At 68.9% G+C, this 49555-nt stretch carries 51 protein-coding genes and 2 pseudogenes; 28 read left to right on the forward strand and 25 right to left on the reverse strand.

Annotated features, from left to right (window positions below):
• From EJK15_RS34195 to EJK15_RS34260, 14 genes are all read left to right on the forward strand, one after another.
• Window positions 1-858, forward strand: an 858-nt coding sequence (locus EJK15_RS34195; protein ID WP_138714621.1) for a LacI family DNA-binding transcriptional regulator, incomplete at its 5' end; no start/stop codon positions are given.
• A gap of 717 nt (window positions 859-1575) precedes the next feature.
• Window positions 1576-1815: a hypothetical protein gene (locus EJK15_RS34200; RefSeq protein WP_138714622.1), complete on the forward strand. Its 240-nt coding sequence runs from the start codon at window positions 1576-1578 to the stop codon at window positions 1813-1815.
• Complete coding sequence (locus EJK15_RS76515) at window positions 1812-1946, forward strand: hypothetical protein (protein WP_276615452.1); 135 nt, start codon at window positions 1812-1814, stop codon at window positions 1944-1946. The genes EJK15_RS34200 and EJK15_RS76515 overlap by 4 nt, the downstream gene beginning before the upstream one ends.
• Window positions 1947-1955: 9 nt before the next feature.
• Window positions 1956-2135: a hypothetical protein gene (locus tag EJK15_RS77770; RefSeq protein ID WP_420847116.1), complete on the forward strand. Its 180-nt coding sequence runs from the start codon at window positions 1956-1958 to the stop codon at window positions 2133-2135.
• A 197-nt stretch (window positions 2136-2332) separates the two neighbouring features.
• Window positions 2333-2953: a GTP pyrophosphokinase gene (locus EJK15_RS77775; RefSeq protein ID WP_138714659.1), complete on the forward strand. Its 621-nt coding sequence runs from the start codon at window positions 2333-2335 to the stop codon at window positions 2951-2953.
• Complete coding sequence (locus EJK15_RS34215) at window positions 2935-3324, forward strand: hypothetical protein (RefSeq protein WP_138714623.1); 390 nt, start codon at window positions 2935-2937, stop codon at window positions 3322-3324. Before EJK15_RS77775 ends, EJK15_RS34215 begins: the two co-directional genes overlap by 19 nt.
• 176 nt (window positions 3325-3500) lie before the next feature.
• Complete coding sequence (locus EJK15_RS34220; RefSeq protein WP_138714624.1) at window positions 3501-3971, forward strand: hypothetical protein; 471 nt, start codon at window positions 3501-3503, stop codon at window positions 3969-3971.
• Complete coding sequence (locus EJK15_RS34225) at window positions 3968-4321, forward strand: hypothetical protein (protein WP_138714625.1); 354 nt, start codon at window positions 3968-3970, stop codon at window positions 4319-4321. The genes EJK15_RS34220 and EJK15_RS34225 overlap by 4 nt, the downstream gene beginning before the upstream one ends.
• A 337-nt stretch (window positions 4322-4658) precedes the next feature.
• Window positions 4659-4832, forward strand: a complete 174-nt coding sequence (locus EJK15_RS71070) for a hypothetical protein (protein WP_171074690.1) — start codon at window positions 4659-4661, stop codon at window positions 4830-4832.
• Window positions 4808-5224: a PIN domain-containing protein gene (locus EJK15_RS34235; protein WP_138714626.1), complete on the forward strand. Its 417-nt coding sequence runs from the start codon at window positions 4808-4810 to the stop codon at window positions 5222-5224. Before EJK15_RS71070 ends, EJK15_RS34235 begins: the two co-directional genes overlap by 25 nt.
• 221 nt (window positions 5225-5445) lie before the next feature.
• Window positions 5446-5652, forward strand: a complete 207-nt coding sequence (locus EJK15_RS34245; RefSeq protein ID WP_138714627.1) for a hypothetical protein — start codon at window positions 5446-5448, stop codon at window positions 5650-5652.
• A complete protein-coding gene (locus tag EJK15_RS34250) occupies window positions 5649-6065 on the forward strand; it encodes a type II toxin-antitoxin system VapC family toxin (RefSeq protein WP_138714628.1) in 417 nt (138 codons plus the stop codon). The genes EJK15_RS34245 and EJK15_RS34250 overlap by 4 nt, the downstream gene beginning before the upstream one ends.
• Before the next feature lie 174 nt (window positions 6066-6239).
• On the forward strand, window positions 6240-6626 hold the full coding sequence (locus EJK15_RS34255; RefSeq protein ID WP_138714629.1) for a hypothetical protein: 387 nt from the start codon (window positions 6240-6242) through the stop codon (window positions 6624-6626).
• Window positions 6627-6937: 311 nt separating this feature from the next.
• On the forward strand, window positions 6938-7717 hold the full coding sequence (locus EJK15_RS34260; RefSeq protein ID WP_138714630.1) for a DUF4352 domain-containing protein: 780 nt from the start codon (window positions 6938-6940) through the stop codon (window positions 7715-7717).
• A gap of 64 nt (window positions 7718-7781) precedes the next feature.
• On the opposite strand, the gene EJK15_RS34265 is transcribed toward EJK15_RS34260, so the two are convergent.
• The 3 genes from EJK15_RS34265 to EJK15_RS34275 all read right to left on the reverse strand — a co-directional run bounded on the left by EJK15_RS34265 (window position 7782) and on the right by EJK15_RS34275 (window position 9242).
• Window positions 7782-8159 (reverse strand): YchJ family protein, encoded by a 378-nt coding sequence (locus EJK15_RS34265; protein ID WP_138714631.1) that lies wholly within the window; start codon window positions 8157-8159, stop codon window positions 7782-7784.
• Between the two features lie 68 nt (window positions 8160-8227).
• Window positions 8228-9076, reverse strand: coding sequence for an NAD-dependent protein deacetylase (locus tag EJK15_RS34270; RefSeq protein WP_240777392.1), 849 nt, complete (start codon window positions 9074-9076; stop codon window positions 8228-8230).
• A 19-nt stretch (window positions 9077-9095) separates the two neighbouring features.
• Window positions 9096-9242, reverse strand: coding sequence for an ABC transporter ATP-binding protein/permease (locus EJK15_RS34275; protein WP_138714633.1), 147 nt, complete (start codon window positions 9240-9242; stop codon window positions 9096-9098).
• Between EJK15_RS34275 and EJK15_RS34280 the strand changes: the two genes are divergently transcribed.
• From EJK15_RS34280 to EJK15_RS34305, 9 genes and pseudogenes are all read left to right on the forward strand, one after another.
• Window positions 9223-9762: a LacI family DNA-binding transcriptional regulator gene (locus EJK15_RS34280; protein WP_206061256.1), complete on the forward strand. Its 540-nt coding sequence runs from the start codon at window positions 9223-9225 to the stop codon at window positions 9760-9762. The genes EJK15_RS34275 and EJK15_RS34280 overlap by 20 nt on opposite strands.
• A 119-nt stretch (window positions 9763-9881) precedes the next feature.
• The gene (locus tag EJK15_RS71075) at window positions 9882-10034 is read left to right on the forward strand and encodes a hypothetical protein (RefSeq protein WP_171074691.1); all 153 of its coding nucleotides are present in this window, start codon (window positions 9882-9884) and stop codon (window positions 10032-10034) included.
• A gap of 37 nt (window positions 10035-10071) precedes the next feature.
• Window positions 10072-10294 (forward strand): annotated as a pseudogene (locus tag EJK15_RS77780) (IS701 family transposase); the annotation flags it as partial.
• A 303-nt stretch (window positions 10295-10597) separates the two neighbouring features.
• Entirely contained in the window at window positions 10598-11071 is a 474-nt protein-coding gene (locus EJK15_RS34285) for a hypothetical protein (protein WP_138714634.1), read from the forward strand.
• A gap of 29 nt (window positions 11072-11100) precedes the next feature.
• Window positions 11101-12468, forward strand: a complete 1368-nt coding sequence (locus tag EJK15_RS34290) for a NucA/NucB deoxyribonuclease domain-containing protein (RefSeq protein ID WP_171074692.1) — start codon at window positions 11101-11103, stop codon at window positions 12466-12468.
• Between the two features lie 440 nt (window positions 12469-12908).
• On the forward strand, window positions 12909-13040 hold the full coding sequence (locus tag EJK15_RS76525) for a hypothetical protein (protein WP_276615453.1): 132 nt from the start codon (window positions 12909-12911) through the stop codon (window positions 13038-13040).
• A 715-nt stretch (window positions 13041-13755) separates the two neighbouring features.
• A pseudogene (locus tag EJK15_RS77785) lies at window positions 13756-13971 on the forward strand (helix-turn-helix domain-containing protein); the annotation flags it as partial.
• A gap of 45 nt (window positions 13972-14016) precedes the next feature.
• Window positions 14017-17547, forward strand: a complete 3531-nt coding sequence (locus EJK15_RS34300; RefSeq protein ID WP_240777393.1) for a WD40 repeat domain-containing protein — start codon at window positions 14017-14019, stop codon at window positions 17545-17547.
• A 359-nt stretch (window positions 17548-17906) separates the two neighbouring features.
• Window positions 17907-18218, forward strand: a complete 312-nt coding sequence (locus EJK15_RS34305) for a hypothetical protein (protein WP_138714637.1) — start codon at window positions 17907-17909, stop codon at window positions 18216-18218.
• A gap of 143 nt (window positions 18219-18361) precedes the next feature.
• On the opposite strand, the gene EJK15_RS34310 is transcribed toward EJK15_RS34305, so the two are convergent.
• The 5 genes from EJK15_RS34310 to EJK15_RS34335 form a co-directional block, all read right to left on the reverse strand.
• Window positions 18362-18736 (reverse strand): YchJ family protein, encoded by a 375-nt coding sequence (locus tag EJK15_RS34310; protein WP_138714638.1) that lies wholly within the window; start codon window positions 18734-18736, stop codon window positions 18362-18364.
• A 314-nt stretch (window positions 18737-19050) separates the two neighbouring features.
• Entirely contained in the window at window positions 19051-20913 is a 1863-nt protein-coding gene (locus tag EJK15_RS34320) for an ABC transporter ATP-binding protein (RefSeq protein ID WP_206061258.1), read from the reverse strand.
• Window positions 20910-22664 (reverse strand): ABC transporter ATP-binding protein, encoded by a 1755-nt coding sequence (locus EJK15_RS34325; RefSeq protein ID WP_206061259.1) that lies wholly within the window; start codon window positions 22662-22664, stop codon window positions 20910-20912. Before EJK15_RS34325 ends, EJK15_RS34320 begins: the two co-directional genes overlap by 4 nt.
• A 135-nt stretch (window positions 22665-22799) precedes the next feature.
• A complete protein-coding gene (locus tag EJK15_RS34330) occupies window positions 22800-24014 on the reverse strand; it encodes a hypothetical protein (RefSeq protein WP_138714639.1) in 1215 nt (404 codons plus the stop codon).
• Window positions 24014-24169 carry a hypothetical protein gene (locus tag EJK15_RS34335; protein WP_171074693.1) on the reverse strand — a complete coding sequence of 52 codons (156 nt, stop codon included), beginning with the start codon at window positions 24167-24169 and terminating at the stop codon, window positions 24014-24016. The genes EJK15_RS34330 and EJK15_RS34335 overlap by 1 nt, the downstream gene beginning before the upstream one ends.
• Window positions 24170-24617: 448 nt before the next feature.
• On the opposite strand from EJK15_RS34335, the gene EJK15_RS34340 reads away from it, so the two are divergent.
• Together EJK15_RS34340 and EJK15_RS34345 are read left to right on the forward strand one after the other, a co-directional pair.
• Window positions 24618-25760 carry a PP2C family protein-serine/threonine phosphatase gene (locus tag EJK15_RS34340; RefSeq protein WP_240777394.1) on the forward strand — a complete coding sequence of 381 codons (1143 nt, stop codon included), beginning with the start codon at window positions 24618-24620 and terminating at the stop codon, window positions 25758-25760.
• Between the two features lie 58 nt (window positions 25761-25818).
• Window positions 25819-26982 carry a pyridoxal phosphate-dependent aminotransferase gene (locus EJK15_RS34345; protein WP_206061260.1) on the forward strand — a complete coding sequence of 388 codons (1164 nt, stop codon included), beginning with the start codon at window positions 25819-25821 and terminating at the stop codon, window positions 26980-26982.
• Between the two features lie 77 nt (window positions 26983-27059).
• Here EJK15_RS34345 and EJK15_RS34350 read toward each other — a convergent pair whose 3' ends face one another.
• Window positions 27060-28109 (reverse strand): glycerophosphodiester phosphodiesterase family protein, encoded by a 1050-nt coding sequence (locus EJK15_RS34350; protein ID WP_138714641.1) that lies wholly within the window; start codon window positions 28107-28109, stop codon window positions 27060-27062.
• A gap of 210 nt (window positions 28110-28319) precedes the next feature.
• Between EJK15_RS34350 and EJK15_RS34355 the strand changes: the two genes are divergently transcribed.
• A complete protein-coding gene (locus EJK15_RS34355) occupies window positions 28320-30596 on the forward strand; it encodes an ATP-binding cassette domain-containing protein (RefSeq protein WP_138714642.1) in 2277 nt (758 codons plus the stop codon).
• Window positions 30597-30723: 127 nt separating this feature from the next.
• Here EJK15_RS34355 and EJK15_RS34360 read toward each other — a convergent pair whose 3' ends face one another.
• From EJK15_RS34360 to EJK15_RS34370, 3 genes are read right to left on the reverse strand one after another with little or no spacing between them, the layout of a single operon-like run.
• Entirely contained in the window at window positions 30724-31593 is an 870-nt protein-coding gene (locus EJK15_RS34360; protein ID WP_138714643.1) for a hypothetical protein, read from the reverse strand.
• A 33-nt stretch (window positions 31594-31626) separates the two neighbouring features.
• Complete coding sequence (locus EJK15_RS34365) at window positions 31627-32520, reverse strand: S66 peptidase family protein (protein ID WP_138714644.1); 894 nt, start codon at window positions 32518-32520, stop codon at window positions 31627-31629.
• A 3-nt stretch (window positions 32521-32523) separates the two neighbouring features.
• Window positions 32524-32736, reverse strand: coding sequence for a hypothetical protein (locus tag EJK15_RS34370; RefSeq protein ID WP_138714645.1), 213 nt, complete (start codon window positions 32734-32736; stop codon window positions 32524-32526).
• A 30-nt stretch (window positions 32737-32766) separates the two neighbouring features.
• On the opposite strand from EJK15_RS34370, the gene EJK15_RS34375 reads away from it, so the two are divergent.
• Window positions 32767-33648, forward strand: a complete 882-nt coding sequence (locus EJK15_RS34375; RefSeq protein ID WP_138714646.1) for a sulfotransferase family protein — start codon at window positions 32767-32769, stop codon at window positions 33646-33648.
• Here the strand turns inward: EJK15_RS34375 and EJK15_RS34380 are convergent.
• The 13 genes from EJK15_RS34380 to EJK15_RS34440 all read right to left on the reverse strand — a co-directional run bounded on the left by EJK15_RS34380 (window position 33620) and on the right by EJK15_RS34440 (window position 48686).
• Entirely contained in the window at window positions 33620-35506 is a 1887-nt protein-coding gene (locus EJK15_RS34380; RefSeq protein WP_138714647.1) for an ABC transporter ATP-binding protein, read from the reverse strand. The two genes, EJK15_RS34375 and EJK15_RS34380, sit on opposite strands and share 29 nt — an antisense overlap.
• 134 nt (window positions 35507-35640) lie before the next feature.
• Complete coding sequence (locus EJK15_RS34385) at window positions 35641-36462, reverse strand: enoyl-CoA hydratase/isomerase family protein (protein ID WP_138714648.1); 822 nt, start codon at window positions 36460-36462, stop codon at window positions 35641-35643.
• A gap of 119 nt (window positions 36463-36581) precedes the next feature.
• A complete protein-coding gene (locus EJK15_RS34390) occupies window positions 36582-36797 on the reverse strand; it encodes a helix-turn-helix domain-containing protein (RefSeq protein WP_125642298.1) in 216 nt (71 codons plus the stop codon).
• Between the two features lie 113 nt (window positions 36798-36910).
• Window positions 36911-38509 carry an ABC-F family ATP-binding cassette domain-containing protein gene (locus tag EJK15_RS34395; protein ID WP_138714649.1) on the reverse strand — a complete coding sequence of 533 codons (1599 nt, stop codon included), beginning with the start codon at window positions 38507-38509 and terminating at the stop codon, window positions 36911-36913.
• 112 nt (window positions 38510-38621) lie between these two features.
• Window positions 38622-41219, reverse strand: a complete 2598-nt coding sequence (locus EJK15_RS34400; protein WP_138714650.1) for an exo-rhamnogalacturonan lyase family protein — start codon at window positions 41217-41219, stop codon at window positions 38622-38624.
• Window positions 41216-41836, reverse strand: coding sequence for a rhamnogalacturonan acetylesterase (locus EJK15_RS34405; RefSeq protein WP_138714651.1), 621 nt, complete (start codon window positions 41834-41836; stop codon window positions 41216-41218). The genes EJK15_RS34400 and EJK15_RS34405 overlap by 4 nt, the downstream gene beginning before the upstream one ends.
• Window positions 41833-42708: a carbohydrate ABC transporter permease gene (locus tag EJK15_RS34410; protein WP_138714652.1), complete on the reverse strand. Its 876-nt coding sequence runs from the start codon at window positions 42706-42708 to the stop codon at window positions 41833-41835. Before EJK15_RS34410 ends, EJK15_RS34405 begins: the two co-directional genes overlap by 4 nt.
• Before the next feature lie 13 nt (window positions 42709-42721).
• Window positions 42722-43699 carry an ABC transporter permease gene (locus EJK15_RS34415; RefSeq protein WP_206061261.1) on the reverse strand — a complete coding sequence of 326 codons (978 nt, stop codon included), beginning with the start codon at window positions 43697-43699 and terminating at the stop codon, window positions 42722-42724.
• A gap of 63 nt (window positions 43700-43762) precedes the next feature.
• Window positions 43763-45205 (reverse strand): type 2 periplasmic-binding domain-containing protein, encoded by a 1443-nt coding sequence (locus tag EJK15_RS34420; RefSeq protein WP_240777395.1) that lies wholly within the window; start codon window positions 45203-45205, stop codon window positions 43763-43765.
• A 116-nt stretch (window positions 45206-45321) separates the two neighbouring features.
• Entirely contained in the window at window positions 45322-45951 is a 630-nt protein-coding gene (locus EJK15_RS34425; RefSeq protein WP_338089905.1) for a YesL family protein, read from the reverse strand.
• Window positions 45952-46074: 123 nt separating this feature from the next.
• Entirely contained in the window at window positions 46075-46731 is a 657-nt protein-coding gene (locus tag EJK15_RS34430) for a DUF1961 family protein (protein WP_138714655.1), read from the reverse strand.
• 163 nt (window positions 46732-46894) lie between these two features.
• Window positions 46895-47914 carry a LacI family DNA-binding transcriptional regulator gene (locus EJK15_RS34435; RefSeq protein ID WP_138714656.1) on the reverse strand — a complete coding sequence of 340 codons (1020 nt, stop codon included), beginning with the start codon at window positions 47912-47914 and terminating at the stop codon, window positions 46895-46897.
• Window positions 47915-48098: 184 nt separating this feature from the next.
• Window positions 48099-48686, reverse strand: a complete 588-nt coding sequence (locus tag EJK15_RS34440; protein ID WP_138714657.1) for a TetR/AcrR family transcriptional regulator — start codon at window positions 48684-48686, stop codon at window positions 48099-48101.
• An 84-nt stretch (window positions 48687-48770) separates the two neighbouring features.
• Here EJK15_RS34440 and EJK15_RS34445 point away from each other — a divergent pair.
• Window positions 48771-49555, forward strand: a 785-nt coding sequence (locus tag EJK15_RS34445; RefSeq protein ID WP_138714658.1) for an NAD(P)H-binding protein, incomplete at its 3' end; no start/stop codon positions are given.

Below are 49555 nucleotides of genomic sequence, written 5' to 3' on the forward strand. Positions count from 1 at the left end.
TACGTCGTCAACCGCGCCGCCCGCAGCCTGGTCACGCAGCGGACCGGCTCGGTCGCGATGGTGCTGTCGGAGCCGCACGAGAAGCTGTTCGAGGACCCCAACTACAGCACGCTCATCCGGGTCGCCATCAGGATGCTCGCCGAGCGGGACATGTCGCTGGTGATGATGCTGGCCGGCGACGAGGGCGACCGCGATCGGGTGGTCCGCTACGTGCGGGGCGGCCACGCCGACGGCGTGCTGCTGGTCTCGACGCACGCGGGCGACCCGCTGGTCGACGCACTCGTCTCCGGCCCGCCCGCCGTCTCCTGCGGCGCCGTCATCGGCCACGAGAACGTCATCCCGTACGCGGCCGCCGACGAGCGGCTCGGCGCCCGGCAGATGACGGAATACTTCGTCGGCCAGGGTCGCAAGCGGATCGCCATGATCACCGGGCCGATGGACACACCCGGCGGCATCCAGCGACTGGAGGGCTTCGCCGAGGTGCTCGGCCGCAAGGCGACCACGAAACTCATCGCGCACGGGGACTGGACACAGGCCAGCGGCGAGCGGGCGATGAAGGAACTGCTGGAGCGTTCTCCGGACATCGACGCGGTGTTCGTGGCCTCGGACCTGATGGCGGCCGGCGCGCTGGCGGCGCTGCGCGCGGCGGGGCGCAGCGTGCCGGAGGACGTGGCGGTGGGCGGGTTCGACGACTCGTCGGTGGCCCTCTCGACGCACCCGCCGCTGACGACGATCCGGCAGCCGCTGGCGAAGATGGCACAGGAGACGATCCGGCTGCTGCTGGCACTACTCGACGGGGCGAAACACGTCGATCCGGTGATACTGCCGACGGAGCTGGTGGTGCGGGAGTCGGCCTGACATCCGATCGTGGAGGGGCGGGTGGTTACGGCGGGCCAGCTGGTCGCGGCTGCCGGGGCGAATACCCGGCAACTGGCCGCTCCAACTGGCACGGATGGCCAGCGTCTCGAGTCCACCTCCGCGATCAAGGTAGTGGGCTCGGAATCGTACCGTCCCCTTGGTGCACGACGCTGCCGCCGGTGCTCTCCAGAATCTCCAGTCGTACCCAGCGCAGCGGCAGCGTCTCGGCGTCGTGTCGCTGCGGGAGCGGCGCCGTCAGCGCCGGGCCGCGGCCGGAGTCCCCGACCGGCGAGCGTCCCGACGGTGGAGGATCTTCGCTCTGAGTAGGAAGATCTCCCCTCTCCGTAGCAACCGCGCGCACCTGCACCACAGCCTGAACCACCGCATCCCGAGTTACCTTCAGATTCGGCCGCACCACCGCGTGCAGCCGCACGGCTTCGAGCAGTTGGATCTCGTCGAGGCGCCGATCGCACCTCGCCTACGCCTGGCGGCACAGCTCATGAGCGAGCACGTCCAGCCCTCCCAAGACCAGCACGGCGGCGATGACGCTTCCCAGTCGTCTGCCGTCGTGCCGCCGCACTCAGGGTCAGCGCGGCAGCGGCGGCACGATACCTCTCTCGCTCCGGGTCGTGCCGCCGCATCATTCAAACGGCTGCGGCGGGTGTGGGTGGGCGCCTCCCGCGAGGTGCCCGCTCCGGGGTTGGGAGACAACCCGCCATGAGCACCCCGGCCACGGACTACTGGGACCGGCCGGAAAACGTCGAATGGATGCGTGCACGGTTCCGGCGGACGCGCCCTGACTGGGAAATCCGGCGTGCGGACGGCCTGTGGTGGGCCGACCACAGGCACACCGGCGAGACCCGATTCTCGGCGAACGTGATGACTCTCGACAGGTACATGAGCATCTACGACGAGGAACGCCAGCGCTACCGCGCTCCGCTGAGGGGGCGGCGATGAAAGAAGACGATACGCGCGCCTACTACGACGATCAGCTCAACGCGGACGCGATGTGTTATCTGGTGATGATCAACCACCCTGGGTGGGTGGTGTGGCGGCTCGGCATGGAGACCCCGCACCGACGGGATTGAGGCGCGACCATGAGCGGCTACACGACCGTCCCGTACACGATCGCCTACGCCAACGAGCTGGTCGACGATCCGATCTACTTCGAGTGGCACAACCACCAGCAGTATCTCCATCGCAACAAAAACGGCTACTGCGGGATTGGAGGGACGGGCGTCGCTTGTCCGGTCGGTCTGACGTCCGGCGAGGCGTAGACCTGCGGAGATAGCTAAATCCTGGCCCTTGATCGCTCGGCTCGTTCGGCGTCGATCATGGGCCAGAGCCGTTTTCGGCGACAACCTTCACTACAGGTTCAAGGGCGAGCCGCCTCGGCGGCCCGCCGCGCGTCCGGGCGGTCTGCTGGCCGCGCTGCGGCTCTCCGGCCGGTCGCGGCCAGCACCGCCCACGCGCTATCGACAAGCGTAAAGCGCTAGACCCCGACAGATTTGGATATCTATCCCTACACTATGTGGCCTCGCTAGATACTCGTCGAGCAGAATTGGCGGAATATAAACGATTCGCGAATAACGGTTTTGAGATTCAAATACGCTCGATACTCCAACATGCGTGGGCGGAAATAGAGCACGACCTCGGCTATAAAAGTCGACTTGGGGTGCCAAGCACCACTCGTCGGAGATTCTCGCGCCTAGCAGGTCTTCTTGAGTTGGCGGACGCTGAATTTGTTTCGATCCGCGACGAGCTGCGTCTATACGAGAAGCGAGTGGAGTCCGATCTGGCCAATCAACCAGGCCGTCCGTCCCTGCCTTCGGCCGCCGCACGAACCTGCTGCAGGTCGTTGCTCCTTGTGCAAGTGGCGAGGGGCAACGACCGCGCTACGGAGCCCGTCCAGGCTGGCCGCCTAGCCTTGGAGACGATCTCCGCCTGTGCGCCTGGTGGGCCCGCAAGCGAGCGACCCACCTCGGAGCCCACGAAGGTCGACGGATGGAGCGGACTTGAATCTCGCTCGCCCCACGGCCCCCAAACTGGCTACTTTGGTGGCAAGTATGCATCTTCGTGGAAGGCGAACTCATGAAGCGTAGGAGTCCGCAGGAGAAGAAGCGGCTGAGCTACGCCAAGGATCGCCGCAACGATTACGGTGAGAACGACAAGAGCTCCAGGAAGAACATCCCCCGGAGCAAGAGGGCGCCGCATCGTGCCAACAGGAGACGCACCCACCAGGTGCTCGAAGCAGCTGCAGGCGCTGTTGACCAGGTTGCTGAGGAGACTGCCGAGGAACGGCTTCTGGTCAGGCGTCTGAAGTCTTGGAAGAAGTGGCGCGACGCTCCCCTTGGGGAGATCATCCAGAAACGCCTTGAACGCCGAATACGCCTGGGCATCGAAAGTGAGACCCGGGGGGCGGCGCGCATCCAACGCATCCGTCAGCGGCTACAACGCCCAGCCTGACGAGCGCCCAAGAGGCCAGCACAAGTCGGCAGCATCGCTGACAGCGGACTGCTGCGGAGATCACCACACCGTACGGCGAGAGCACTCATGTTCGCTGCCGCAGTGCAGCGCCAGATCTGGCCTATAGCCCGGTCGAGTCGCTCACATCAGAACGTGTTCTGACATACACTCATGGCGTGAGCACCAGCCATGCCGACGCAGTGACTTTTTCTGACTTGTCGAGAAATCCCCGAGCGGTCGCCGAACGCGCGGCACGCCTGGGACGCGTGCGTGTCACACATCGGGACGCTCCAGACTTCTACCTGACCGCGGCGGACCGTGAAGAGGAGCGCGAACGGACGTTGGCCACCGCGTCTCGGTTGTTTCTTGCCTTGATCAAGCATGATCCCACCGCGCGTGCGCTGGTCATTGCCATGCCGGAGGTCTTCCCTTGGGTTCGCCACCTGTCCTCGGACGAACTGCGTGCCTTCACTCTGGAACTGGTTGAAGCGCTCTCCGATGCGGCCGAGTTGGATGTCGATGCCACCACCCAGGAGGTCATCGCGGGCTGGCGGGCGACTGCCAGAATCAAGGCCGACCCCGCGCAGTACGCCGAGGCTCGCAAGCCCACGAGCGGAGACTTCGGGCCGGTGCAGGTTACGGCATGAGTCCGAAGCGTGGAGATCGGGTTACGGTGCCACCGCCGGATGACGAGTGGGATGTCCGGTTCGGTACCAGCGACGCGGTCAGGGGCTGGGAAGAACTGTGCCGTCATGCCCTGGCCAATACGCGCCGATGCTTCGAGGTGCTGCGGGTTGATCCCCGTTCACGCTCCAGCCACGACCGTCAGCATCGCCTACGCGGCGATCTCGCGACTCATCGTCACAACGGCAAGGACCTGGAGCAGTGGGAATTCGAGGTCACCAGCGGCGGGCGTGTGCGCTATGCCATCGATGACGCCACCCGTACTGTCTGGGTGATCTATGCATCGCCTCGACACCCCAAGGACACCGAGTAGCCGACTATTGATGCACGAGCCGAAGTGTTACCACCAACAACATCTGTACAAAGTGCCCAATGGGTACTGCGGCACCGGCGATATCGGGGTCTCCTGCCCGGCAGGTCTGACGTCCGGCGACGCGTAGGCATGGGTAGCGGTCGGTCCTTGCGTAGAGCGAGGACCGGCTTTTTGCTACTTCGAGTAGTAAACTGAGCCTATGAGCATGCCAGAGCGAGACTTCGCCCCGGGAGACGGCCCAGCCGCCAAGGTCAGTGTGTCTCTGAGAACGGGCAACATTCGCGCTGTCCGAGAGCGAGTCGGTGCCCGTGGGTTTTCCGCCTACGTTGATGCCGCTGTGGAGCGCCAGATCGAGCGGGATCTCTTGGAGGAGGCCCTGCAGGCGAACGAGGCCGCTTCCGGGCCGATCCCGCAGCCTTTGCGTGATGAGGCGGCGGACCTGTTCCGCCGCGTCAAGTCTGCGCCCGAATTCCAGGAGGAGGACGGATGGCGCGCGCCCGAAGCCGATTGAGCGCGGGCACCGTCGTTCTCGACTGTGAGGGGCTCGTGAAGTGGTGCGAGGCCGACCAGCGGGTGACAGCGTTCGTACGGGAGGCGCAGGACAACGACTTTCGGGTTGTGGTCAGCGCCATGACACCGATCGAGGCACATGACGTCCGCGTCAAAAGCGATCGTCTCGGGTGGTACCTGTCCCGGCTGAAGATCGAGCCGGTGACCGAGGACATCTCGTCGCGAGCGATCGAGCTTCTTCGAGATGCCCGCCTGCACGGTCACAAGTACGCCATCGACGCTGTGGTCGCGGCCACCGCGCTGCGCTCGGTGCGCCCCGCCATCGTTCTGACGTCTGACGAGGACTACATGAGCAAACTGTGCGGGAAAGCAGTGCAGGTGGTCCCTGTCTGAGACTGCTTGAGAGCCGAGCGGGAGTCTCCGGAACTATTGCGGGAGGCGAACCGCTAGCCAGCAGTATCACAAAGTTCCCAATGGGTACTGCGGGATCGGTGGGACGAGTGTCACCTGCCCGGTCGGCCTGACGTCCGGGGAGGCGTGAGTTCGGCCCAGACGTCCGAGTTCCCCGAGATGGGGACAAGGCTGTCCCGGCCCTTGTCTATACACTGAATACCATGAGCGTGATGCGCGAGGAACTTCATCACTTGGTGGACCGGCTCCCCGAGGAGAAGGTCGCGCCTCTACTGCGCCTTGTTAAAGATCAGCTGGACGAGCCGCCGGCTGTTCGTGAGCTGCCATTCATCGGCATGCTGGCAGCTGAGCCGGATTTTGCGGAACGTGCGGAGGAGATCTTGCAGTCGGAGGACAATCACTCCGTGTGATCGTCCTTGACTCAGGCCCATTGGTTGCGGCGCTCAACAGCCGAGACAAGCACCACGACGCGTGCGTGCGCCTTCTGCGGACTCATCCTGGTCCGCTTCTGGTCCCCGCCACTGTCGTCACCGAGGTCTGCCAGTTGGTCGAGAGGCGACAGGGCAGTAAAGCGGAGGCGGCGTTCTTGCGGAGCTTCGGGTCGGGACTGACGCTTGTGGATCTCACCGAGTTGGATCTGGATCGCATGAGCACCTTGGTCGAGATGTACGCAAGCCTTCCACTGGGTGCCGTCGACGCATCTGTGATCGCGATTGCCGAACGGCTCAGGGTTTCAGAGGTGGCCACACTTGATCGCCGTCACTTCACAGTGGTCCGGCCGGGCCACACCAGCGCGCTGCTCCTCCTACCGGAAACGCTATGAATAGTGGCCCGAAGTGAAGTGCTACCACGAATACCGCCTGACCTACGGCAAGCCCCGCTGTAGTGATTGGGTGCCCGGCATCCTCCGCGCCCGGTCCGAGACCTGCATGATCGGCCGAACCATCGCGGCCCAGAGCGGATGCGGAAGCTGAACACGCGGCGGCAGTGGTTGTGCATGAACAAGCTGCTGTGCCAGGTGTGCGGCAGCCCGGCGGCCGACCCCGAGATGAGACGGATCCCGTGGGCGTTGACGAGCACGGTCTTCGAGCGGATAGCCCCTGACGGCGGGCGGACAAATGCGCCGCCGACGTGCTGGAGTTGCATCCCGAAAGCGCTGGAGGAGTGCCCGATGCTCCGCGAGGACTTCGCCGTCTACACCGTGGCCGGCGCCACGAGCACGGGCGTCCTGGCGGACCTCTACGAGCCGGGCATCATCGCATATCTGCCTATCTTGACCAAGCACAACGCCTTCGTCGCGTGGGATGCCCCCCGCCACCACGGCGCCGCGCTGGCGGTCGCCCACGTGGTCGAGCTGCACGGCATGAAGCCCGTCGCCCTATAGACCGCCCTTGTCGCCGCTTGGTAGCGAAGCGCGAACGGGCGGAGGTCTGGCGCTGACCGTCCTTGGAGAGGCTCCACGCCGCCCGGCCTCGCTGGCTTCCGTTTCCAGCCTTTCCGATGAGGGCGAGTAGCCCGAGGCCCGCCGCGGTGATCGAGTCCCCGACGAAGACGAGTCGCGTTGCCCGCCACAGCGCTCCTTCGTGTTAGTACGCGAGCGCCGTGACCTGTCCGGATGTGGACAGGCGATCTACGTCAACCGGGCGCATGCTTGGAACGTCCCACTACGCCCTGTCCTCTACCTGGAGCCGCGCCATGGGTTACCCGCCCCAGCCGCAAGGGCCATACGGCCAGCAGCAACCGCAACAGCCCTACGGTTACAGCGGGCCTCAACCGGCGCATCCCGGCTATGGTTATCAGCCGCCCACCAGCCCGCCGCCCCCGCCGCGGCGCAACATCGGTCTGATCGTGCTGCTCGCGGTCGGCGTACCGCTGCTGCTATTGGGAGGATGCGCCGCCGTGGTGCTGGTGCTGTCCGGCACCGTCACCAGCCGCGAGGCGCTGGTGACCGAGGCCGACTCGCCGAACATGGTCCTCCCGTCGGGCGGCCCGGCCTCAAGCGCTCCGGCAGCGGAGTCGACCGCCCCGCCGGTGGAGGAGGCGAAGGAGCAGCCCTCTACGGCGACGGTCGGGGGCTCACTGACCCTGGAGGGAACGGATCCCGGCCTGCAGATGACCGTGACGGTGAACAAGCTGGTGAACCCTGCCACGCCGGCTCAGGACTTCATGAAGCCGAAGACAGGCAACAAGTTCGTCGCCGTGCAGGTGACTCTCTCGAACGTGGGACAGGCGGTCTACAGCGACGCTCCGACAAACGGGGCGTTGCTGATCGACGGCGAGGGCCAGCAGTATCGGTCAACTTTCTACGAGGTGCGGGAAGGCCAGCCGTTCGGCGGGATGGCGACGATCAACAACGGAGACTCCCGCAAGGGTGTGATCGTGTTCGAGGTGCCAGAGACGGCGAAGCCTGCCAAGTTCCAATTCGGATTGAACAGCGGGTTCGCTGATCAAAAAGGCGAGTGGACACTCTCCTGACGACCAAGAAAAGAGTGTGCCGCTCGTCCGCACCCTCAGCCCACGGGCGGCGCGCCCCATGGATCTACACCGCGCCCGCGTAGACCCAGCGGCCCTCGACGCGGACGAACCGGCTGTGCTCCTCCATCTCCCCAGGTCTCCCGCGGTCGAGGTAGTGGGCGCGGAAGCGGACCGTGCCCTCGGTGTGTACGACGCTGCCGCCGGTGGTCTCCAAGATCTCCAGCCGCACCCAGCGCAGCCGCTTGTCGAGATCGAGCTGGGACGGGCGGGAGGACGGGTGCCAGGTTCGGAGCAGGTAGGCCGCGTCGCCCACCGCGAACGCGCTGTACCGGGACCGCATGAGCTGCTCGGCGGTGGCGGCCGCCGCCACGCCGCGGTGGAGCTTGCCGCAGCAGTCCTGGTAGGAGGCGGGCAGGCCGCAGAGGCACGATCGAGGAGGCATGCGCTCCATTCTGCCGGGAGCCGGGCGTCCATCATGTCCAGAGCCAGGCAACGAGACCGGCCGGCGTGCTATCGAGCCTCGAGGCGGGCGGTGACGTCGGTCAGTGTGGCGCCGAGAGGGGCGTCCAGGGTGAGGGTGGCGTCGGCGTCGCCGCCGGTCGGGCCCTGGTTGACGATGGCGATCGGGATCCCGAGGGCGGCTGCTTTGGCGACGAACCGCAGGCCCGATTTGACCATCAGCGATGATCCGAGCACCAGCAATGCGTGCGCTCCTGCCACGATCGCGAAGCACTCGTCGACGCGTGGACGTGGCACGTTCTCGCCGAAGAACACCACGTCCGGCTTGAGCAGCCCACCGCACGCCGTGCAGTCCACCACCCGGAAGCCCGCCACCTGCTCGTCGGTGAGCACGGCATCGCCGTCGGGGTTGATCAGGCCGGTGGCGGCCCAGTCCGGGTTGGCCTCCCGCAGGCGGCGGTCCAGCTCGGCCCGGGAGGTGCGTTCCCGGCACGACAGGCAGACGACCCGGTCGAGACCGCCGTGCAGCTCGATCACCCGCCGCGCCCCCGCCGCCTGGTGCAGGCCGTCGACGTTCTGGGTGACGATGCCGGTGACGAGGCCGTGCCGTTCCAGCGCGGCGACGGCGCGGTGGCCCGCGTTGGGTCTCGCCTGGCCGATCTGGCGCCAGCCGACGTGGCTGCGGGCCCAGTAGCGGCGCCGGGCCTCCGCGCTGCCGACGAACCGCTGGTACGTCATCGGCTCGGCGCGCCTGGACCGGCCGGTCGGCCCGCGATAGTCGGGGATGCCCGACTCCGTGGACAGGCCGGCCCCGCTCAGTACCGCCACGCCTCCCCTGCCGACCAGGTCCGCCAGCGCGGCGGTCCCGGCGAGCGGAGCCTCCGTGGTGCTTTGTGTCACGACACCCATAGTGCCCGATTCAATCGCCGGCCTGTTCCTCCGCTTCCGCGATCCGCTCCGCGCGCCACAGGCGGCGCATCTCCGGGCAGGTCGCCAGCAGCTCGTCCAGCCGCCCGCGGCCGGTGACCCGGCCGCGGTCGAGGACGATGACCTGGTACGTCGTCAACCGCGCCGCCCGCAGCCTGGTCACGCAGCGGACCGGCTCGGTCGCGATGGTGCTGTCGGAGCCGCACGAGAAGCTGTTCGAGGACCCCAACTACAGCACGCTCATCCGGGTCGCCATCAGGATGCTCGCCGAGCGGGACATGTCGCTGGTGATGATGCTGGCCGGCGACGAGGGCGACCGCGAGCGGGTGGTCCGCTACGTGCGCGGCGGCCACGCCGACGGCGTGCTGCTGGTCTCGACGCACGCGGGCGACCCGCTGGTCGACGCACTCGTCTCCGGCCCGCCCGCCGTCTCCTGCGGCGCCGTCATCGGCCACGAGAACGTCATCCCGTACGCGGCCGCCGACGAGCGGCTCGGCGCCCGGCAGATGACGGAGTACTTCGTGCGCCAGCGCCCCCAGGGCATCGGCACCACCAAGGCCAGTGTGTCCCGGTCTACGACTACATGCTCGGCCGCGTGGTCTGCCACCCGCCGACTGCCCGCCGGAGGCCGGCGGCCAACCGATCCGAGTCGACGCTGAGCGCATGTATACGCCCTCGCCGCCGCGCCGCGCGACCCCGCGCCGGCGCCCGCGTGGCGAACTTCCGCCCGCGTAACCCTGGTTGAGGATCTTTCTACTCGAGGGAAGATCCTCTATCGGTGCATGATGGCGAGACCGACCGAGACACCATCGTCGTCCAGGGCGATCAGGTGGCCGACCCCGAGGCGCTCGCCCAACTGCGCAACGTCCTGCCCGGCGAGACGTTCGTGGAGATCCCTAAGGCGCTCCCCCGCTTCGCCGAGGGGTCCTGAGTGCCTCTGCTCTCCCCCGCGGAGTTCGGCACGCCACCTGCCCAAACGCGGCTGGACGATCGCCGAGTGGGCAGGCGACCACAGCCCCGACGCCACTCAGCGCCTGCTGAACCGCGCCAGCTGGGACACCGCCGGGCGCGATGAGCATCGTGCGCCGCTTCGCCGTCGCCTGCCTGGACATCGCCGCCCGGCCGGGCAGCCTGACCGTGGGAGCGCTGGACGAGACCGGCCAGGAAAAGAAGGGCACCTCATTCAGAGGTCGGCATTAGGTGCCTTGCGACGAGTACGCCGCAATGCCGATGACGGGGCTTGAGCTGGAGAAACATGACCTGCGTGCGGTGTTTTGCTGTGGTCTCGGAGTTGATCGAGGAAGGCCAGGAGGGTGTCTGGGCCTGGTAGCGGTCGGGGGGTGCTCGGTGGGGTGGTTCGGGCGAGGGCTACCGGCCTCCTTGCCCCTGACCTGTTGTCCGCTCGTTGTTTGTCTTCCTTCGGGCTCTGATCCCGAACAACCCGGTTTCGGTAGACACGGTTGCGTGATACATCGCGCGAGCCGAAGGAGAACGATGTCCGTGAAAGTGAGGGTCGCCGGCAGACTCCTGACAGCGGGGGTGCTGGCGACCTTCGGCCTCATGATGGCCACGCCCGCTCGGGCGGCGGCCGTCCCCGACGGCTGCTGGGGAACCGGGCCGACCGTGGTCGATCCGCAGGGCCAGAGGTGGCCGACCAGGTACTGCCACAACTACATCACTGGTGACGTCTACAACTACGTCGGCAACGGCTGGCAGCCCATCGGCAAGATGTACGCCGGCGACAACTGGTTCGTGTGCCAGGCGCACGGCCCGGAGAACCCGCCCGTCCAGTCGTGGAAGAACGACATCTGGCTCTACACCCAAGGGGACGAGGGCTGGGCGAACAACGGCTGGGGAGCCTTCCCCGCGACTCACGTGTCCGGCGGGGTGAACTACGGCCCCATTCCCAACCTCGATTGGTGCCCGTGGGAGGACAGCCTCCCGAAGACCTCCACGAGAGCCTGGTGAGCGGCCTCATGCGTTTTCGACGACTTTCCATGATCGGTGTGGCCGTGCTCGCCTTGGTCGCCGCCGCGCCCGCCACTAGCGGGCAGGCCGTTCAGCCGGACCCTGAAAGCCGTTTCTACTCCAACGATCCGGCGGACTCCCGGGAGACGCCGCAGGGTGAACCGTTACCGCCGGAGGAGGCCATGGAACGCAACCTTCTGGAGGCGGCGCGGCGTGGCGCGCATTCCTACTACGACACCTCCAAGGTGTCGTTGGACGCGCCGTCCACCAGGTCGCTCAGCGCGGACTTACCCATGGCGCCGTCGGAGGACGACTTACGCAAGTGCCTCACCGTCCCCGCGGCGAAGAGCCGGCTCGGCTGGACCTACAACCGCATGTTCTGGTGTCAGGAGCTCGGCTTCGACGTCGCCTACGAGAAGGTCAACTCGCAGACCGGCGAGCGCACCTACAAGGGGACCAACCAGATCCGCTACCAGATGGTGGTCGCCGGCACCAACACGCGGCGCGCGATCCGCGTGTTCTTCCGCCCGATCACCGGTTCGCTCCGGTTCCCCGACTGGTCCGCGGCGGACAATCCGGGGGACCTGAATCTGGCGCTCAACGCCGAATGCGGGCAGACGTCGTTCTACTGCTCGGTGGCCGGCCCCACCGTCCGGAAGACCTGGAATGAGTGGAACACGTCCGGAGCATGGGTCTCGTGGGACGTCACCTCCAACGAACAGGCGAGCGACGCCCCGCGGGACAAGATCATATTTCACACCTGGCGCCTCACGTTCGACGGCACCTCGCTCGATTACCCGATGGGGGGCAAGCGGACCTGGGACAGGCCCTTCCGGTGCGACTCGGCGACGTATTTCAACCGGTGGGCCAGGATCTACGACAAGGCGTGCGTCCTGACGAACGTGATCCCGCACCTGCAGTACGACATCAGCGACGATCGGGTCAGTGAGGTGGCCCTCCACATCAGGCAGGCCCTCGACACTCCCGCCATCACCTGGCCGAAGGAGAGCCACCCGAAGAACATCCCGGGCAAGTGGTTCAACGGGGATCCTGAGCTTCCCGAAGACCTTCCTCCGGGCCTGCACCGTGTCCCCGGCGACGGAGACATCGCCAAGGACAACGAGCAATACAAGAATTGGGCGTGCGAACGCAAGGGCCCCTACAACGAGCAGACCGGGCTACCTCCGAAGACGCCGCAGCAAGAGGGGTACGAATGCGACGAGTACCCCTTCCATGTGGCAGAAGAGGGCGCGGCCCATCCCACGTATGACTTCTCTGTGAAGTGGGTGCCGAAGACCCAGAACGGCTCGGCCGGCGGGCGCCTGCAGCAGCGATTCTTCTTCGAAGACCGCATCCTGCACGTGCTGGACGAGTTCTGGGTGAAGATCAACGACTAGTCGCACAGCGCGCCGCCGCCGTCGATGGACCAGGTCTGGTCGTTGATCCACTCGGCGTCGTCGGACAGCAGGAAAGCGGCCGCCGCGGCCAGGTCGGACGGCATGCCCAGACGGGTGCTGCGGTTCTCGGCCAGCCCGGCGGCCCTCCTCGCTCATCGTCGCCAGACCGGTCTCGCTGAGCACCATGCCGGGTGAGGGCGGCGCCGGAAGAGGTGTGGACGATGGCGCTCCACAGCACGGCGTACCGGCAGGGATGGAAACGAACACGAAGTTGGCCAGGCGAATCCAGGAGGAGTCGGGCCGGAACAGGCGCCGGACGTCGTTCCCATCCACGCGGCCTGCTACACCCGCCGCACTCCGCCGGTGCCGCCTGCGGCGATCGATCTGGCCAACGTCCGTCAGCGCGCCGCGCATCCCGCGGCGGCAACAACCGCGAGTTGATGGTCCACACCTTCTTCAAGAACGACCGGGCCACTATGACGTCGCTGGCCTCCCGCCTGGAGTTTCAGGTGACCTCGGCGGACCAGATCGTGCTGGACGCCCTGCACGGCGAGGTCAGGACGCGCGCTTGAAGTACTTCGCGGGGATGGCGTCGACGACCCGCTGACTGACGATCATCCATTGGCCGATGACGGTGCCCTGCTTCTTGCCGGCGAAGGCCGGGTTCGCGCGCACCCCCCTCCAAATCCGGCTTGCCGCCCTTCGGCTGGAAGGAATGGTCGTGGTCGACGACGTGGCTGTCCCGAGGAAGCGGTAGACCCTGGCTCGAACAGCGGTTCTATCTGGACGTCCCGCCAGGTCTGGCCCACCGCGATGCTCTCGGGCTCTCGTGGGACACCGTCACGCCGGGGAGCATCCCGGTCGCCTTGAAGATCGCCGCCTGCGCGGCGGGCATCAGATCGGACCCGGCGACGATCTCGTGGACGCATTGGAGGCCGTGGCCTGGCAGTGGCCCGGGCAGGTGGCACGGCGAGCATCGCCGTGGTGGCTAACGCGGCTACGGCCGTGCCGGCTAAGCGTCTGGCTGAGACATGACTCTCCTGCTCCTCAATGGTCCGGAAACGGATTTCATGAAGTCTCGCGGTGCCCACGTCCACCGACGACGCGATCTCCCCGTACGCGGGACCGGCGTACCGCCCGGTCGTCCCGCAGACGTCTGCGACGAGACATTCCCCATCTCGCTGTCCGGTATAAGGCAGGCCGATTGTTCGGTGTCACACGATGGACAGCGAACAACAACCTATGAACAATGAACCCGACTCGGGGCTCAAAAAAAGGGGGGTGGCGATGCCTCGTCGGGAGCGACCACTGGACGCCGGTGACGATGCGTTGTTACGGTTCGCAGCCGATCTGCGCCGGTTACGGGAAAAGGCGGGCAGCCCTTCGTATCGAGAACTCGCTAAACGTGCGCACTACTCCGCGGGCACCCTGTCCGAGGCTGCCGGTGGCAGGAAATTGCCCACGTTGACGGTGACTTTGGCCTACGTCCAGGCCTGCGGAGCCGATCCAGCCGAATGGCAGGCGAGGTGGACTTCCCTCGCGGCGGAAATGAGCTCGCAGGACACCGGTGAAACATCAGGTGAAAATCCGCCGTATGTCGGCTTGGCCAGCTTCGGACCGCAGGACGCCTATCGGTTCTTCGGCCGAGAACGCTTAGTGGATAAGATCAGCGCCACCCTGTCTCAGCACCGTTTTCTCGCCGTACTCGGCGCCTCTGGCTCGGGAAAGTCGTCCCTGCTGCGTGCCGGTCTGCTTCCCCTCCTTGAGTCTCATCCGGCGATGCTGCTCACCCCGGGAACTCATCCCCTGCGGGAATGCGCCGTCCAGCTCGCCGCCCATCTTGACGTCACCTCCGGTGGACTGCTTGCGGAATTCACCGAAGACCCGCGCAACCTCGGCCTGGCAATCCGCCAGGTGGTCGCCAAGCAAGGCTCGCCCGGCGACTTCATCCTCATCATCGATCAGTTCGAGGAGGTGTTCACGCTCTGCCCAGACCCCGCGGAAGCTGCCCAGTTCATCGCCGCGCTGGTGAACGCGGCCAGGGAACCCGAGAGCCGCACCCGCGTGGTCATCGGCGTGCGAACCGATTTCTACACCCATTGCGCGCGCCACCCGGATCTGACCGAAGTCCTCCAGCAGGCCCAGATCCTGGTCGGACCGATGACGACCGAGGAGCTACGCCAGGCCATCACTCAGCCGGCCGCCGAAACGGGCTACCGGGTGGAGACCGCGCTGGTGTCGCGCCTCATCGCCGACGCCACCGGCCAGCCAGGGGTGCTTCCGCTGGTCTCCCACGCGCTACTGGAAACCTGGCGGCGACGTCGTGGCAACACCCTCACCCTGGCGGGGTACGAGTCCACCGGCGGGATGGAACACGCCATCGCCCAGACGTCCGAAGCGGTGTATACCGCGCTGAACACAAGCCAACAGGCCCTGGCCAAGCAAATCTTCCTGCGGCTCACCGCACTGGGCGAAGGCACGGAAGACACCAAACGCCGCATCGTCCGCAATGAACTCGCCGATCCCAACGCCGCCGAGGTGCTCGACGAACTGGCCAAAGCACGGCTGGTCACTCTCAACGGCGACAACGTGGAAATCGCCCATGAAGCGCTGATCCGGTCCTGGCCCCGGCTCCGCGGCTGGTTATCCGAAGACCGGGAAGGTTTACGCCTGCAGCGTCAGATCACCGAAGCGGCAGAGGCATGGGAGACAGAGGGGCGCGATGACGGGGCCCTCTTCCGGGGTACTCGCCTGGCCGCCGCACGGGAATGGACCGCCACCAACGATTTCGTCCTGTCTACCCGAGAGCGGCAGTTCCTCGATGCCAGCACCGCTGCCGAGGCCAGGGAGCAGGCGGCTGCCCGCCGCCGCACGCGCCGCCTGCGGCAGCTGGTCGCGGTGCTTGCCGCACTGCTCATCATCGCCACAACGACCAGTATCTATGCGGTTCGCGCCGGACATCTGGCAGCGCAGCAACGCGACATCGCCCTATCGCAGAAGGTCGCAGCGGACGCCATCGAGTTGCGTGAGGCCAATCCGCCACTGTCCGCACAGCTCGCTCTGGCCACCTATCGTCTCTCTCCCACCGTCGAGGCTCGCAGCAGCCTGCTCAGCACCTTCGCCACGCCCTACGCCACCCGGCTGACCGGCCACACCGATCGCGTCAACTCTGTCGCAGTGAGCGCCGACGGGCGTACCCTCGCCACCGGCAGCCGCGACGGCACGGCACGGCTCTGGAAGGTCACCAATCCGCATCGCCCGGAACAGCTCGCCGTACTCACCGGTCACCGCCAGAACGTGAACGCGGCCGCCTTCAGCCCGGACGGACGTACCCTCGCAACCGCAGGCTGGGACCACACCGCCCGGCTGTGGGACATCACCGATCTTCGTCACGCCCGTCAACTGGCTGTGCTGCCACACGCCGACAATGTGAACGCGGTCGCCTTCAGCCCGGACGGGCGCACGCTCGCGACCGCAGGCGACGACAAAACAGCCCGCCTGTGGAACCTCGCCGACCGCCTCCCCCGGGCAACGCTGGCCGGCCATACCGAGGCCGTCGTATCGGTGACGTTCAGTCCCGACGGCCGCACGCTGGCGACCGCCGGCTTCGATCACGCCGCAGCATTGTGGGACGTTACCGATCCAGACCGCCCAGGCGCGCCGCGCATGCTGACCGGTCACACCGCCGAGGTCGCCTGGGTCGCGTTCAGCCCGGACGGGCGCCTGCTGGCCACCGCCGGCAACGACCACACCGCGCGGCTGTGGAACGTCGCAAACCCGGACCGCGCGAGCGCACAAGCGACGATCACGGGTCATCGAGACATCGTGAGGTCGGTGGCGTTCAGCCCCGATGGGCGGTTCCTTGCCACCGCGAGCCTCGACGACACCGTACGCCTGACCGACATCACCGACCCCGGTCACCCCATGTTCCTGGCAACGTTCACCGGTCATACCGGCAACGCCGTCTCCGTCTCCTTCAGCCCCGACGGGAATACGCTGGCCACCGCCAGCGACGACTACACCGCCCGCCTATGGGACCTACCGGGGCCGGCGCTGGCCGTGCACAACACCGCCGACGTGTACTGGATCGCGTTCAGCGCCGACGGACATACCCTGGCCACCGTGGGCAAGGACCACGCCGCGCGGCTGTGGGACCTCACCGATCCCGACCGTCCTCGCCTCCGCTCCATCCTGAGCGGCCACACCGACGAAATCTGGGGTACGGCGTTCAGCCCGGACGGACGGATCCTGGCAACCGCCAGCTACGACCGCACCGTACGCCTATGGGATGTCGCCGACCCCAGCCACGCAGCCGTACAAGCCACCATCACCGGCCACACCGACAACGTCAACGCCGTGGCCTTCAGCCCGGACGGACGGACCCTGGCCACCGCGAGCCTCGACCACACCGTGCGTCTCGTGGACATCGCCAACCCTCGTCGGCCCCGTGATCTGACGAGCTTCGTCGGCGACGCCGATGGGGTGAACGCGGTCGCCTTCAGCCCGGACGGGCACACGCTCGCGACCGCAGGCTGGGACCACACCGCCCGGCTTTGGGATGTCACCGATCGCCGGCGGCCCCTTCCGCTGACAACCCTCTCCGGACACACCGACGGCATCAACGCCGTGGCCTTCAGCCCGGACGGGCATACGCTAGCCACCTCCGGCTTCGATGACACGGCCCGGCTCTGGAAGGTCACCGACCCTCGAAACCCCAAAGCACTCGTCACCCTCACCGGCCACACAGACAACGTCAACATGGTCGCCTTCAGCCCGGACGGCCGCACGCTCGCCACTGCGGGAAACGACGGCGCCACTCGATTGTGGAACATCGCCGACGTCAACCGCCCTCAGGAGCAGTCCTCCTTGGAAGTCCACTCCGACCGGGTGTCCTCGGTTGCGTTCAGCCCCGACGGGCACACCTTGGCGACCGGCAGCTACGACCGCACCGCGCTGCTATGGGAGACCGATGCCGAACGGCTGGCCACACGGCTCTGCCGGCTCGCCCATCCGCCGATCAGCGCAGCGGAATGGGATCGGTACTTCACCGGGCTGACGTACCGATCGCCGTGCCCCTAGCTGGTTCAGGCGCTTGAGTCCCCGACTCCACGCGGTGAAGCGGGCGTTCAGGCCGGCCAGCTCGGGATCGATCCGGCTCGAGGGTGTCGATGGTCATATCTTTCGTTGATCGGCCTGATGAGAGCACAGGACAGTGCGGCCCCGATAACTCTCCGATGCGACCCCTCATGGGCAGGCACTCCGGAGTTTGTTCGGAAGTTGTTGTTCGCCCCCATGCGCCCGATGTCGGACAAACAAAACGGGGCTAGACAGGGAGTCGCGGCTACCGACTCTGGACAAGTGACCGGACAAGTCGGTGCCGAAGTCGTTACCCAAGGACGAAAGAAGGAATCATGCGACGGAGCCAAAACCTTCGGCTTGTGTTGCTGTCAGCGGCACTGGGCTTCAGCCTTACGACGCCCGGCATCGCGCACGCCGCCACATCCGACGCCGCGAAAAAGATAGCGGCGTCGGCGACCGCGGACGGCAAGGCGGGGCCTTCTAAGGTGCTCAGCTACTGCCCCGACGGCGCCCCGCCCGCCGGCTACCGGCACCAGTCCAGCTACTGGGGCAACGATGACGCATGCGCCAGATGCTGGCTCGAGGCCGACATATGGGCGCAGCAAGGTTACAGCGGGTACTGCTGGGATGTCGTTCCCGGCGCCGTGGTCGCGCTCTATCTCCGGCCCTGACCGCTGAACCGGCCTGCGTGCGCACCGTTCTGACTGGTATCAAATACGTCCGGCCGGGTACGGTCAGCGTGGCGGCCGACCGCATCCCGTGGTGAGCCGAGTTCTGAAGGTCGTCTACCTCGTGTCGGCTCCTGATCCCACCCCTACAATGCGCCCGCGTAGAGCCAGCGGCCCTCGACGCGGACGAATCGGCTGTGCTCCTCCATCTCCCCCGGCCGGCCGCGCTCGAGGTAGTGGGCGCGGAAGCGGACCGTGCCCTCGGTGTGTACGACGCTCCCGCCGGTGCTCTCCAGGACCTCCAGGCGCACCCAGCGCAACCGCTTGCCGAGGTCCAGCCGGGCGGGGCGGGAAGCCAGGTGCCAGGTGCGCAGGAGGTAGGCCGTGTCGCCCATCCCGAACGCGGTGAATCGGGATCTCATGAGCTGCTCGGCGGTGGTGGCTGCCCCCTTGCCGCGATGGAGTCTGCCGCAGCAGTCCTGGTAGGAGGCGGGCAGGCCGCAAAGGCACGAACGAGGCATGCGCTCTATTCTGCCCCCGGCGGGTCCGGGATATCGCGCCCCGGACCCGGTCGGGCTGTCGCATCCCAAAGCCTGGCCGGGCTAGTGCGCTCCGAGGTCCAGCTCGGCCCGGGGTAGGCGCCCCCGGCACGACAGGCTGACGACGCGGTCGAGGCCGCCGTGCAGCTCGATCACCCGCTGCGCCCCTGCCGCCTGGTGCAGGCCGTCGGGACCGCCACGCCTCCACGGCTGACTAGCTCGACCAGCTCAGCCAGCCCTGCGAGGGGGGACTTCGTCGTGCTTTGTGTCACGACATCCCATCCATGGTGCCCGACTCAGCCGCCTGTGTGCTCCTCGGCCTCCGCGATCAGTTCCGCGCTCCACAACCGCCGCATCTCCGGGCAGCTCTCCAGCAGCTCGCCGAGCCGCCCGCGGCCGGCGACGCGGCCGCAGTCGAGGACGATGATCTGGTCGGCGCGTTCGAGGGCCGCCTGCCGGTGCGACACCACCAGGACGGTCTCGGGGCCGCGGCCGGCGATCCTGTCCCACAGCAGCCGCTCGGTCTCCACGTCCAGCGCGGACGACAGGTCGTCCACGACCAGCAGCTCCGGGGTACGGACCAGGGCGCGGGCGGCGGTGGCGCGCTGGACCTGGCCGCCGGACAGGCGGACGCCGCGCGGGCCTACGACGGTGTCCAGGCCGTCCGGCAGCTCGGCCCGGTCCGTCTCGAATGCCGCCAGTTCCAGTGCCCGGCCGATCTCCTCGTCGGTGGCCGGCCAGCCCAGGAGCAGGTTCTCGCGGAGGGTCTCCGAGAACAGTCGCGGGACCTGGCCCGCGTACGCGGCCAGGCCCGGGACGAGGAACGTCCCCGGGTCATCGATCGGGACGCCGTTCCAGGAGATCCTCCCGGAGTCCAGAGGCAGGAGGCCGAGCAGGGCGCGTACCAGGGTGGTCTTGCCGGACCCGACCGCGCCGGTGATGACGGTGAAGGAGCCGCGTTCGAGGCGCAGGTCCACCTCGTGGACGCCGCGCCCGCCGTCGTGCCGCACGGTCAGCCCGCGGGCCTCCAGCACCTCCAATCGGTCCACCCCTTCCGACCGTGCCGCCGACGGAAACGGTGCCACTCCCGAGGCCGACTCCGGTGCCGGAGTCGAGGCCGGTGGGGGAGTCGAGGCCGGTGGGGGCGGGTCGTGGTGGAGCCAGACGCCGTTGTTCCTGGACAGGTCGTCGGCGGTCTCGTACGGGGCCATGAGGCGGGTGAGCCGTTCCGTGGAGACGGCCGCCTGGGGCAGCCGGTACAGGACCGCCCCGATCGTCCGCGGCAGCGCCGTCAGCCAGCCGATGTAGCTGGTGAACAGCGCCAGGTCGCCGACCGTGAACTCGCCACCGCGCATCGCGGGCGCGGCCAGCAGCAGCACGAGCCCAATGCTGAGCTCGATGGTCGTGCCCGTGGCGGCGTCGAGCAGGTCGGTCGCCAGCCGGTCCTTGACCGCGGCGTCGCGGCGTCGCCGGTTGTGCCGGCGCAGCCGCTCCAGCGCGGCCTCCTCGGCCCCGGCCGTCTTGATCGCGAGCACGCCGCCGAAAAGCTCTCCGACGTACGCCGTGACGGCCGCGCCGAGCTCCCTGGCCCGCCGGTGCAGCCGCCCGATCGGCCGCCGCAACGTCCTGCTCAGCACGCCGACCGCGATCATCGGCACGACCAGCACCAACGTCATGACCGGGTCGATGGACGCCATGATCGCCAACGCGGCCGTGGCGAACAGCGTCGTGCCCGCCAGGGTGACGCTCTCGTCGGTGAAGTCGACCACGTCGGCCACGTCGTCGCGCAGGCGGGCGACGGACTCGCCGGAGGAGTGCGGCAGCCGGGCAGCGGCGGGGCCGCGCGCGGTCAGCACCGAGCGGAGCACGTTGGCGCGCAGCAGGGTGGCCGCCGCGGTCCACCAGTAGACGCCGTATGTCCACGCGATGATGATCATCACCCCGCGGGCGACCTCCACGCCCACGAACGCGGCGCACAGCCACAACGACAGCTCCAGGCCGGCTGGGTGATGCCCGCTGAGCTGGTCGAACAGCTGCTGCAGCACCAGCCCGCCGGCCAGCGGTATGACGTGGACCGGCATCCACAGCAGCGCCCCGACCAGGTAGCGGCGCAGGTCGAACGTGGCCAGCCTGGTGGCCACCAGCATCACCGGCCTCACCGGCCCACCCCCGCCAGGTCGAGGAGGCGGCCGTACCGGCTGCCGGGGTCGGCGGCGAGGTCGGCGCGGCGGCCGTACTCGATGATCTTGCCGTGTTCGAGTACGGCGATCTTGTCGACGCGGGACAGCGAGGAGAGCCGGTGTGCGATGATCACGCCGGTTCGGCCGCCGAGGAGCCGGTCGATGCTCTGCTCGATGCGGCGTTCGGTGGCCGGGTCGAGCCGGCTCGACGCCTCGTCCAGCACGACGAGGCCGGGGTGGGCCAGGAACGCCCGCGCGAAGGCGATCAGCTGCGCCTCCCCCGCCGACACGCCGCGCAGCTCGGTGTCGAGCCCGGATGGGAGGGCGGCCAGCCAGTCGCCGAGTCCGACGCCGTCGAGAATCTCCCGCAACCGATCGTCATCCGGGCGGAAGGGCGGCGGGCGGAACAGGGTCAGGTTGTCACGCACGCTGGCGGCGAAGAGCTGCACGTCCTGCGTGACCACGCACATCCGCCGGCGCAGGGATGCCGGATCGGCCTCGCGCAGATCGACGCCGCCGACCGTCACGGCGCCCTCGACCGGATCGTAGAGGCGCAGCACCAGCCGGGCGAGGGTGGTCTTGCCGCTGCCCGTGCGCCCGACCAGCCCCAGCGTCTCACCGGGGGCCAGCGTGAGGGTGACGCCGGACAGGACCTGCTCGTCGTCTCCGGGGTAGGCGAAGCTCACGCCGTCGAGGCGCAGCCCGAGCGGCCCGGTCGTGGGCAGCGGGCGGGGGCGGGCGGGCTCGCGGAGGGTGCGGCGCTCGGCCAGCAGGCCGCCGATGCGGGCGAGGCCGGCCAGCGCCGCCTGGTATTCCCGGATCTGGTCGATCAGCCGCTCGAACGGCGCCCGCACCATCAGCGTGTACTGGAAGAGCAGCACGGCGGTGCCGACCGTGAGCGTGCCCGCACTCATCGCCCAGGCGGCGAGGCCGAGCATGATGGCCGTGCCGGCGGCGAACGCCACCGACGTGCCCGCCAGCAGCATGGTCCCGACGCGCGCGTCCCGGTGCTCGGCGCGGAACAGGGCGGCGCTGACCTGGTGAAGGCGGTGGACGGCGTGCGCGCCCGCGCCGTTGGCCCTGAGGTCCTCGGCGCCGGCCAGCCGCTCATCGAGGGTGCCGAACAGGGTCGCGCTCGCCGCTCGCGACCGGGCCGCGGACGGGACGGCGGCCCGTTGGGCGCGGGCCATGCCGTACCCGATGAGGACGCAGTACGCCAGCAGCGCGCCGCCGATGCGCCAGTCGACGCCGAACACGACGACCACCACCCCGGCCAGGAGCAGCACGCTGGCCACGACGTCCAGCAGGAACGCGACGACGAAATCGGCGACGGCCACGACGTCGCCGTCCACGCGCTCGATCATCTCCCCGGGCGTGTGCCTGCCGTGGTAGGCCAGGTCGAGGCCGAGCGCGTGCCCCGCGAGGCGCTCGCGCAGCCGGTTGGTGCCGTCCCAGGCGAGCCGGCTGGCGAGCCAGGCGGTGACCATCCTGGCGGCCTGCCCGGCGACGGCCAGCGCCAGGTAGCCGATGGCGATGAGCGTCAGGTGGCGGATGCTCGCGCCGCCGATCGCGTCGTCGACGAACCGGCGGGTGATCTGCGGCGCCGCCAGCGGGAGCGCGGTGGCGGCGGCGATGGCCGCGGCGAGCGCGGCGGCGGGGCGGGGTCCCGGCCGGAGCAGGCGCAGGACGGAGGTGCTATGCGGTGGAATCCCCTGGTCGAACGGTCTCAAGAAGCGTCATGCCCTTTGGGTAGGAGTCAGTGTGCTGGGGGGACATGAACGCTTCCCGCATCTGGGGCCTCCTTGATCGCTGGGCGAGCCACTGCCGGTGAGTACAGCACCCCCGTCCCGCGCAGAGCAACCGAATTAACCGGCCAACACGCCTGCGGGCTCGATGAGGGCATGCCGATCGGGCGAGTCCCCGGCGACGGTGCAGGCGGCGAGCCGGCCGGGCAGCAGGCCGTGGAGCCGCTCCAGCAACCGCCTGATGAGGATCGCGACCTCGCTCGGCCGCATGGTGTCCGGTGCGTCGAACTCCATCCACCGGACCAGGTCGTGCCCGGCGGCCGGCGGGAAGCGCACGCTCTGGCCCGCCCACGACGAGCGGATTCCCATCCGGTACGGCCGCAGCCCGCCCAGCCGGACCCCTCCTGCCCCGTCCGCCAGCAGCTCTGCCGACTCCTCCACGACTCCCGCCGTGACTCCGGGCGCGCCCACCGCCAGCTCGCACGCCACCGGTACGCCGGGCGGGATCGCGGACATCAGGCGGCGCAGGTTGACGGTCATGCCGTCCAGGCCGGTCGCGGCGCCCAGGAAGTCAATCCGCGTCACCGTGATCGTCAGGCCGCGGCATCGGGCCAGCGCCTCCCGGGGGAGCGCGGCCACCCGCGCGGCGTCCAGCCATCCCGCCCACGGCCCGCTCTCCGGTGGCGGCCGCGTCCCGGTCAGCCAGCGGACGCGCTCGCCCGGCTCGCCGCCGACGTACCACAGGGGCCGGATCACCCGCTCGGGCGTCCAGCTCGCCCACTGGACCGCGGCCAGCTCGGGGACGCGACGCAGCGCGGCGACGTGGTCGGCCACGAACCGCCCGCACAGCGTGACCCGCGCCGCCCCGAGGGCGTCCACCAGGGCGAACGCGGCGGGAAGCTGGTCGCCGTCGTCCACCAGCACGTGCGCGCGACGGAGCTTGGCCGCCTCCTTGGCGAGGTGGATCTCGGGGTGGAACAGCTCGCACCGCCGGGCCGCGCGCAGCACGTCGCGGCTGCTCTGCGGGCAGCCCTCGGTCAGCTCCAGGCCGTCGGCGGCGAGCCGGACGGCGGGGTCGCCGGCCAGCTCCAGAGCCGTGCCCACCGCTCTCAGGTGGGCGTGGTCGAACGCCTTGCGCTCCAGGACGACCGCCGCCGCCCGCCCGGACAGGGCGGTGAGCGGCCCGTCGCCGAGGCGTTCGGCGGCGGCTCGCAGGCGGGCCGGGTCGGCGAGGCGCTCGACCAGCCGCTCGTTGAGGTCGAGCAGGAGCATTCCGGCGGGCGGCACGACCTCGGTGGTGAAGTCGGTGAGCGGGGGTACGACGAGGAGATCCATCAGCCGCACTCCCCCGGCCACGGGTACGGGTACGGGTACGGGCACACCCCCGCCCGGCCGGCGTGCGGTCCGGCCGGGCGGGCGTCCCGGCGTGCCCGGCCGCCGGGACGCAACAGGGTCCACTCGTGTTCGCGCAACGCCCCGGGCTCGCCCATGTACACGTTCTCGCTTTCTTGGCCATAAATTTCGGAAAGCATGTTCAACTCAGATGTTTACAAGATCATTTTTATCTGTCAATGCATTCGTTCATGAGAAATAAATGAGAATCGGTCACCGTCCGCGATTGCAGTTCCTGGAGGATTACCCGCCAACGCCAGCAAATGCCTCCATATGGGACGAGGCTGTTTACTTTGCGTAGCCGTCCACCTATCCTGCCTGTACAGCGGCCCACAGCCAGAGGAGAACGCATCCGGGGAGACCAGGAATTCCCACCCGAAGAATGGCAGCGCATTGCACCGGAGCATAAATGGCGGACGGCGCTTCCCCGTGCGCTCGCGCCCGCCACGATAACCGGGTCGATTGCCCGGAGCTGTTTTCCACGCCCCGCCCGCTGGGCACGATCAGGTCGACGGCGGACGGCGGCAACGGGGGGTGCGGGCGGTCGTGACGGATGACGGGCGGCGCGGGTGGCCGCTTCTCTCGACGCCGGTGTTCGCGGTGGCGCTCGCCGGGGTCACCGTGCTGGTGGTCGGGATGGACATGGCCGCGAGGACGGACGTGCGGCTGCTCCCGCTGCTGGTCTTCCTGCCGTCGATCGTCTCGGGGCTCGGCGCCGTGTGGCAGACGGCCGTCGCGTCGGTGTGGGTCGTGCTGGTGGTGCTGGGATCCCTGGCCCACCTGGGCGCGGACCTGGACGACAACCTGCTGGCGGCCGGGTTCACGGCGATGTTCGGGCTGGTGAGCGTGCTCGGGTGCCGCTACCGGGTGCGGCGCGCGGAGGAGGTGCACCGGCTGCGCTCCGCGGCGGCCGCGCTGCAGCGGCAGATCGTGCGCCCGCTGCCGCTGCGCACCGCCGACGTGGTCGTGGACGGGCTCTACCAGCCGGTGGAGGAGGACGCGATGGTGGGCGGCGACATGTACGAGGTGGCCGCCTCGCCGTACGGGACCCGGGTGCTGATCGCGGACGTGCAGGGCAAGGGGCTGCCCGCGATCGGCACGGCGCTGGCGGTGCTGGGGGCGTTCAGGGAGGCGGCGTACCGGGAGGACACGCTCATCGGGGTGGTGCAGGCGCTGGAGTCGGCCGTGGCCAGGCAGAACACGTTCGCCGCGCGTACCGGCGAGCCCGAGCGCCTGGTCACCGCCCTGGTGCTGGGCATCAGCGGGCAGCTGGGGGTGGAGGCGGTCAACTGCGGGCACCTCGCGCCGTACGTCATCCATGACGGCGACGCCCGGGAGGCGGAGCTCGGCGAGCCCGCCGTGCCCCTCGGCCTGGCCACGCTGGCCATGACGTCGCGCCGGAGCGTGCGATTCCCCTTCCCTGACGGGGCGACGCTGCTGCTGTGCACCGACGGCGTCACCGAGGCCCGCGACCGCAGCGGCGTTTTCTACCCGCTGGAGGAGCGGCTGCGGTCGTGGGCCCTGGCCCCGCCCGCCAGATTCGCCGAGACGCTGGGCGCCGACGTGCGGGACTTCACGGGGGCGGCCCCGCGCGACGACGTGGCGATCCTCACGGTCAGCAGGACCCCGCGCGACACCGGAACCGTCCGGCATTTCTCCGACAAGATCGGACAGAGCGCATTTTCATGAACCGCTCCCTCCATCGGCGCGTATCTACACACATCGGACACGGTTCCATGGAGGTGTCGTGGAGCTCAGCCTCTTGCGTACACAGGCCCACAGCCCGTCGTACTTCACGCTGATGCGCAGCTCGTCAGGAGAGCGCGCGCCAGTGGATTTCTGCATTCCGTGCAACCCATACTTCCCGACGCCCGACATCTTCGAGCACCTCGGGAGGAATCTGGAGACGATACTGAAGTTCTATCCGAGCGACGCAGGCACGATCACCTCGGAGCTCTGCTCCACGCTCGGGCTCCACCCCCAGACGGTCGCCATGGGCAACGGGTCGACCGAGCTGATCACCTGGATCGACCACCTCCTGGTACGGGAGAGCCTGGCGGTGCCGATCCCCACCTTCGGCCGGTGGACCGACCAGCCGCTGGAGACCGGCAAGCGGGTGGACATGTATCCGCTGCTGGAGAGCCGCAACTTCACCCTCGACGTGAGCGACTACGTCTCGTTCATCCGCATGCGCGGCTCCCGCGTGGCGGTGATCTGCAATCCCAACAACCCGGACGGAGGCTACCTGCCCAAGCACGAGGTCATCCGCCTGATGGACGAGCTCATCGACCTGGACCTGGTCATCGTCGACGAGTCCTTCGGCGACTTCGTGGACGCGGAGCCGTACCCGGGGGTGGCGGACGAGGCCGCGGTCCGGCCCAACGTGATCGTGCTGCGCAGCCTCGGCAAGAACTTCGGCCTGCACGGCGTCCGCTTCGGCTACATGGTCGCCAACCCGGCCCTGACCGCCCGGGTGCGCGACGCGTTGCCCAAGTGGAACCTCAACTCGTTCGCCGAGGTCATCGTGTTCATGATGAAGCAGTTCGGCGGCGCGTACCGCGAGAGCCTCCAGCGGCTGAACAACGACAGGCGGGCGATGTTCCAGCAGCTCAGCGCCATGCCGGGACTGGAGGTGCTGCCGTCGCAGGGCAACTTCCTGCTGGTGAAGCTGCCGCCGGGGCAGGACGGAGTGCCGCTGCGCGACCACCTGCTCACTGAGCACGGCGTGTACGTCCGCGAGTGCGGCAACAAGCTGGGCACGACCAGCCAGTTCCTGCGGCTGGTGGTGCGGCCGCAGGAGGACGTGCGGCGGCTGCTGATCGGCATGACGCAGTTCCTGTACTCGGGCAGCCTGCACGAGATCCCGGTCATCGGCCTGCACCACCGGCACGCCAACCCGCTGTCCGCCTGACGGCCGGCGGAGGCGGCACCGCCCCTCCGGGGACCGCCGCCGTGCCCCGGTCTCACCTGCATGACCGGGGCGGCGGCCTAGCCCTGGTGGAGCCGGTACTGCCTGGGCGGCTTGAGCCCGCGCTGGGCCATGACCGCGCGCAGCCGGTCGGGGTAGTCGGTGATGATCCCGTCCACGCCGTCGTCCATGAGCTTGTTCAGCGTCGGCTCGTCGTCGATCGTCCACGGGATCACCTTCAGACCCAGTGCGTGGGCCTGGTCGACCATGTCCTTGGTGACGTACGGGACGTAGCCGGGATCGGTGATCTTGCCGTTCTGCGGGAACCCGTGCACCGGCGAGAACGCGTCCGCCCCGAACGACTTGACCGCCTTGAGCGGGTCACCGCCGAAGTCGTCGACGTCGATGCCGCCGAGCCACGGCGAGGCGCCCGGCTGCCCGGTCTGGAGGAAGTCGCGGTTGGTGAGCGCGACGAGCGGCAGCCGCGGCTCCAGCTCCCGCATCCGCATCAGGGCGCCCCAGTCGAAGCTCTGGACGGTCACCTGCCGCAGCATCCCGGCCCGGCGGATCTCGCGCAGCGTCACCTGGACGAACTGCTCCCGCGGCGCCGTCTCGCTGGGCGCGCCCGCCTCGACCTTGGTCTCGACGTTGAGCTTGACGCCGTGCGCCCGATACCGGTCGACCAGGTCGAACACCTCACGCAGGGTGGCCATCGGCGCCCCGGGCACGGCCCGCTGCCCGGGGAATTCGGCCAGCGTCTGCGACCCGCAGTCCATGGTCCTGACCTGGCGCAGGGTGAGCGTGTTGACGCACTTGCCGACGTACGGGAACTCGGGGTCCCCCGGCACGGCGGGCGCCGTGTCGCGGCACTTCCTGGCGCTGATCCGCCTGTCGTGGGTGACGACCGCCTGGCCGTCCTCGGTGATCTGCACGTCGAGCTCCAGCGTGCTGACCCCGAGCTCCAGCGCGTTGGCGAACGCCGCCACGGAGCTCTCCACCACGAGCCCGAGCCCGCCCCGGTGCGCCTGCAGGTCGAACGCCTGCCCCCGGTCCGCCGCGGCCACGCCCGGCACGGCCGCGAGCGCCGTCCCTAGAGCCGCCGACGCCACGACCGCATGCCATCTGTTCATCTTCACCCTGGACAAGATCGGTCATGCGGGATACGGGACGGCGTACGCGAGGTGAGCGCGGGGCGAAGCCTTGAGGCGTATAGCGTACGGTACGCTGTACGACAATGCGGGGACCCGGGGCGTTGTAGGCTGTCCCAGCTCTATCCGCTTACACCATAAAAAATCACACGATAGAAGGGTTCCGTGGTCTCCAGCCACCAGGTAAGCAGCGTGCACCATCGCGATCACACCGCCGCCGACAACCATGATCTCATCCAGGTCCGCGGCGCACGCGAGAACAACCTCAAGGGCGTCTCCCTCGACCTTCCCAAGCGGCGCCTCACCGTCTTCACCGGGGTGTCCGGCTCCGGAAAGTCCTCGCTCGTCTTCGACACGATCGCCGCGGAGTCACGGCGGCTGATCGACGAGACCTACACGGCGTTCATCCAGTCGTTCATGCCGAGCCTGGCCCGCCCCGACGTGGACGCGCTGAGCAACCTCAGCGCGGCGATCATCGTCGACCAGGAGCGGATGGGCGCCAATCCCCGCTCCACCGTGGGCACCGCCACCGACGCCCACACCATGCTGCGGATCATGTTCAGCCGCATCGGCGTCCCCCACGTCGGCCCGGCCTACGCCTTCAGCTTCAACAGGGCCGAGGGCATGTGCCCGCAGTGCGAGGGGCTGGGCAAGGCGTCCGAGATCGACGTGGACGCGCTGGTCGACAGGGAGCTGTCGCTGAACGAAGGGGCGATCAAGGTCCCCGGGTTCGCGGTGGACTCCTGGCAGTGGCAGGTCATGTCCGGCTCCGGCCTGTACGACCCCGCCGTCAAGCTGAAGGACTTCACCCCCGAGCAGTGGGACGACCTCCTCCACAAGCCCGCGACCAAACTCAAGTACGGCACGAACAACTTCACCTACGAAGGTCTCGTCCCCAAGGTCAGGCGGTCCTACCTCGGCAAGGACCGGGAGTCGATGCAGCCGTCGGCGCGGGCGTTCGCCGACCGGGCGCTCAAGCTCGACGTCTGCCCGTCCTGCGGCGGCTCCCGGCTGAACGAGGCGGCGCGCTCGGCCAGGATCGACGGGCTGAACATCGCCGAGTGCTCGGCCATGCAGATCAACGACCTGGCCGGCTTCGTCCGCGGCGTCGGCGATCCGGGGGTCGGCCCGGTGCTGGAGGGGCTGCTCTCGACGCTGGACTCGCTGGTCGAGATCGGCCTCGGCTACCTGAGCCTGGACCGCGAGTCCGGCACGCTGTCGGGCGGCGAGGCGCAGCGGGTGAAGATGGTGCGGCACCTCAACTCCAGCCTCACCGACGTCACCTACGTCTTCGACGAGCCCACGGCCGGGCTGCACCCGCACGACATCCAGCGGATGAACAACCTGCTGCTCCAGCTGCGCGACAAGGGCAACACGGTGCTCGTGGTCGAGCACAAGCCGGAGACGATCGTGATCGCCGACCATGTGGTCGACCTCGGCCCGGGCGCGGGCACGGCCGGCGGGCAGCTCTGCTATGCGGGCGACCTGGACGGGCTGCGCGCCTCAGGCACGCTGACCGGCCGCTACCTCGGCCACCGGGTACGCCTGCGCGAGCACGTGCGCAAGCCCACGGGGCAGCTGCCGATCGCGGGCGCCACCCTGCACAACCTCAGGAACGTGAGCGTGGACATCCCGCTCGGCGTGCTCACCGTGGTCACCGGCGTGGCCGGGTCGGGCAAGAGCTCGCTGATCCACGGGTACGTCGCGGGGCGCGAGGGCATGGTCGTGGCCGACCAGTCGCCGATCCGCGGCTCGCGCAGGAGCAACCCGGCCACCTACACCGGGCTGCTCGACCCGATCCGGGCGGCGTTCGCCAAGGCCAACGGGGTCAAGCCGGGCCTGTTCAGCGCCAACTCCGAGGGTGCCTGCCCGGCCTGCAAGGGCATCGGCCTGATCTACACCGATCTGGCGATGATGGCCGGGGTGGCGTCGGTGTGCGAGGAGTGCGAGGGCAAGCGGTTCACGCCCGAGGTGCTGACGTACACGCTGCGCGGCAAGAACATCAGCGAGGTGCTCGACATGCCGGTGGCCGAGGCCGGCGAGTTCTTCACCACCGGCCAGGCCAGGACGATCCTCGAGCGGCTGTCCGCGGTCGGGCTCGGCTACCTGGGTCTGGGTCAGCCGCTGACCACGCTGTCCGGCGGCGAGCGGCAGCGGCTCAAGCTGGCCATCCACATGGCGAAGAACGGCACGACGTACGTGCTGGACGAGCCGACCACCGGCCTGCACCTGGCGGACGTGGACCAGCTGCTGGGCCTGCTCGACCGGCTGGTCGAGGACGGCAACACGGTGATCGTGATCGAGCACCACCAGGCCGTGATGGCGCACGCCGACTGGATCATCGACCTGGGCCCGGGGGCCGGGCACGACGGCGGCCAGGTCGTCTTCTCCGGCACGCCGGGCGAGCTCGTCGAGACGGGGACCTCGCTCACGGCGATCCACCTGCGCGACTACGTCGGCCGCGGGTAGCGGGGCGCGGCGGCTCCCGGTCACGTCCGCGACCGGGAGCCGGCTGGTGAGGTCACGGACAGCCTCCCGGAGGCCGGAGCGATGGCGCGAATCCGGCATCGACGCCGACCGGCTCGACGCAGGCGCTCTAGACGGCCAGGCGGGCCAGGACCCGCGCGAACTCCGGCGGCGGCGCGACCACGAGCCTGGTCTGCCCGTGGTGCATGACGATGTCGGCCTTGATGAGCGTCAGCCGCCCCTGGTGCCACCAGTAGACCTGCGCACTGAGCCCGCCCGCGCGCGCCGCGTGGACACGCAGCCGCTCGATGGCGCGTACCACGGCGATCCCGTCCACCGGATGCACGAGCAGCGTGTACGGGTCCGGCAGCGCCACGAGCGCCCCGTCCCGGGGCACGGGCAGGTAGTCGCCCAGCCACCGCAGGTGGGTGGCGGCCGACGGGCTGGGCCCGGTCAGCCGCGTCACCGGCGTGCCCGACAGGTCGATGGCCTCCGCCGGCAGCCGCTCCTCCCGCCGGACGTTGGCGACCGCCAGGTCCAGCGCCTGCGCCGTGGGAACGGGCCAGCAGCCGGCCTCCTCGGGCCGGACGGCGCGCGAGCCCACGGTGAGCAGCTCCAGCAGGTCGGCGTTGAGGTGGCGGCCCACCACCCGGCTCGGGTCGGCCACCTCGTCCACGGCCTCCACGCGGGTGCGGAGCAGCGGCCCGGCCTGGTCCAGATCGCACACGTCCAGCCGCTCGCCGGCGGTGGCGACGGCATGGGCCAGGTGCTCGGAGACCAGCATGGGCCAGTCCTCCCTGGCCCGGCGCCCGGCCTCGCGCCGCAGCCCGGTCAGCTTGACGACCAGCGTGGTGTCGCCATTGAGCGTCACGGAGGCGCCGTCACGGGCGAAGTCGTGGGTGAAGCCGAGGGACTCGGCGACGAGCGCGAGCAGCGAGTCGAGATCGACGTCCTCGGCGGGCCTGCGTGCGGGCTCCCGGTCCCGCCTGAACAAGCTCACGCGACGTGTCCCTTTCTGTCGGATTCGTCCCTCCTACCTTGCCCGGTCCCCCTCGCGGATCGGGCCAGCTAGGGAGCACGATTCGGTATCGATAACCCCAAATCTCCCCAGCCACACCGTCATCTGGGGTGACCCGTGTCCCACCGGAAGTCCCGCCAGAATGGGCACTCCGAGCGGCCCCAGCCGGTCCCGCAGGACGGGGTACGGGTCCCCGCAGCCCACCCACGACCCGAGCGCGATCCCGCGCACCCCGTCGAACGCCCCCGCCTGCAGGAGCTGCGTGAGCATGCGGTCGATCCGGTACGGCTCCTCCCCCACGTCCTCCAGGAACGCGATCTTGCCCGCGAACGACGGCTGCCACCGAGTGCCGCACATGGAGGCCAGCAGCGACAGGTTGCCCCCGGACAGCACGCCCTCCGCCCGCCCCGGCGCCAGCACCAGATCCCCCTGGACCGGCCCGGCCGTGCCGAACAGGGCCGCCTGCAGGCTCTCCCAGCTACGCGGCTCGGGACACTCCTCGCCGGCTATGACGTCGCAGGCCGGCATCGGGCCGTGCAGCGTGGGCACGCCCAGCTCGATGGCGAACGCGTTGTGCAGCGCCGTGATGTCGCTCGACCCGAGGAGGACCTTGGGGCCCGCCGCCCGCATGGCGTCCCAGTCGAGCAGGCCGAGGAGCCGGCCGGCGCCGTACCCGCCCCGGCAGCAGAACACCGCGGAGACGGCCGGGTCGCACCAGGCGGCCTGCAGGTCGGCGGCCCGGGCGGCGTCGCCGCCCGCCAGGTAGTCGAGCTCCTGGCGGTCGAGCACGTGAGCGCCGGTCACCACCTTCAGCCCGAGGCCTTCCAGGCGCTCGACGCCGCGCTCGAGCAGGGCGGCGTCGGGCGGCCCCGACGGCGAGACGATCGCGACGGTGTCACCTTGCTGCACCGATCAATTCCTTTCGATGATCTCCTGGGCGGACGCGAGCCCGGCGGCCGGACGCACGGTCAGCGCCGGGGACGCGCCCGACGCGGTGCGGGGCGCCGTGCGGCTCGATGACCTTCTCGCGCCGGCCTCGCCCTGCGGCCCGCGGTGGCCGGGGATGCCGGAATCGGGTGAGATGCCCGCTCGGGTAAGGACCGACACCGGCATTGGCTCATTCACGTGGGAAACGGTGTCACACTTGGGTGCCGTATGCGACTTCCGCCCCACATCCTCGTGGTCAACGGCATCAAGGTCCGCCGGCCGGTCTTCCTGCTGGGAGCTCCGCATTCCGGCGCGGACCTGCTGGCCCGTGCCCTGAAACGCTCCCCGGGCTTCCACGTGACGATGGGCCGCGCGTGCGTGGCGCACGTGGTGTACGCCTTCGCCCGCAAGCCGTCCATCGGCCGCACGTCCGGGGCCGTGCGCGTCATGCGCGACGCGCTCGCCGAATCGTGGCAGGTGCTGCCCCGCTCCTGCGGCGAGTGCGCCGAGCCGTGCAGGGAGGCGGGCGGCGTCACCGGCACCGGGCCCTGCGTGGTCACCGGTGAGATCACCAGGTTCGGCGACGGCAGCCCCGACCTGATCTACAGCGCTCCCGTGCTGCTGCAGGCGTTCCCCGACGCCCGTTTCGTGCAGCTCATCCGCGACGGCCGGGACGTGGCGGCCGACATGCTGGCCGATCCGGCGTGCCTGGCCTGGTTCCGGCCGGCGATGCTGCCGGAGCAGACCGAGTTCCCCAACGCGTTCCTGGGCGTCAACAAGGACGAGCACCTCGACCGGTGGAAGGGCATGGCGGCGGCCGGCAAGTGCGCCCTGCGCTGGCGCAGCGCCGTACGCCTGAGCGCCGAGCTGCGCAGGACGCTGCCCGAGGGGCAGCTCCTGACGCTCCGGTACGAGGACCTGGTGCTCAAGCCGGCCGAGGCGGTGACCACGCTGACGGAGTTCCTGGAGACGCGGGTGTCCAAGGTCGCCCTCTACGGCCGCGCCCCGAAGGTCGGCTCCTGGCGGACCCGGCTCCGGCCGGCCGATCTGGAGCTGGTGGAGAAGGTGGCGCGCGAGGAGCTCAAGCGGCTGGGCTATCCGAAGAGTTGAACTGGGTGCGGTAGAGCTCGGCGTAGAGCCCGCCGCGGGCCAGCAGCTTCTCGTGCCCGCCGCGCTCGGCGATGCGGCCGTCGTGCACGACGAGGATTTCGTCGGCCTCCCTGATGGTCGACAGCCGGTGCGCGATGACGAGCGACGTACGGCCCTCCAGCGCGGTCTTCAGCGCCACCTGCACGGCCGCCTCGGACTCGGAGTCGAGGTGCGCGGTGGCCTCGTCGAGCACGACCACGCGCGGCGCCTTGAGCAGCAGCCTGGCCAGCGCCAGGCGCTGCTTCTCGCCGCCCGACAGGCGGTAGCCACGGTCGCCGACGACGGTGTCGAGCTGCTCGGGCAGGCCCTCGACGAGATCGCCGATCTGCGCGGCCTTGAGAGCCTCCCAGATCTCCTCGTCGGTCGCCTCGGGCCTGGCATAGCGGAGGTTGGCCCCGATCGTGTCATGGAAGAGATGGGCGTCCTGCATGACCACGCCCACGGTGTCGCGCAGCGAGGCGAGCGTGGCGTCGCGCACGTCCAGCCCGTTGATCCGGACGGCGCCCTCGTTGACGTCGTAGAGGCGGGAGACGAGCGAGGTGATCGTCGTCTTGCCCGCGCCCGAGTGACCGACCAGGGCGATGAGCTGCCCGGGCCGGGCCGTGAACGACACGCCCTTCAGCACGGGATGCGAGGGCCCTGTGTCCTGCCTGGCCACCGACTCCAGCGATGCCAGGGAGACCTCCTCCGCGGCCGGATAGCGGAAGCGCACGTCGTCGAACTCGATCGTCACGGGGCCGTCCGGCACCGGCACGGCCCCGTCCCGCTCCGCCACCATGGGCCTGAGGTCGAGGATCTCGAAGACGCGGTCGAAGCTGACGAGCGCGGTCATCACGTCGACGTGCACGTTGGACAGGGATGTGAGGGGGCCGTAGAGGCGCATCAGCAGCGCGGCCAGGGCCACCAGCGTGCCCAGCTCGAAGACGCCGGACACCGACAGGACGCCGCCGATGCCGTACACCAGGGCCGTGGCCAGCGCCGCGACCAGGCCGAGCGCGACCCGGAACACGGTGCCGTACATGCCGACCGTCACGCCCACGTCGCGCACCCTGGCCGCCCGCCTGCCGAACACCTCGGCGTCGTCCTCGGGGCGCCCGTACAGCTTGGCGACCATGGCGCCGGCCACGTTGAACCGCTCGGTCGTGACCGAGCTCATCTCGGCGTCGAGCTGCATCTGCTCGCGCGTCAGCGCCGACATGCGGCGGCCGACGAACTTGGCGGGCACGATGAAGACCGGCAGCAGCACCAGCGCGACCAGCGTCACCTGCCACGACAGCACCAGCATGGCGCCCAGCACCAGGACCAGGCTGACCACGTTGGAGACCACGGACGACAGCGTGCTCGTCAGCGCCCGCTGGGCGCCGATCACGTCGGTGTTGAGCCTGCTGACCAGCGCGCCGGTCTGCGCCCGCATGAAGAACGCCACCGGCATGCGCTGCACGTGGTCGAACACCTCGGTACGCAGGTCGTAGATCAGCCCCTCGCCGATGCGCGAGGAGAACCACCGCTGCGCCAGCGTCAGCCCGGCGTCCACCAGCGCCAGCACGGCGATCGCCACGGCCAGCCCGATCACGACCCCGGTCTGCTTCGGCAGGATGCCGTCGTCGATGATCGCCTTCATCAGCAGCGGGTTCGCGATCACGATCACCGCGCCCAGCACGACGAGCGCCAGGAACGCCGCGATCTGCCTCGTGTGCGGCCGGGCGTACCGGGCGATGCGCCGGACCGTGCCGGGACGCAGCCGCTGCTTGGTCACCGACTCGTCGTGGCGCAGCGACCTCATCACATTGGGGCCGAAGCCCCCGCCCATCATCGCCATTCGGGGGATCCCACCTCCTCCCCGGAGACAGCGCCGCCGAGGCACCCGCCGATTCCCGGATCAGCTCACCGCGAAACCCGGACAGGCGATGGATGCCGCGCGGCCGCTCCAAGGAGCGGAGCGGCCGAGCCGGCTCAGCCGAACAGGGCCTTGATGCGGCCGGCCTGTTCCAGGCCCTCGGCCGCACACTGCTCCTCCAGGGTGCGTGAGCCCGCCCCCTGGAGGAGTCGTTTCGTCGCGGCCGCCGCGTCCCGGTTGGTCGACAGCAGCTCCGCGATCTTGCCTTGTACGGCTTGCTCCAGGTCGCCCCGGGCGACCACTTTCTCGGCGAGGCCGATCCGCATGGCCTCGTCCGCGCGCACGGTCCTGGCGGTCAGGCAGATGTCGATCGCCTTGGCCAGGCCCACCAGCTCGACGAGGGGCTTGGTCCCCGTCAGGTCGGGCACCAGGCCCAGTGCGGGCTCTTTCATACAGAACGAAACATCATCCGCCACGATCCGCAGATCGCAGGCCAGCGCGAGCTGGAACCCCGCGCCGACGGCGTGCCCATGCACTGCGGCGATCGAGACGATCTCCGGGCGGCGCAGCCACAGGAATCCCGCCTGGGCCTGCCTGACGCGTTGCTCGAGGTCCGCGCCCTCGCTCGCGGCCGCCGAGTTGAACGAGCCCTGCCCGGGCACCCCCTCAGTTGTGAACATTCGCAGGTCGATCCCTGCCGAGAAGGACGGTCCCTCACCTTTCACGACGACGACGCGCACCTGCTCGGGCAGGCTCTCGCCGATGCGAGCCAGTGCCGACCATGTCGCGAACGTTTGTGCGTTGCGCTTTTCCGGCCGGTCCAGCGTGATCGTCGCTATCTCACCGTCCACCTCGAATCGGAGCCCGATCTCGGCCAATCTCTCGGCAGAGACGTCCTCCGCGTACCCCCCACGCTGTCGCGCCTGTGCTTCCGCCATCGCCCGCTCCCTCCGATGCTGACCGTCGCGCCCGAGCCTACAGAATATGATTCTGGGCCCGGGCGCGACGGTGGCTGACTAGGGACGGGCGGCTGCGGTCGCACGTTCCGAGGCGGCCGTCAGCGCTTGGACTTGCCTCGAGTCGCCCCGCCGCGCCCGCGCAGAGTCACACCGGACTCGCTAAGGATGCGGTGGATGAACCCGTAAGACCGACCGGTCGAAGCAGCCAGCGCGCGAATGCTCTCGCCCTGGGCGTAGCGCTTCTTGAGATCGCCGGCCAGTTTTTCCCGGTCGGCCCCGGTGACCCGGGTGCCCTTCTTCAGTGTCTCGGCCACGAGTACCTCCTGTAGTGCCGGACTTCCGCAGCGTTACTCCGCCATGATCAGTCATTTCAGCGGGATCGGCTACCTACTCCACGGGAAAAGATCCGTACCCACTCAAATTAAGATCAGGCAAGTGCCACAAGATCGGAAAATTCGTCGCTCCATGCGTCTTCAGTTCCGTCCGGTAGCAAGATCACCCTATCCGGTGACAGGGCGTCAACGGCACCCTCGTCATGTGTGACTAGGACGATTGCTCCTGAATACGACCTCAGAGCGGTGAGAACTTGCTCCCGGCTGACCGGATCGAGGTTGTTCGTGGGCTCGTCGAGGAGGAGGACGTTGGCGCTGGAGAGGACCAGCATGGCCAGCGCGAGGCGGGTCTTCTCACCGCCGGACAGCACCCCGGCAGGCTTGTCGACGTCGTCGCCGGTGAACAGGAACGAGCCGAGCACCTTGCGCAACTCGGTGTCGGTGAACTCGCCGCCGGCCGATCGCATGTTCTCCAGCAGGGTCCGGCCGGCGTCGAGAGTCTCGTGCTCCTGGGCGTAGTAACCGACCTTGAGGCCGTGGCCGGGCCTGATCTCGCCGGTGTCGGGCACTTCGATGCCGCCGAGCAGGCGCAGCAGCGTGGTCTTGCCGGCGCCGTTGAGGCCGAGGATGACGACCCGGTGACCTCGGTCGATGGCCACGTCGACGTCGGTGAAGACCTCCAGCGACCCGTACGACTTGGACAGGCCCTCGGCCATGAGCGGGGTGCGCCCGCACGGCTGCGGCTCGGGGAAACGCAGCCGGGCGACCTTGTCGCTCTGGCGCTCCTCCTCGGTGCCCGACAGCAACCGGTGCGCACGGCGCATCATGTCCTGGGCCGCCTTCGCCTTGGTGGCCTTGGCGCGCATCTTGTCGGCCTGCGCCAGCAGCGCTCCGGCCTGCTTCTCGGCGTTGGCGCGCTCGCGCTTCCTGCGCTTCTCGTCGGTCTCGCGCTGGGCGAGGTAGACCTTCCAGCCGACGTTGTAGTGGTCGACCGCCGACCGGTTGGCGTCCAGGTGCAGGACCTTGTTGACCGTGGCTTCAAGAAGGCCGACGTCGTGGCTGATGATCACCAAGCCACCTTGATGAGACCGCAAAAAATCACGAAGCCACCCGATTGAGTCCGCATCTAGGTGGTTTGTCGGCTCGTCGAGAAGGAGGGTTTCCGCACCGCTGAAAAGAATTCGCGCCAATTCCACGCGCCTGCGCTGACCCCCGGAAAGCGTTTGCAACGACTGGGTCAGCACCCTGTCGGGCAGGCCGAGACTGGAGGCGATGGAGGCGGCCTCGGACTCGGCCGAGTAGCCGCCCAGCACGTGCATCTGGTCCTCGAGCCGGCCGTACTGCCTGACCGCCTTCTCGCGGGTGCGCTCGTCGGCCGAGGACATGCCGACCTCCGCCGCGCGCAGCTTGCGCAGGACCTCGTCGAGTCCCCGCGCGGACAGGATGCGGTCGCGCGCCAGCACCTGCAGGTCGCCGGTGCGCGGATCCTGCGGCAGGTAACCCACACTGCCGCTGGTGGTGACGGAGCCGGCGGCGGGCAGGGCCTCGCCCGCCAGCACCTTGGTCAGCGTCGTCTTGCCGGCGCCGTTGCGGCCGACAAGCCCTATCTTGTCGCCCGGATTGACCCGGAACGAGGCTTTTTCGATGAGCAGGCGCGCACCTGCGCGCAGCTCGATATCATTGGCGATGATCATAGTGGCGGACACTCCCGAGCTAGGAAACGAGGGTTAGGGCGTGGCGACGCCGATCAATCGGGAGTATGCATACCGATCAGTGTAGGCCCCCATGAAGGGGGCTCACCTCTGGTTAACGTTCCGCCAGGTGCTCGCCGATCAGCGCGAGGTTGTGGATGGCGGCCAGGCCGAACTGCGCGGCCCCGTTGGTGCTGACGAACGGCGCCTCCCGCACCGGCGACAGCACCTCCGGCCCGTCCACCACGGTCAAGTGCCAGTCCCGCTGCCGCTGCATCGGGTTGCTGTTGAGCTGGTCGCCCTCGTCGAGGTCGAACTTCCGCCACGCCCACGCGGCCAGCTCCGCGTCGCCCATCCGGGCGGCCGCGTACGCGGTGAGCCTGCTGTGCGCCTGGATCAGCGAGATCCCGGACAGCCGCTCCCCCACCTCCGCCTCCTGCTGCTCGGGAGTGGCCAGGTAGAGGCGGCAGTAGTCCAGCCACGCCCGCTCGAACCCGGGCGCGTCCAGCCGGAGCGCGATCAGCTCCGCGCAGATCTCCGGCAGCCCGAACAGGGAGGACAGGTGCGAGACCGAGATCTTGTCCCGCGAGGTGTCGAACCGGCCCGTCGCCAGGTTCAGCCGGGCCTCGCCGGTCAGGAAGCCGTTCGGCAGCGCCCCGATGTCGGCCATCGTGCCCAGCAACCGGTCTCTGGCCCGCTCGTCGCCGTGCCGCTCCCACCGGGTCAGCCAGGCCGCCGCGAGCGACCCCCAGTCGGTGCCGAGCCCGACCGACAGCGCCGCCGGATCCGGGGTGTAGACGTCCTCGCGCACCTTGCGCGTGGGGTCGATCACCGTGAACGTCTCCTCGGGCACGCTGAGCTCGTCCATCAGGTCGCCGGTGCGCTCGTCGGCGGTCAGGTAGTAGTAGAAGCGCCGGTAGGCGGCGTTGGAGATGCGCAGTTGCTTGCAGCTGCACCCCCAGTGCTGCACGTTGTGCCGGCTGCCCAGGCCCTTCCAGCGGCCGAGGTGGTAGACGTCGACCTCGCCGGTGTGCCGGGTCATGGCCTCGGCGAAGCGGAAGACGTCGGCCCGCCCGGTGCGCAGATACTGCAGCCACAGCCACAGGTCGGGTGACAGCTCGGAGTTGTCCCAGGCGTAGCCGCCCACGTCGTAGCGCCAGGTGTGCCGGTCCTGGTCGTAGGTGTGCATGACGTCGCCGTAGTCCCAGAACCCGTACCACCTGCGCTGCTCGCGCTCCCGCACGTACAGCTCGAACAGGAAGTCCAGCCGGTCCTCGATCTTCGCGTGCGCGGGCGTGGAGCGGTCGGGCAGCTCCCAGACGCCGAACACGCCGGCCTCCCGCACCCGCTCGGGGGACGCGGCCAGCAGTCCCGGCGCGTTCATCGCGGCCGCGTAGGCGGCCAGGTCCGGCGAGGAGGGCGTGGTGTCGCAGGCGCGCAGGGTCAGCTCGTGGGAACGCGCCACGCCGTGGGCGTCGCCGAACCCGGGCTCGTAGTCCTCGTACGTGATCTCCAGGCCCTCGAGCTGCTCGGCGAAGGTGTCCTGGCCCATGCCGTCGTGGTAGAAGCGAAGGTCCATGGCGGGCGCGGACGGCGACCACAGCCAGACGGTCGCGGTGGCCAGGCCGGTGGCCGCGTTCCTGATGTCCAGGCGCGTCGGGTGCAGGCGCCAGAAGTCGCGCAGCCCGAAGCCGAGGCCGCCGCTCACGCCGCCGAGGTAACCGTACCCGGCCGAGCGGGTGCCCGACGGGATCGTCACCCACGCGTGGCCGTCGGCGGTGCGTTTGCGCAGCGTGAAGCCGTCGGCGGAGCCCTGGTCGAGCGTGTAGTCGTTCCAGGCGGGGATGAGGTGCAACCGGTTGCCGACTTCGGGGTCGATCGCACCGCACGGCTTGCCCGCGACCTGTGCCCTGCGTACGGACTCGCCGGGGTCGCGGCGCAGCCCGGTCAGGCCGCGCACGGCCTCAGTGAGAAAGCCCGTGAGGAAGCCCTCGGAGCCGGCCAGCCTGATGTGCCTGTCGTGCGGCTCGTCGCGCATGACCACGTCGGCACGCAGGCCGAGCCCGGCCAGGAAGTCCCGCTCGGGGTCGCCGTCCCAGACGAACGTGTGCATGACGCGCACGTCCTCGGCGCCGGCGTAGAAGTACAGGCGGACGGTGAACGGCAGCCAGTCGCCGTGCCGGCCCTCCAGGCGCACCACGGCGCGCACGGGGCCGTCCTGCTCGACCGTGACCCGCTCGACCAGGCCCGTGGCCTGCTCGCGGGCCACCGGACCGCCCTCGTCGGGGGTGGGCTCGCCCTGGCGCAGGCTCACCAGGCGGACGTCCCTGGCGATCTCACGGCTCCCGCGTGAGATCGACCGGGCCAGCGTGCCGCCCGCCTCCTCGATCGTCCAGGTGACCACGCCGGTGCCGACGGTCAGCACGCCGCCCTCGCGGGCGACGGTGACGGGCGTGGCGGGCGCGGCCGGCCCGCGGCCCGGTTCGAGCCGGTACGTCTCCGCGGGCCCGGGCTGGGCGCCGATGGCGTGGGCCGACCACTTGACCGAGCCGTCCGGCCAGGTGGCGGTCACCCAGCTCTGCACGGGCACCTCGCCGCCGTCCGCGCCGGTCAGCGCGAACGGCGTGCCCCGCTCGACCGCTCCGCGCGGCCACGGGACTCCCCAGGTCACCCCCTGCTCCCCCGGCCGGTCCAGCCAGCGCAGTGCTGTCATGCGATCTCCTTCAGCCGCTCCGCGACGATCCTCGCCACCTCGTCGGCGCCGCGGAAGCAGAAGTGGGTGTCATCGGCGATCCCGTCCGGGTAGAGCGGGTGCACGCCGGGCGGGAAGTGCGTGAACAGGGTCGTGGACCCCTCCGGGCCGAGCCGCTCGTACAGCTCGGTGGTGGCGGTGGTCAGGTCGATGAGCGGCACGTCCTCGGCGACGGCCAGCGCACGGACCCGTTCGGGGTAGTCGCCGTGTGTGGGGACCAGCCGCTCGCCCTCCCATCGGCGCCGCTGCACCGGCGTGCACAGGACGGGCCGCGCCCCGGCCCCGCGCGCCTCCTCCACGAAGGCGCGCAGGTTCTCCTGGTACGGCAGACCTGGATCCTTCTGGTCGTTGTGCCCGAACTGGATCACCACCAGGTCGCTGGGCACGACCTCGCGCAGCAGCGCCGCCCACAGGCCCTCGGCACGGTGGCTGGCCGTGGTGGCGCCGCCCTTGGCGAAGTTGCGCACCGGCCCGCCGGCGTACGCGCCGAGCTGCGCCCCCCAGCCCGACATCGGCGCTTCGAACGCCGGGCAGGAGGCGACCGTCGAGTCCCCCGCCAGCAGGACCGTGCGCGTCATTCCTTGACCGACCCGATCAGCACGCCCTTGGCGAAGTGCTTCTGCAGGAACGGGTAGAAGAACAGGATCGGCAGCGTCGCGATCACCACGACGGCGAACTTCAGCCCCTGCACAGGGAAGAAGGCCGTCTCGATCGCGCCGATGGCGTTGGCCGCGTCGGGGCTCGTGAGCTGCCGCACCAGTACCTGCAGCGTCCACTTCTGGTTGTCGTTGATGTACAACAACGGCGACATGTAGTCGTTCCAGATGCCCACGGCGTAGAACAGCGAGAACGTCGCGATGATCGGCTTGGAGAGGGGCAGGACGATCTTGAAGAAGACGCCCATCTCCGAGCACCCGTCGATGCGCGCCGCCTCCTCCAGCGCCTGCGGCAGCTCCTGGAAGAACGACTTCACGATGATCAGATAGAACGGGTTGATCGCCAGCGGCAGGATCAGCGCCCAGTAGCTGTCGAGCATCCCCAGGTCGCGCACCACGAGGTAGGTCGGGACGATGCCCCCGCCGAAGACCAGCGTGAAGATGACCAGGTTCAGCACCAGGGTGCGGCCCGGCAGGTATCGCTTGGCCAGCGGGTAGGCCATGGTCAACGTCAGCGTGAGCTGAAGCACCGTGCCCACCGCGGTCACGATGATGGTGGTGATCATCGCCCGCAGCATCGTGTCGTTGGCGAAGATGTACTCGTAGGTGCTGGTGACGAACTTCTCCGGCCACAGGAAGAACGGCCGCGCCGAGATCTCCCCTTCGGTGGCGAACGACCCCGCGAGGACGTAGAAGAGCGGCAGAATGGTGATCAGCGCCAGCGCGCCGAGCACGATGACGTTGAACACGTCGAAGATCCGGCCGCCGAGTGTGTCTTGCTGCTTGATCGACATGATCCCTCGCTCCCTAGAACAGTCCCCGCTGGCCCATGCGCTTGGCCAGCCAGTTGGAGCCGAAGATCAGGACGACCCCCGCCACGCCCTTGAACAGGCCGACCGCGGTGGCATAGCTGTAGCCGCCCTGAGTGACACCGACGTAGTAGACGAAGGTGTCGAACACGTCCGCGACGGAGCGGTTGAGTGAGTTGGTGAGCAGCCAGATCTGCTCGAAGCTCTGGTCGAGCAGGTTTCCGGAGGTCAGGATCGCCATGACCACGATCGTGGGCCGGATGGCGGGCAGCGTGACGTGCCAGAACTGCCGCAAGCGCCCGGCGCCGTCCATGCGGGCCGCCTCGTACAGCTGCGAGTCCACGCCGGCCAGCGCGGCCAGGTAGATGATCGTTCCCCATCCGGACGTCTTCCACAGCAGCTGCATGATGACCAGCGGCCGGAACCACTCCGACTGCGCCATGTAGTCGGCCTTGGCGCCGCCGCCGGTCAGGGTGTGGATCCAGCTCGCGATCACGCCGAAGTCCACCGAGAACAGGATGTACGTCAGCGAGAAGACGATCGTCCAGGACAGGAAGTGCGGGATGTAGATCAGCGACTGGACGTAGCGCTTGTAGACGTTGATCCGCAGCTCGTTCAGCAGCAGCGCGATGATGATCGGAGCAGGGAAGACGAAGATCGCCGTCAGCAGCGCGAGGAAGAGGGTGTTGAAGAGCAGGCGGCTGAAGTCGGGCCCGGTGAACAGATCCTCGAAGTGCTTCAGGCCGACCCAGGGGCTGTCGGCGTAGCCGAGGAACGGCACGAAGTCCTGGAAAGCGATGGTCAGGCCGTACATCGGCGCGTACTTGAACACCGCAAAGTAGATCAGACCGGGCAAAATCATCAGATAGAGCCAGCGGTAGCGCTGCAGCGCCGAACGGACCGTCACCCTGCCCGGCCTGCGCCTCTTACCCTTGGGGGCCGCCTTCGTGGCCGGCGGCGCCAGGTCGGTGGCCACGAAGGCCTCCTTTCGCGGGGAAGGGCCCGGGATCGCGCCCGGGCCCCTCCAGGTCGTGTCGGCTCAGTTGAGGCCGAGCTTGGCGATTCCGGCCTGCAGCTCGCTGAGGATCTGCGTACCGCCGCTGTCGTACCAGCGCTTGATCTCGGCCTTGTACTGCTCCTCGGTGATCTCACCGGCGAGGTACTTGATGCGGCCGTCGGTGACGATCGGGTTGAGGGTGGCGCCCTTCTCGACCTGGGTGACAGCGATCACCGGCAGCGACGGGTCGTGCACCGCGGTCTGCAGGTCCAGCTCCATCAGCTCGTCACGCCGCTTGATCCACTCCTTCTCGGCCTCGCTCGGGCGCGCCCACTCGTAGGCCTCGCCGGCCACGCCGACGCTGGAGGTCATGCCGAGCTGGATGAAGGCCTTCTCCACGTCGTTGGCGATGACCTTCATCGCCGGGTCCTGGTCGTTGAGCTTGACGGCGAAGCCGTTCTCGACCTTGAAGTTGCGTCCCTCGATCCCGTTGTTCACCAGGATCGCGCCCTCCTTGGAGGCCAGCTTGTCCAGGACCTTCAGCACCTCGTCGAGCTGCTGCTCGGTCCGGATCTTCTGCTTGGAGACCGCGACGATGCCGTTGTAGCCGGTGAACGGGTAGGAGAACTTCTTCCCGTCGGGCCGGCTGAGGTTACCGGCCATCGTGACCTTCTGGTCGTACGTCTTGGCGTCGAGCTCCTTGAACTTGTCGAAGAGCGCGCCGGCCCGGACGTTGACGTCGATGGTGATGCCGCCCTTGCCCTGGATGAACGGGTCATCCCACTTGGCGGTGTCCAGGGTGGCCCAGTCGGGGTTGGTCAGGCCCTCGTCGATGAACCTCTTGATGTACTTCTGGGCCTCCCAGAACTCCGGCACGTCGAACTCGGGGACGAGCTTGCCGTCCCGCATGCCGTAGTTGTTGGGGGTGCCGAACCAGACGTCCATGACGTTGTACGGGCTGGAGGCCGAGAAGTTGACGCCGGGCCACTTCGGCAGGATCAGGCCGTAGGTGTCCTTCTTGCCGTTGCCGTCCGGGTCCTTCTCGGTGAACGCCTTGGCGATCTCGTAGAGGTCGTCGGTGGTCTCCGGCATCTTCAGGTTCAGCTTCTCCAGCCAGTCCCTGCGGATCATGATGGCGGAGCGCAGCAGGGGGCGGACCCGGTAGACGCCGTAGTTCTTGCCGTTGGTCTTGGAGTTGATGAAGGCCTGCTCGGACTTCGCCTTCAGGTTCGGATACTTGTCCAGCTTGTCGGTCAGGTCCCAGAAAGCCCCGGCCTCGGCAGACTTGACGAACGACGGGCCCTTGTTGTCCTGAATGACCATGACGTCGGGGAGCGAGCTGGACGCCAGCGTGACGTTGGTCTTCTCGTTGTAGTCGGCGTTGGGCACCCAGGTGATGTTGAGCTTCTTGCCGATGAGCTTCTCGACCGCCTGCTGGATCTCTCCCTTGGGATCGGGGGCGGTGCCGAACAGCGGGACCATCATGGTCAGCGTGTTGGCGTCCGCCTCACCCCCCTCACTGCCGCCGGAGCATGCCGTGGCAGTGAGGGCCACCGCTAGCGTTAACACACCGGCGAGGAGCCGGCGACGACGGGATGCGCTCATGAGTTCCCTTTCAAATGCAGGCGCGCCTCGTTCTCCTCGAAGAAGCGCAGGCAGAGCCACGTGTTGATATAGATCCACGCACCGGCGCTGATGATCAGCGCGAGAACGGGCACCGTCGCGGTCGCGGTCGCGATCGCCCAGAGCGCGAACAGCAACAGGACGGTGGAGGCCGGCCGGGTCAACGCGAGGAGCGACGCCTTGGGGATGTAAGCCCAGAGCGGCAGCTCGTAGTGCGCGTACAGCGGCCCTATGTACGCCCCGACCGTGGCCAGGAGGAGCAGCGCCACGAACGTCGCGATCCGCAGCGCGCCCGATCCCGGACCTTGGGCGGCGAAGTACAGGTAGTTGCCGATCAGGACGGTGGCGAGCAGCGCCATCGGCAGGACGACCAGCGAGGCGCGGACGAACTCCCGTCGGTAGACGGTCCAGAATTCGGTCCAGGCCTGAAACGTTTCATTCCGAGCATGCCTCCGAGCCAGCGTGTAGGCGGCTGCAGTGGCGGGCCCGAGCCCGAGGATCACGCCTCCCGCGAGGGTGAAGACGATCCACATCAGGTTCAGCTGAACTGCCCAGATGAGCTCTGAACAGGCAGCTTGAATCCTGAACGACATGGCGGGATGGTTCATCCGGCACCACCTTCTCGTGGCATGTGCACGGATACGGGGGTGGGTTGTTGCACCGTGGTTCCTGCCCGATTACAAGCGAGTGAACGGCGGTTGGTGTGAAATTAGTGTTGAATCGACTCAAAGTCAATGACGAGATACCCGGAGATTTCCGTACTCTCCGATCAACGGGGCCATCTGCCGGAACCCGATCTTGCCTCCTGCCAGGGCAGGGCCGCCGATCGAGCCGTCGTCCTGCCAGCGGAACGAGACCAAATCGTTGATTGAGAAGGTGATCTCCGACCCCTTGACGTCGAGCCGGACCGCGTAGGGGCCCTCGGCGTCGAGCACCGCCGGAAGCGGGTCGGGGCCCTGCGCGACCAGGTGGAACCCGTGGCTCTTGCGCAGGTTGCAGGTGTGCAGGGCGCGCTCGGAGGCCCACATGCGGCGGAAGTAGGAGACGTGGTAGGCGTCGATGTCGCCGTGGTGGTACTGGTCGTACGGGCCGGCGCGCTCGGCCAGGGCAGGGTCGAACAGGTCCTCGCCGTTCCCGCCGCGGGCGTGGAAGAACATGATGGCCAGGCCCGGCTCCCTGACCGGCCAGAAGTCCCACTCGACGCGCACGTCGGCGGGGAACTCCTCGGGACACCACAGCACCAGGTTGGCCGCCTGCCCGTCGGACGGCGGCCTGAGGCTCTCCAGGCGCATCCGGCCCTGCGGGAACGACACGGCGCCGTCGCCCTCCATCCGGAAGCCGGCCAGGTCCTCGGGGGAGGCCAGGGGATTGCGGTAGAGCTCGGTCAAGGAAGGAAACTCCTTCGGTGATCACGGCGAGGCACGCTGCGCTCGCCGCTCGGTGGATTGGCGAGGAGGCGTGCGGCGGGGGGCGGCGCAACACGCACGGTGCCCGGCACGGGGTTGAGCCGGGCACCGGCACGCCCCGGTCAGGAGCGATCGGCCCAGCCTCTCAGGGCTCGCGACGCGGGGCGCTGGACTCGCGAATCACCAGGTCAGGCTGGAAGATCACCTGTCTGTGGCGATGCTGCTCGGGCTCGGCGACCTCCTCGAGCAGCAGGTCGATGGCCGTACGCCCGAGCAGGTCGCGCGGCTGCCGTATCGAGGACAAGGGCACCGCGGCGGCCGCGGCGAAATCGATGTCGTCGTATCCGATGATGGCCAGGTCCTCGGGCACGCGCAGCCCGTGTGAGGCCATCGCCTGTAAGAAACCGAGCGCCATCATGTCGTTGGCGCAGAAGGCCGCCGTGGGCCGCTCGTCGGGAGGAAGCGCCGCCACGCGCTCCCCGATGGCCCGCCCTTCGGCGACGGTCAGCGCAGGCGCGATGGAGGTGACCAGCTCGACGGCGCCGTCGGCGGCGGCGACGGCGCTGGTGACGCCCGCGTGCCGGTCGGCGACCTGTCTGATGGACGGCGGCCCGCCGACGAACATGATCCGCCGATGCCCCCGTTCAATGAGGTGAGCGCCGGCGATCTGCCCGCCGAGCCGGTCGTCGACCGCCACCGAGCACTGCAGCCCGGTGGCCGGGCTGTCGACCAGCACCACGGGCGTGCCCCTGGCGATCAGCTCCTCCAGCCAGGAGGTCTCCATCTCGACCGGCGTGATCAGTATGCCCATCACCCGCTGCTGTTCGAGCTGGTCGAGGTGGCGGCGCTCGCGGCCGGGGTCGCCGGCGCTGTTGCACAGCACCACCATCGTGTCATTGTCCTCGGCCACCGACTCGGCGCCCTGGGCCACGTCCACGAAGAACGGGTTGGACACGTCGAGCACGACGAGCCCGACCGTCCGGCTGCGGCCCACCCGCAGGTGGCGGGCCACCTCATTGCGGACGAAGCCCAGCTTCTTGATCGCTTCGAAGACGCGTTCGCGTGTGGCGGGGGACACGATCTCCGGGCGGTTGAGCACATTGCTCACCGTGCCCACAGAGACGCGCGCCAGCTGCGCGACCTCTTTGATGTTCCTGGTCGCCATCGATCCTCACGAGGCCGTGCTGCTGTAAAGGCATAAGTCGCTACGTCGGCGGTCCGCCGAACGCGACCCGCCGCAGGTGAAAAATCGGCTAAATGCGGCGCACCGCCGTACGCGGCCCGCCGTGAACTCGCTCATCATAGCGGCATTCAAGATTGTTTTGAATCGTCTCAACCCATCGAAACGGTCACGAGGGCACATCGGGCAACGGCGTCGCCGCGGTGGCCTTCATGCCGTCGAGCATCAGACGCAGGTATTTCCCAGGGCTTGCCGCCACGGGCCCGGGCAGCGCGTCGGGATGACAGGTGAAGACGTTCAGAAGATGGATGAGGTCGTCCACGCCGACGTCCGCGCGCATCGAGCCCTCCGCCTGCGCCCTGCGTACGAGAGCGTCGAACCGCTCCACCCACCCCTCCCGCGCCCGCGCGAACTCGGCCCGGTCGACGATCGCCTCCTCGGGCAGCTCGGCCAGCGCCGTGGCCAGGGCTGCCCGGCCGGGCGCGGCGACCCAGGAGACGAACTCCTCGATCGCGCTCCAGGCGTCGGTCGTGCTCTTCGCGGCCTCGTCCAGGGCGTCCGCCATGGTGTGGATGTAGTGGTCGCCGACGGCCGCGATCAGGGCGTGCCGGTCGGGGAAGCGGCGGTAGAGCGTGCCGACGCCGACCCCGGCGCGCTTGGCGATGGCCTCCATGGGCACGTTGACGCCGCGCTCGGCCACGACCTCGGCGGCCGCCGCGACGATCTTGTCGAGGTTCCGCCTGGCATCCGCCCGCACGTTCGACCTCCAAGTGGACGATCCAATTCCGGTTAGTGTACCGTCCACATAACCGGAATCTTATCGTCCACTTAGGGAGTCAAAATGATCGTGATAACCGGCGCCACCGGCTCCATCGGCCGAGCGCTCATCGAACGGCTGCACGGCCGCGACGTTCTCGCCGTGGTCCGGCGGCCCGCCGACGACCTGGGCTGCGACTACGCGCTCGGCGACTTCGACGAGCCCGACACGATCGGCAGGCTGCTGTCGCCGGGCGACCGCCTGTTCCTCAACAGCTCGCTCTGGCCTGGCTTCGTCGACGCCCACCGCGCGGTCATCGACCTGGCCGCGCGTGTGGGCGTGGCGCAGATCGTCGCGATCTCCGTACGGGATGCCGCGCCGGGCGCGAAGCTGGGCACCGGCATGCACGGCGCGGTCGACGCTCACCTCAGGAAGTCCGGCGTGCCGTGGTCGATCCTGCAGCCGACCGGATTCATGCAGAACCTGCCGCGGGACGTGCAGGAGGGCCGCTTCTACGGCTCGTACGGCTCCGCTCAGGTCAACTACATCGACACCAGGGACATCGCCGAGGTGGCGGCGGCGCTGCTGACCCGCCCGGTCGGCGCGGACCGCGACTACGTGCTCACCGGTCCCGAGTCGCCGTCGCACGACCAGATCGCCGAGCAGATCAGCGCGGCGCTCGGCCGCCCGGTCCGCTACGTGGATCTGCCCGTGCCGGAGATGGCCGCGCACCTGGAACGGCAGGGCGTCCCACAACCGCACGCCCGCGACCTGGCCGAGCTGATGGCCGAAGCCGAGGACGGCCGCTGGGCGACGACCACGGCGGCCGTCGAGGACCTGACGGGCCGCCCGCCCCGCCCCCTGTCCAC

The sequence above is a fragment of the Nonomuraea basaltis genome (genome assembly GCF_005893125.1).
Taxonomy (GTDB): domain Bacteria; phylum Actinomycetota; class Actinomycetes; order Streptosporangiales; family Streptosporangiaceae; genus Nonomuraea; species Nonomuraea basaltis.

Excerpts from the sequence above, each read along its gene's own strand:
- EJK15_RS34200 (WP_138714622.1), top strand. The coding sequence starts at position 1,576 with ATGAGCACCCCGGCCACGGACTACTGGGACCGGCCGGAAAACGTCGAA.
- EJK15_RS76515 (WP_276615452.1), top strand. The coding sequence starts at position 1,812 with ATGAAAGAAGACGATACGCGCGCCTACTACGACGATCAGCTCAACGCG.
- EJK15_RS77770 (WP_420847116.1), top strand. The coding sequence starts at position 1,956 with ATGAGCGGCTACACGACCGTCCCGTACACGATCGCCTACGCCAACGAG.
- EJK15_RS34225 (WP_138714625.1), top strand. The coding sequence starts at position 3,968 with ATGAGTCCGAAGCGTGGAGATCGGGTTACGGTGCCACCGCCGGATGAC.
- EJK15_RS34235 (WP_138714626.1), top strand. The coding sequence starts at position 4,808 with ATGGCGCGCGCCCGAAGCCGATTGAGCGCGGGCACCGTCGTTCTCGAC.
- EJK15_RS34245 (WP_138714627.1), top strand. The coding sequence starts at position 5,446 with ATGAGCGTGATGCGCGAGGAACTTCATCACTTGGTGGACCGGCTCCCC.
- EJK15_RS34255 (WP_138714629.1), top strand. The coding sequence starts at position 6,240 with ATGAACAAGCTGCTGTGCCAGGTGTGCGGCAGCCCGGCGGCCGACCCC.
- EJK15_RS34260 (WP_138714630.1), top strand. The coding sequence starts at position 6,938 with ATGGGTTACCCGCCCCAGCCGCAAGGGCCATACGGCCAGCAGCAACCG.
- EJK15_RS34265 (WP_138714631.1), bottom strand. The coding sequence starts at position 8,159 with ATGCCTCCTCGATCGTGCCTCTGCGGCCTGCCCGCCTCCTACCAGGAC.
- EJK15_RS34280 (WP_206061256.1), top strand. The coding sequence starts at position 9,223 with ATGACCTGGTACGTCGTCAACCGCGCCGCCCGCAGCCTGGTCACGCAG.
- EJK15_RS34285 (WP_138714634.1), top strand. The coding sequence starts at position 10,598 with ATGTCCGTGAAAGTGAGGGTCGCCGGCAGACTCCTGACAGCGGGGGTG.
- EJK15_RS34290 (WP_171074692.1), top strand. The coding sequence starts at position 11,101 with ATGATCGGTGTGGCCGTGCTCGCCTTGGTCGCCGCCGCGCCCGCCACT.
- EJK15_RS76525 (WP_276615453.1), top strand. The coding sequence starts at position 12,909 with ATGGTCCACACCTTCTTCAAGAACGACCGGGCCACTATGACGTCGCTG.
- EJK15_RS34300 (WP_240777393.1), top strand. The coding sequence starts at position 14,017 with ATGAGCTCGCAGGACACCGGTGAAACATCAGGTGAAAATCCGCCGTAT.
- EJK15_RS34310 (WP_138714638.1), bottom strand. The coding sequence starts at position 18,736 with ATGCCTCGTTCGTGCCTTTGCGGCCTGCCCGCCTCCTACCAGGACTGC.
- EJK15_RS34330 (WP_138714639.1), bottom strand. The coding sequence starts at position 24,014 with ATGGATCTCCTCGTCGTACCCCCGCTCACCGACTTCACCACCGAGGTC.
- EJK15_RS34335 (WP_171074693.1), bottom strand. The coding sequence starts at position 24,169 with ATGGGCGAGCCCGGGGCGTTGCGCGAACACGAGTGGACCCTGTTGCGT.
- EJK15_RS34350 (WP_138714641.1), bottom strand. The coding sequence starts at position 28,109 with ATGAACAGATGGCATGCGGTCGTGGCGTCGGCGGCTCTAGGGACGGCG.
- EJK15_RS34375 (WP_138714646.1), top strand. The coding sequence starts at position 32,767 with ATGCGACTTCCGCCCCACATCCTCGTGGTCAACGGCATCAAGGTCCGC.
- EJK15_RS34380 (WP_138714647.1), bottom strand. The coding sequence starts at position 35,506 with ATGGCGATGATGGGCGGGGGCTTCGGCCCCAATGTGATGAGGTCGCTG.
- EJK15_RS34385 (WP_138714648.1), bottom strand. The coding sequence starts at position 36,462 with ATGGCGGAAGCACAGGCGCGACAGCGTGGGGGGTACGCGGAGGACGTC.
- EJK15_RS34395 (WP_138714649.1), bottom strand. The coding sequence starts at position 38,509 with ATGATCATCGCCAATGATATCGAGCTGCGCGCAGGTGCGCGCCTGCTC.
- EJK15_RS34400 (WP_138714650.1), bottom strand. The coding sequence starts at position 41,219 with ATGACAGCACTGCGCTGGCTGGACCGGCCGGGGGAGCAGGGGGTGACC.
- EJK15_RS34405 (WP_138714651.1), bottom strand. The coding sequence starts at position 41,836 with ATGACGCGCACGGTCCTGCTGGCGGGGGACTCGACGGTCGCCTCCTGC.
- EJK15_RS34410 (WP_138714652.1), bottom strand. The coding sequence starts at position 42,708 with ATGTCGATCAAGCAGCAAGACACACTCGGCGGCCGGATCTTCGACGTG.
- EJK15_RS34420 (WP_240777395.1), bottom strand. The coding sequence starts at position 45,205 with ATGATGGTCCCGCTGTTCGGCACCGCCCCCGATCCCAAGGGAGAGATC.
- EJK15_RS34425 (WP_338089905.1), bottom strand. The coding sequence starts at position 45,951 with ATGAACCATCCCGCCATGTCGTTCAGGATTCAAGCTGCCTGTTCAGAG.
- EJK15_RS34435 (WP_138714656.1), bottom strand. The coding sequence starts at position 47,914 with ATGGCGACCAGGAACATCAAAGAGGTCGCGCAGCTGGCGCGCGTCTCT.